The organism is Streptosporangium sp. NPDC004631 (assembly GCF_053601935.1).
The window spans coordinates 172,183-229,853 of record NZ_JBSGCR010000004.1; the positions used below are offsets into that span (position 1 = coordinate 172,183).

Annotated in this window: 45 protein-coding genes and 1 riboswitch (2 of these 46 only partly in view); of the genes, 13 read left to right on the top strand and 32 right to left on the bottom strand. The window is 71.0% G+C overall.

What is annotated here, in order from left to right; translation table 11 throughout:
• Positions 1 to 915 carry the 3' portion of a glycosyltransferase gene (locus ACWEF2_RS05635; protein ID WP_453812222.1) on the top strand. Its footprint begins 243 nt before the window's first position, so only the last 915 of its 1,158 coding nucleotides appear in the window; its start codon lies beyond the left edge, outside the window; it ends in the stop codon at positions 913 to 915.
• Here the strand turns inward: ACWEF2_RS05635 and ACWEF2_RS05640 are convergent.
• The 8 genes from ACWEF2_RS05640 to ACWEF2_RS05675 all read right to left on the bottom strand — a co-directional run bounded on the left by ACWEF2_RS05640 (position 905) and on the right by ACWEF2_RS05675 (position 11,474).
• Positions 905 to 1,948 (bottom strand): sulfotransferase family protein, encoded by a 1,044-nt coding sequence (locus ACWEF2_RS05640; protein ID WP_453812224.1) that lies wholly within the window; start codon positions 1,946 to 1,948, stop codon positions 905 to 907. The two genes, ACWEF2_RS05635 and ACWEF2_RS05640, sit on opposite strands and share 11 nt — an antisense overlap.
• Before the next feature lie 2 nt (positions 1,949 to 1,950).
• Positions 1,951 to 2,961: a sulfotransferase family protein gene (locus tag ACWEF2_RS05645; protein ID WP_355593990.1), complete on the bottom strand. Its 1,011-nt coding sequence runs from the start codon at positions 2,959 to 2,961 to the stop codon at positions 1,951 to 1,953.
• Between the two features lie 25 nt (positions 2,962 to 2,986).
• Positions 2,987 to 3,766 (bottom strand): CDP-alcohol phosphatidyltransferase family protein, encoded by a 780-nt coding sequence (locus ACWEF2_RS05650; protein WP_355593992.1) that lies wholly within the window; start codon positions 3,764 to 3,766, stop codon positions 2,987 to 2,989.
• A 102-nt stretch (positions 3,767 to 3,868) separates the two neighbouring features.
• Positions 3,869 to 5,398: a hypothetical protein gene (locus ACWEF2_RS05655; protein WP_453812227.1), complete on the bottom strand. Its 1,530-nt coding sequence runs from the start codon at positions 5,396 to 5,398 to the stop codon at positions 3,869 to 3,871.
• The gene (locus ACWEF2_RS05660; RefSeq protein WP_453812229.1) at positions 5,334 to 6,773 is read right to left on the bottom strand and encodes a lipopolysaccharide biosynthesis protein; all 1,440 of its coding nucleotides are present in this window, start codon (positions 6,771 to 6,773) and stop codon (positions 5,334 to 5,336) included. Before ACWEF2_RS05660 ends, ACWEF2_RS05655 begins: the two co-directional genes overlap by 65 nt.
• Positions 6,761 to 7,108 (bottom strand): DUF2304 domain-containing protein, encoded by a 348-nt coding sequence (locus ACWEF2_RS05665; protein ID WP_453812231.1) that lies wholly within the window; start codon positions 7,106 to 7,108, stop codon positions 6,761 to 6,763. Before ACWEF2_RS05665 ends, ACWEF2_RS05660 begins: the two co-directional genes overlap by 13 nt.
• Positions 7,105 to 7,857, bottom strand: a complete 753-nt coding sequence (locus ACWEF2_RS05670) for a glycosyltransferase family 2 protein (protein ID WP_453812233.1) — start codon at positions 7,855 to 7,857, stop codon at positions 7,105 to 7,107. The genes ACWEF2_RS05665 and ACWEF2_RS05670 overlap by 4 nt, the downstream gene beginning before the upstream one ends.
• 2 nt (positions 7,858 to 7,859) lie before the next feature.
• On the bottom strand, positions 7,860 to 11,474 hold the full coding sequence (locus ACWEF2_RS05675; protein WP_453812235.1) for a CDP-glycerol glycerophosphotransferase family protein: 3,615 nt from the start codon (positions 11,472 to 11,474) through the stop codon (positions 7,860 to 7,862).
• Between the two features lie 424 nt (positions 11,475 to 11,898).
• Here ACWEF2_RS05675 and ACWEF2_RS05680 point away from each other — a divergent pair, with 424 nt between their 5' ends.
• Complete coding sequence (locus ACWEF2_RS05680) at positions 11,899 to 12,666, top strand: polysaccharide deacetylase family protein (protein ID WP_453812237.1); 768 nt, start codon at positions 11,899 to 11,901, stop codon at positions 12,664 to 12,666.
• Here ACWEF2_RS05680 and ACWEF2_RS05685 read toward each other — a convergent pair.
• A complete protein-coding gene (locus ACWEF2_RS05685) occupies positions 12,606 to 13,832 on the bottom strand; it encodes an acyltransferase family protein (protein WP_453812239.1) in 1,227 nt (408 codons plus the stop codon). The genes ACWEF2_RS05680 and ACWEF2_RS05685 overlap by 61 nt on opposite strands.
• 279 nt (positions 13,833 to 14,111) lie before the next feature.
• On the opposite strand from ACWEF2_RS05685, the gene ACWEF2_RS05690 reads away from it, so the two are divergent.
• Positions 14,112 to 14,747 (top strand): HAD family hydrolase, encoded by a 636-nt coding sequence (locus ACWEF2_RS05690; protein WP_453812241.1) that lies wholly within the window; start codon positions 14,112 to 14,114, stop codon positions 14,745 to 14,747.
• Positions 14,748 to 14,797: 50 nt separating this feature from the next.
• On the opposite strand, the gene ACWEF2_RS05695 is transcribed toward ACWEF2_RS05690, so the two are convergent.
• From ACWEF2_RS05695 to ACWEF2_RS05705, 3 genes are all read right to left on the bottom strand, one after another.
• Positions 14,798 to 15,955 carry a GntR family transcriptional regulator gene (locus ACWEF2_RS05695; protein ID WP_453812243.1) on the bottom strand — a complete coding sequence of 386 codons (1,158 nt, stop codon included), beginning with the start codon at positions 15,953 to 15,955 and terminating at the stop codon, positions 14,798 to 14,800.
• Positions 15,956 to 16,093: 138 nt separating this feature from the next.
• A complete protein-coding gene (locus tag ACWEF2_RS05700) occupies positions 16,094 to 16,570 on the bottom strand; it encodes an N-acetyltransferase family protein (RefSeq protein ID WP_453812245.1) in 477 nt (158 codons plus the stop codon).
• Complete coding sequence (locus ACWEF2_RS05705; RefSeq protein ID WP_453812247.1) at positions 16,567 to 17,745, bottom strand: hypothetical protein; 1,179 nt, start codon at positions 17,743 to 17,745, stop codon at positions 16,567 to 16,569. The genes ACWEF2_RS05700 and ACWEF2_RS05705 overlap by 4 nt, the downstream gene beginning before the upstream one ends.
• A gap of 243 nt (positions 17,746 to 17,988) precedes the next feature.
• Between ACWEF2_RS05705 and ACWEF2_RS05710 the strand changes: the two genes are divergently transcribed.
• The 3 genes from ACWEF2_RS05710 (at position 17,989) to ACWEF2_RS05720 (ending at position 19,502) form a co-directional block, all read left to right on the top strand.
• A complete protein-coding gene (locus tag ACWEF2_RS05710; protein WP_453812249.1) occupies positions 17,989 to 18,513 on the top strand; it encodes a hypothetical protein in 525 nt (174 codons plus the stop codon).
• On the top strand, positions 18,510 to 18,974 hold the full coding sequence (locus tag ACWEF2_RS05715; RefSeq protein ID WP_453812251.1) for a hypothetical protein: 465 nt from the start codon (positions 18,510 to 18,512) through the stop codon (positions 18,972 to 18,974). The genes ACWEF2_RS05710 and ACWEF2_RS05715 overlap by 4 nt, the downstream gene beginning before the upstream one ends.
• Positions 18,975 to 19,247: 273 nt before the next feature.
• Positions 19,248 to 19,502 (top strand): BldC family transcriptional regulator, encoded by a 255-nt coding sequence (locus tag ACWEF2_RS05720; RefSeq protein ID WP_453812253.1) that lies wholly within the window; start codon positions 19,248 to 19,250, stop codon positions 19,500 to 19,502.
• 267 nt (positions 19,503 to 19,769) lie between these two features.
• Here ACWEF2_RS05720 and ACWEF2_RS05725 read toward each other — a convergent pair whose 3' ends face one another.
• Entirely contained in the window at positions 19,770 to 20,150 is a 381-nt protein-coding gene (locus tag ACWEF2_RS05725; RefSeq protein WP_453812254.1) for a hypothetical protein, read from the bottom strand.
• Between the two features lie 200 nt (positions 20,151 to 20,350).
• Between ACWEF2_RS05725 and ACWEF2_RS05730 the strand changes: the two genes are divergently transcribed.
• On the top strand, positions 20,351 to 20,716 hold the full coding sequence (locus tag ACWEF2_RS05730) for a nuclear transport factor 2 family protein (protein ID WP_453812255.1): 366 nt from the start codon (positions 20,351 to 20,353) through the stop codon (positions 20,714 to 20,716).
• A 66-nt stretch (positions 20,717 to 20,782) separates the two neighbouring features.
• Here ACWEF2_RS05730 and guaA read toward each other — a convergent pair whose 3' ends face one another.
• The 4 genes from guaA to ACWEF2_RS05750 form a co-directional block, all read right to left on the bottom strand.
• Entirely contained in the window at positions 20,783 to 22,333 is a 1,551-nt protein-coding gene (gene guaA, locus ACWEF2_RS05735; protein WP_453812257.1) for a glutamine-hydrolyzing GMP synthase, read from the bottom strand.
• Positions 22,334 to 22,486: 153 nt separating this feature from the next.
• Complete coding sequence (locus ACWEF2_RS05740) at positions 22,487 to 23,980, bottom strand: pyridoxal phosphate-dependent decarboxylase family protein (protein WP_453812259.1); 1,494 nt, start codon at positions 23,978 to 23,980, stop codon at positions 22,487 to 22,489.
• Between the two features lie 94 nt (positions 23,981 to 24,074).
• Positions 24,075 to 25,721 carry a phosphomethylpyrimidine synthase ThiC gene (gene thiC, locus ACWEF2_RS05745; RefSeq protein ID WP_453812261.1) on the bottom strand — a complete coding sequence of 549 codons (1,647 nt, stop codon included), beginning with the start codon at positions 25,719 to 25,721 and terminating at the stop codon, positions 24,075 to 24,077.
• Positions 25,714 to 25,825: riboswitch (TPP riboswitch) on the bottom strand. Its footprint overlaps the gene before it by 8 nt.
• 81 nt (positions 25,826 to 25,906) lie before the next feature.
• A complete protein-coding gene (locus ACWEF2_RS05750; RefSeq protein ID WP_453812263.1) occupies positions 25,907 to 27,430 on the bottom strand; it encodes a succinic semialdehyde dehydrogenase in 1,524 nt (507 codons plus the stop codon).
• A 127-nt stretch (positions 27,431 to 27,557) separates the two neighbouring features.
• On the opposite strand from ACWEF2_RS05750, the gene ACWEF2_RS05755 reads away from it, so the two are divergent.
• Positions 27,558 to 29,711 carry a beta-propeller domain-containing protein gene (locus ACWEF2_RS05755; RefSeq protein ID WP_453812265.1) on the top strand — a complete coding sequence of 718 codons (2,154 nt, stop codon included), beginning with the start codon at positions 27,558 to 27,560 and terminating at the stop codon, positions 29,709 to 29,711.
• Between the two features lie 292 nt (positions 29,712 to 30,003).
• Positions 30,004 to 32,907, top strand: coding sequence for a M36 family metallopeptidase (locus ACWEF2_RS05760; protein ID WP_453812267.1), 2,904 nt, complete (start codon positions 30,004 to 30,006; stop codon positions 32,905 to 32,907).
• 99 nt (positions 32,908 to 33,006) lie between these two features.
• Here ACWEF2_RS05760 and ACWEF2_RS05765 read toward each other — a convergent pair whose 3' ends face one another.
• From ACWEF2_RS05765 to ACWEF2_RS05800, 8 genes are all read right to left on the bottom strand, one after another.
• A complete protein-coding gene (locus ACWEF2_RS05765; RefSeq protein ID WP_453812269.1) occupies positions 33,007 to 36,597 on the bottom strand; it encodes a CDP-glycerol glycerophosphotransferase family protein in 3,591 nt (1,196 codons plus the stop codon).
• 4 nt (positions 36,598 to 36,601) lie between these two features.
• On the bottom strand, positions 36,602 to 37,990 hold the full coding sequence (locus ACWEF2_RS05770) for a UDP-glucose dehydrogenase family protein (protein ID WP_453812271.1): 1,389 nt from the start codon (positions 37,988 to 37,990) through the stop codon (positions 36,602 to 36,604).
• Positions 37,987 to 39,633, bottom strand: a complete 1,647-nt coding sequence (locus tag ACWEF2_RS05775) for a glycosyltransferase (protein WP_453812273.1) — start codon at positions 39,631 to 39,633, stop codon at positions 37,987 to 37,989. The genes ACWEF2_RS05770 and ACWEF2_RS05775 overlap by 4 nt, the downstream gene beginning before the upstream one ends.
• Before the next feature lie 29 nt (positions 39,634 to 39,662).
• Positions 39,663 to 41,654, bottom strand: coding sequence for a glycosyltransferase (locus ACWEF2_RS05780; protein WP_453812275.1), 1,992 nt, complete (start codon positions 41,652 to 41,654; stop codon positions 39,663 to 39,665).
• Positions 41,651 to 42,688, bottom strand: a complete 1,038-nt coding sequence (locus ACWEF2_RS05785; RefSeq protein WP_453812277.1) for a class I SAM-dependent methyltransferase — start codon at positions 42,686 to 42,688, stop codon at positions 41,651 to 41,653. Before ACWEF2_RS05785 ends, ACWEF2_RS05780 begins: the two co-directional genes overlap by 4 nt.
• Before the next feature lie 290 nt (positions 42,689 to 42,978).
• The gene (locus ACWEF2_RS05790; protein WP_453812279.1) at positions 42,979 to 43,572 is read right to left on the bottom strand and encodes a hypothetical protein; all 594 of its coding nucleotides are present in this window, start codon (positions 43,570 to 43,572) and stop codon (positions 42,979 to 42,981) included.
• Between the two features lie 176 nt (positions 43,573 to 43,748).
• Positions 43,749 to 45,491, bottom strand: coding sequence for a glycerol-3-phosphate dehydrogenase/oxidase (locus tag ACWEF2_RS05795; RefSeq protein ID WP_453812281.1), 1,743 nt, complete (start codon positions 45,489 to 45,491; stop codon positions 43,749 to 43,751).
• Between the two features lie 243 nt (positions 45,492 to 45,734).
• Complete coding sequence (locus ACWEF2_RS05800; protein WP_453812283.1) at positions 45,735 to 46,718, bottom strand: transcriptional regulator; 984 nt, start codon at positions 46,716 to 46,718, stop codon at positions 45,735 to 45,737.
• 57 nt (positions 46,719 to 46,775) lie between these two features.
• Here ACWEF2_RS05800 and ACWEF2_RS05805 point away from each other — a divergent pair, with 57 nt between their 5' ends.
• Entirely contained in the window at positions 46,776 to 47,975 is a 1,200-nt protein-coding gene (locus ACWEF2_RS05805) for an MFS transporter (protein ID WP_453812284.1), read from the top strand.
• A 47-nt stretch (positions 47,976 to 48,022) separates the two neighbouring features.
• Complete coding sequence (gene nagA, locus ACWEF2_RS05810; RefSeq protein WP_453812286.1) at positions 48,023 to 49,159, top strand: N-acetylglucosamine-6-phosphate deacetylase; 1,137 nt, start codon at positions 48,023 to 48,025, stop codon at positions 49,157 to 49,159.
• Between the two features lie 63 nt (positions 49,160 to 49,222).
• Here nagA and ACWEF2_RS05815 read toward each other — a convergent pair whose 3' ends face one another.
• The 3 genes from ACWEF2_RS05815 to guaB all read right to left on the bottom strand — a co-directional run bounded on the left by ACWEF2_RS05815 (position 49,223) and on the right by guaB (position 53,154).
• Positions 49,223 to 50,158 (bottom strand): hypothetical protein, encoded by a 936-nt coding sequence (locus tag ACWEF2_RS05815; RefSeq protein WP_453812287.1) that lies wholly within the window; start codon positions 50,156 to 50,158, stop codon positions 49,223 to 49,225.
• Between the two features lie 211 nt (positions 50,159 to 50,369).
• Positions 50,370 to 51,488 carry a GuaB3 family IMP dehydrogenase-related protein gene (locus tag ACWEF2_RS05820; RefSeq protein WP_453812289.1) on the bottom strand — a complete coding sequence of 373 codons (1,119 nt, stop codon included), beginning with the start codon at positions 51,486 to 51,488 and terminating at the stop codon, positions 50,370 to 50,372.
• Between the two features lie 184 nt (positions 51,489 to 51,672).
• Positions 51,673 to 53,154 carry an IMP dehydrogenase gene (gene guaB / locus ACWEF2_RS05825; protein ID WP_453812290.1) on the bottom strand — a complete coding sequence of 494 codons (1,482 nt, stop codon included), beginning with the start codon at positions 53,152 to 53,154 and terminating at the stop codon, positions 51,673 to 51,675.
• A 191-nt stretch (positions 53,155 to 53,345) separates the two neighbouring features.
• On the opposite strand from guaB, the gene ACWEF2_RS05830 reads away from it, so the two are divergent.
• Positions 53,346 to 53,723 (top strand): DUF5319 family protein, encoded by a 378-nt coding sequence (locus ACWEF2_RS05830; RefSeq protein WP_453812292.1) that lies wholly within the window; start codon positions 53,346 to 53,348, stop codon positions 53,721 to 53,723.
• Here ACWEF2_RS05830 and ACWEF2_RS05835 read toward each other — a convergent pair.
• The 4 genes from ACWEF2_RS05835 to groES all read right to left on the bottom strand — a co-directional run bounded on the left by ACWEF2_RS05835 (position 53,684) and on the right by groES (position 56,915).
• Positions 53,684 to 53,827, bottom strand: coding sequence for a hypothetical protein (locus tag ACWEF2_RS05835; RefSeq protein ID WP_453812294.1), 144 nt, complete (start codon positions 53,825 to 53,827; stop codon positions 53,684 to 53,686). The two genes, ACWEF2_RS05830 and ACWEF2_RS05835, sit on opposite strands and share 40 nt — an antisense overlap.
• A 151-nt stretch (positions 53,828 to 53,978) precedes the next feature.
• On the bottom strand, positions 53,979 to 54,617 hold the full coding sequence (locus tag ACWEF2_RS05840; RefSeq protein ID WP_453812295.1) for a sigma-70 family RNA polymerase sigma factor: 639 nt from the start codon (positions 54,615 to 54,617) through the stop codon (positions 53,979 to 53,981).
• Between the two features lie 273 nt (positions 54,618 to 54,890).
• Positions 54,891 to 56,513 (bottom strand): chaperonin GroEL, encoded by a 1,623-nt coding sequence (gene groL, locus ACWEF2_RS05845; RefSeq protein ID WP_453812297.1) that lies wholly within the window; start codon positions 56,511 to 56,513, stop codon positions 54,891 to 54,893.
• Positions 56,514 to 56,603: 90 nt separating this feature from the next.
• A complete protein-coding gene (gene groES / locus ACWEF2_RS05850) occupies positions 56,604 to 56,915 on the bottom strand; it encodes a co-chaperone GroES (RefSeq protein WP_184712660.1) in 312 nt (103 codons plus the stop codon).
• Between the two features lie 268 nt (positions 56,916 to 57,183).
• Between groES and ACWEF2_RS05855 the strand changes: the two genes are divergently transcribed.
• Positions 57,184 to 57,671 carry the 5' portion of a Uma2 family endonuclease gene (locus ACWEF2_RS05855; protein ID WP_453812299.1) on the top strand. The gene runs 193 nt beyond the window's last position, so 488 of the gene's 681 nt are visible here — the first part of the coding sequence; it begins with the start codon at positions 57,184 to 57,186; its stop codon lies beyond the right edge, outside the window.

Here is a 57,671-nt window from a genome sequence, read left to right on the forward strand (position 1 = left end):
CGCCGGCTCGGAAGGCTGCTGCGCGAGCTGGGCCCCGGCTTCGCGGTGCTCACCTCGCCGGGCGTGGTGTCCCGGCTCAAGGACCTGCTCCCCGAACGGCTGCTGCCCATCGGGCAGTACCACGGGTCCTACGAGCACGCGCGGGGCTCCTGGCACTTCGGCTCGGTCCGCGGCCACTACGGCGACCTGGAGCGGGCGGTGTTCCTCAGCGAGGACGACGCGCGGCTCTTCTCCGAGCACGCGCTGCTGCCCAACACCTGGGCGATCCCGAACCCGCTGCCCGCCTGGCCGGAACGGACCGCCACGCTGACCGGTCACCGGGTGCTCGGGGTGGGCAGGCTGGAGGGCGTCAAACGGTTCGATCGGTTGATCTCGGCCTTCGCCGAGGCCCGCCGTACCGTGAACGCGACCCGCCGTACCGGGAGCACCGTGGGCGGGGGCGCGGGGAACGGAGGCACGGACGGGGACTGGGAGCTGCATCTGATCGGCGAGGGCGCGGAGCTGGAGAGACTCCGGGCACACGCGAGGGCGTGCGGAGTGGCGGACCGGGTGGTGTTCCGCGGCGCGGTGCCCGCCGCCGACATGGGCCGCGAGTACGCGAACGGGTCGGTGCTGGGGTTGTCCAGCGAGCATGAGGGGCTGCCGCTGGTGCTCGGCGAGGCCGCGTCCCACGGCGTGCCCTCGGTGGCGTTCGACGTGTCGGGCGGGGTGCGGTCACTGGTCGTCGACGGCGAGACCGGCCTGCTGGCGCCCCCGGCGGACGTGCCGGCCCTCGCCGCCGCGCTGGCCCGGTTGACGGCCTCGGAACGGGAGCGGCGGCGGCTGGGCACCGCCGCTCGCGCCCATGCCGAGGCGTTCCGCCCCGAACGGGTCCTGGACCGCTGGGAGACGCTGTTCGACCAGGTCAGCCGCTGACGGTGGCCGGCTCGTTGCGTGGCAGGGGCACCCCGGCCAGCACGAGCTGACCCGAGGTGAGCCGGGCGCCGAGCGGGTTCGGCTCGCGGAGCCGTACCAGCCGGTCGAAGGCCACCCGTTTGACCCGGGACAGTTTCCGTTTGGCCGCGGTCCGCTCGTAGGCGACCATCCGCGAGGTCTCGGTCTTCGGCGCCCCGCTGAGCTCGTAGCCGTAGGCTCCCAGCCGGTCGCCGAGGACGCTCTCGCAGAGCGAGACCTCCCAGGGGTCGAGCCGTTCACGCCAGGTGCCGGTCCGCGAGGTGGTCACCTCGTCGCGGGTACGCGCGTGCCAGGACTTGTGCGCGGGGCAGGCGACGTCGGCCACCCGCCTCGGCTCGCACATGTCCGGGCCGTAGTCCTCGCCGAGAAAGTCGCAGAGCCTGCGCAGGTGGGCCTCGGGGTCCGCCGTCAGGTCCTCGTAACGCAGCTCGTGGTAGCTGCCCTCCGGGAGCTTCGGCGCGCCGTGCCGGGCGAAGTCGATCGCCTCGGCCCAGGCGGCGACCGCGCTGTAGACGCTCCCGCTGTACCAGGGCATCTCCTTCAGCGACGCCACGCAGTCCCGGCCGTCCCTGATCAGGTGGACGAACTGGGCGTCGGGGAAGAGCCTGAGCAGCACGTCGATGTTCTGGAAGTAGGAGGGCCGTTTGTCCCCCCAGCGCGGCTTGCCGTGGTGGGCCGCGTAGAAGCGCAGCACGATTCCCAGCGCCGAGCCGAGCGTCGGCGGTCCGGCGACGATCTCCTTGACCACCTCCTCCCCGTCCAGCCGCAGCTCGTGAAAGCGCGACTGCCGGCGGTTGACCACCCATTCGGCCAGCTCCCGCCTGCGCGCCGGATCGTTCAGATCGCCGAAGTGCAGCCGCCGCTGGTAGGCGGTGACCATGAACCGGGTCTCCGGGGGAATCGCGATGCGCGGGTGGGCGTGCAGCATGAGCTGAAGCATCGTCGTCCCCGACCGGGGACAGCCCACGATGAAGATCGGTCGATCCGACTGCATTCTCAGACCTTCGCCAGTTCGCCCAGCTGCCGGGTGGTGAGCTGCGCGGCCACGGGGCTCGGCTCGCGGAACCGGTTCAGGCGGTCCCGCATCTCCTTGCGCCGCCGCGCCCAGCGCCGCTTGGCCGCGGCCCTCGCGCAGGCGTCGACGTGGGTCTTGCCGGCCTTGGGCGCCCCGCTCAGCTCATAGCCGTTGGCGGTCAGCCGCTCGGCCAGCACGGTCTCGCAGACCGAGACCTCCCATGGCTCCAGCCTCGCCTTCCAGGAGCCCGACCTGGCGGTGGTCACATCGCCGTGGGTGTTGCTGTGCCAGACCTTGTGCTGCGGGATCGCCATCCGGGCCACGTGGTACGGCTCGCTCATCGCCGGGTCGTACTCCTCGCCGAGGAAGTCGCACAGCTTGCCGAGCTCGGTCTCCGGGTAGGCCGTCAGGTCCTCGTAGCGCAGCTCGTAGTAGGTGTCGGCCGGGAGGTTCCTGGCGTGCCTGCGGCCGTAGTCGATCGCCTCGGCCCAGTTGGTCACCGCGTGGAAGACGTCCTTGGTGTACCAGGGCATCTCCTTCAGCGACGCCACGCAGTCCCGGCCGTCCCTGATCAGGTGGACGAACTGGGCGTCGGGGAAGAGCCGCGTCAGCAGGTCCACGTGGTGGTAGTAGCTCGGGCGCTTGTCGCCCCAGCGGGACTTGCTGTGCTGCTCGGCGTAGGAGCGGAAGGTGATCCCCATCGCCGAGCCGAGCGTCGGCGGTCCGGCGACGATGTCCTCGATCAGCTTCTCTCCGTCGATCTTGAGCTCCTTGAACTTGGTGTCCTTGTCGCTCACGATCCACCGGCCCAGCCTGCGCCGGTTCCCCTGCTCGCGCAGGTCCCCGAAGACGAACCTGCGGTAGTAGCCGGGCACCACGAACCGTGTTTCCGGCGGCACCGCGATACGCGGGTGCGAGTGCAGCATGAGCTGCAGCATGGTGGTGCCGGAACGCGGACAGCCGATCACGAAAATCGGTCGGTCGGACTGCATGACAACGAACCCCCGTAGAAGATGATCAGACAGCTACGCGCTGCGTGTTTTCCGGGCGCGGCACGGCGGGCACGGCCCTGGTGAACAACCACATCCGGTAAATCAGAAAGACTTCGTTCAGCAGGAGCAGCACCCCGGCCACGATCGACACGGGGACGAGCGCCGCCGTCCCGATCAGCGGGCCGACCACGAACACGGCGGCGTGGAACTCGATGCCGCTGATCAGGTGGCTGCGCACCCGGTGCCGGGTGAGGAGACGACCCGCCCTGCGACGCAGGCCGGGCCTTCTGAGCGGCCGGTACGCCAGGGAGCGGGCGCTCTCCGGCCGCTCGGGGCGGTTCTCCCTGACCACCTCGCGAACACGCTTCATCTGCGGCGCGTTCACGTAACGGAACAGGTCGAGGACGGCCACCCCCGCGCCGAGCAGGATGTAGGAGACGTCTCCGGTCAGCGCGTACTGCCCGGACGCCAGACCCGCCGCGCAGCAGACCACGCGGATGCGGTCGCCCACGTAGTCGAGCCAGAGCCCGAACGCGGTGCCCGTCTCCTTCAGCCGGGCGATCTTCCCGTCCATGCAGTCGATCATGAAGCTCACGTAGAACAGCGCGGCCCCCGCCACGAGCTGTCCGAACGCGAAACAGACCGCCGACCCCAGTCCCAGGACCAGCGACAGACGGGTGAGCCCGTTCGGGGTGACGTCGGTGTGGTTGGCGATGAGAAGCGTGAGCCTGCACGCCACCGGGTCGACCAGGAAAACCGTCCACCAGGAGTCTCTTCGTTTCCGGGTCGCGTGAACGTCGTTCAACGAATAGGCCCTCATGCCTTCCAGAATGGCCACCCAGAGTGATCGAAGGCTGACACTCTGGCGCCATGAGGGAATCTCCATACCGGTTCTTGACCGGCAGTGTCATCCTGAGGCGTGCGGGCCCGTGCCGCCGAGGTCACGCGGACCCCCGCCGGGACCGCGCCGGCCCCCTCCGTAACCGGGCAGCAGGGACAGGAACAGGACGCCGATGATCATCGGCGCCACCATGTAACGGTAAAGCTGCGCGGGGTTGGCCAGCAGCACGCCGAGCTGCTGGCCCAGGACGACGGCCGCGAGCACCACCACGGTCCGGTCCCGGCGGGCGTGGGCGTGGGCGGCGACCACCGCGTAGGCGAGGTAACACCAGATCGCGCCCCGCCAGAGCAGCCACGTCAGCCAGGGCGCCCGGGAGGCGTCCCGGAACGCGGTCGCCGCGTCGCGCAGCGGGGCCGACAGGGGACGCGGGGCGAGAATCGGCCGGTAGGGACTGGTCCTCATCTCGGCGTTCCAGCGCGCCCAGCCGAACAGGTCGTCCGGCACACCGACACCGTGCACGGCCGTCCGCGCGGAGGGCCCGCCCGCGCCCTCGACCACGCTCCAGGCGATCGAGCCCCGGCAGAGCCGCGCGGCGGCGACCACGGTGGGCGTACGCAGGACGACCCGCCTCCAGAGCGCGATCAGCTCCCCGTTGCGGGCGTCGGCGGCGGCGGTGAACCCCGGGCGCTGCGTGGTCGGGTCCGCTGTGTGACAGTCGGCCGATCCCCGCCAGTGGGACAGGGGCGCGACCCCGGCCATCACCGCGGTGTCCCTCGGGGTGAAGGAGTCCCTCGCCCGCTTGAACGCGACCGCGATGTCGCCGTACGCCGTGGCGTAGGTCAGGCTGGGCGGGGCACCCGGTATGCCCATCGCGGGGAAGACCACCCCGGTCAGCGTGAACGCGAGCAGCAGCGGCACGCCGACGACCGCGAGCAGCCGCGGGCGCGTCCCCCGTAACGACCAGACGATGAGCGGCGCGGCGATGGCGACGAACAGGAACCCGTTGTTCCTGAAGACCACCATGCCGGTGAGCTCCACCCCGAGAGCCACGAGCGTGGCCGCGGTCCGGCGCGACACCAGCCGGGCGAGCGTCGCCGTGGCCAGCACGGCGCAGACGGTGAACGGCACGTCCTTCCAGACCGTCACCACGAAGGAGCCGGTGGCCGGCAGCACCGGAACCGCGATCGCCGCCAGCCCGGCCGCGATCGGCGGAGCGCCGAGCTCACGCAACGCGGAGGCCGCGCAGGCCAGCGCCCCGGACATCGCGATCGTCTGCGCGAGCGTGAGCGCGCCGAGATCGCCGGTGAGCCGCAGCGAGAGCCAGACCAGCCCGTCGTAGGCCACCGAGTGGTTGGCCATCCAGTGACCGGTGGTGACGTGCCACACGTAGGAGATCGAGTCGTAGCTCATGAGGCCGGGGTAGAAGGCCGCCCACCAGAGCAGGAAGAGCGCCTGGGTGCTCAGCAGGACGATCAGGGGCAGGCGGCCGGAACCCGCGGCCGGGACCGTCCCAGCCTCGGTGGAGGCCCCCTCAGCCCTGACTGAGGCCGTCCCGGCCCTGATGGCGGGCGCCTGACTCCTGAGGCGAGCGAGCATCTTTCTCCCGTGAACGTGCGAGGGCCGGTCCCTGACGTGGGAGAACCGGCTGTGAGCATGCGGAGACCCGTTCCGGGCGGGCCGGACGGGCGGTGGTCGGACGGGGTGCCGACGTCACGGCCCGCCGCAGGCGCAGGCCGAGCAGGGTCGCGATCACGGCGGCGGAGAGCGCCATGGCCGACTCGACGCGGGGAACGACCGGCAGCGGGACCAGGCAGCCGGCGCCGAAGGCGGCCAGACCGGCCGCCCAGCCGGCCGCGCTGAAGCGGTGCAGGCCCAGCGCGACGATCCCCGCCTGGAACATCAGGCACGCCATGTGGCAGCCGCCCACCAGGCTCAGCACCACGAGGTCGAGCGCGCCGACGCCGTACCGGGGGCCGAAGGTCAGCCGGAGCAGGCCGGGTCCGGCCAGACCGCCGACCCCGGCGCAGGCCACGCCGAGAACGGCGATCGCGCCCAGCCCGCGCAGCAGTTCGCGCCGGAACAGCGTACGGTCGCCGAGGGTCAGAGCCCTGGTCCAGGCCGGCACGAGCACCGCCTGAACGGCCTGGAAGGCGAAGACCGGGACCCGGGCGAGCACGACGGCGGCCAGGAACCGGCCCGCCGACTCGCGGTCGGCCGGGCCGGACAGCACGGTGACCGCGAGCACCGGGACGTTCGCGACCGCCTGGGCGCACACCGAGCCGGCGATCAGCCAGCTGAGGTTGGCCGACAGTTCCCGCCAGGGGGCGGGTGGGCCTGGCCGGAGCGCGGGCCGCACACCGGGGACGGTCAGCGCGACCGCGACGGCCGGGGCCAGCGTCAGAATCCAGGCGTAGGGCATCGGCGCGGTGCAGCCGAGCAGCGCCAGGGCCAGGCAGGCGGCCGTCCGCACGACCCCTTCCGCGCCGAGCTGCCCGGAGTACCAGGCATGACCCGAGATCCCGGCCCCCCGCGCGGTTCCGGCGGTTCCGGTGAAGATGCCGCGGGTCAGGTGGCCGGCCGCCATGGTCGCGCTCGCGGCGAGCACGACCGCGAGGTAGCCGTGGTCGCCGGAGAGCAGCGGGCCGGCCAGCGCGGGCGCGCAGGCCACGGCGGCCAGGGCGAGCAGCAGGGTGAGCAGTCCGGCGGCGAGGGCGGCCCGCAGTACCACCGGACGGCCGCCCTCGCCGAGCACCGCCCGGCGCGCGAGCGCGCGCCCGAGTTCCTGCTCGAAGGGGAGAAAACAGCCGATCCCAACCGTGTAGACGACGGTCCAGAGCGCGGTCAGGTCGCCGAAGGCGGCCGGTCCGGTGGCGCGGGCCGCGACGGCCAGGTAGACCAGGCCCGACGCTCCCAGCACCGCCAGCCCGGCGGCCACCGTCGGCGAGCCGGACGCGCCGCCTACCCTCGCCACGTCGTCTCGGACGATTCCAGCCGGAGCAGGGCGACCTGCTCGGCGAGCGTCCTCGTCCGCTCCTCCAGGCGCCCGACCTCTGAGCTGAGCTGGATGTTCACCGCCACCAGGACGAGGCTCCCGACGAAGAACAGCAGGTTGGCCGGGACCTGGACACCGGTGATCCGCGCCGCGGTCACCAGGACGTCCGGCACCAGCGCGATCGTCGCCATGACCGCGGCCAGCAGGACCCAGAACACCGCGTACTTCTCGCGGAGCTTTCTGCGGCGCAGCATCTCGAAGATGACGACGACCGTGATCACCGCTCCCAGGAGGCCCAGGGTGTAGGCGCTCACACCCGCGCCCCCCGTCTCGCGGCGGGCGCGGGGTCGGCCGGTACCCGCTCCCAGCGCCGGACGAGCGCCAGGCCGAGTGCGACCACGACACGCGCCAGGTAGGCGAACGCCCGCGTCGGCGACTGACTGGCCGTGCCGTACCGGCGCTCGCGCATGGCGACCGGGACCTGGGCGACCGAGCACCCGCTGCGGAGCGCGATGACCAGCGACTCCAGCGTGTCCCCGAGATACTCGACGGGGTAGTGCGCGGCGAAGACGGCGATCGTCCGGCGGTTGGCCGCCCGGAAGCCGCTGGTGACGTCGGTCAGGCGGATTCCGGCCGGGATCGAGACGGCCCTGGCCAGCAGGCGCATGGCCAGCCGCCTGGCGGCCCCGGCGGCGGTGTACTCCCCCACTCCGGCGAACCGGGAGCCGATCACCAGGTCGGCCCCCTCCAGCGCCGCGACCAGCGAGGGGATGTACCCCGCATCGTGCTGGCCGTCGGCGTCGACCTGGACGGCGACGTCGTAGCCGTGCTCCAGGGCGTAGCGGTAACCGGCTCGCATGGCCCCGCCCACCCCCAGGTTGTACGGCAGGCGCAGCACCGCGACCCCCGTCTCGGCCGCCCTGGCCGCGGTGGAGTCGGCCGAGGCGTCGTCGACGACGACCACGTCGGCCCCGGCGCACACCCGGCGAAGCTCGTCGATCACGAGGGCGATCGACCGCTCCTCGTTGTAGGCGGGAATGACGATCAGCAGGCGATCTGGCACGGTCAGCCCCGGAAGACGTGGTCGAGGACGCGCGCGGAGGCGTTTCCGTCGTCGAGATGGCAGAAGCGGTCCCTGAAGGCGCGGTGGGCGGGGGCGTGGGCCGAGACGGTCCCCTCAAGGTCGGCCAGCGCGTCGATCACCTCGTCGGAGGTGCTCAGCAGCGGCCCCGGCGCGTGCTGGGCGAGGTCGAGGTAGAAGCCGCGCAGCCGTTCGCGGTAGTGCTCCAGGTCGTAGGTGAACAGGAGGATCGGACGGCCGGTGCCCGCGTAGTCGAACATGACGGACGAGTAGTCGGTGATCAGTACGTCGGCCACCAGCAGCAGATCCGTCACATCCGGATATCTGGTGACATCGAGGAACGGGTCGTCCGGACCGGTGGGCCGGGACACCTTGGAGGTGTGCAGGTGCCCCCGGAAGAGGAACACGTAGTCGTCGCCGAGCACCCGGCGGGCCCTGTCGAAGTCCAGCCGCATGTCCGTCTGGTACCTGCCGCCGGAGAGGCCCTGGTCGTCTCGCCAGGTCGGCGCGTACAGCACCACCTTCCGGTCCGGGGAGACGCCCAGCGCCCGCCGGACCCGCGCGGCCTCCTGCCGCCCCTCCGGCCGGTGCAGCAGGTCGTTGCGGGGATAGCCCGACTGGAGCACCGGCCCGTCGTAGCGGAAGGCGCGGGAGAAGATCGGTGTGCTGAAGGAGTTGGGCGAGAGCAGCAGGTCCCACTTCGCCACCTCCAGCGAGAACCTCCGCAGATAGTCCGCCCCGTTGTTGAAGCGGATGTCGGGGATGTCGTGGGCGATCCGCTTCAGCGGGGTGCCGTGCCAGGTCTGGACGTAGACCTGGCCCTCGCGCTTGACGAACCAGTCCGGCGCGTTCTCGTTGGAGAAGACGTGACTCGCGTGGGCGAGCGCCTCGTAGTGGGCGCGACTGCCCCGCAGCACGACCCGGGCGTCCCCGGGGGGCCGTACCTGGCCGTCGGCGGAGATCCAGACACACTCGCGGCCGTCGTCCCTGCGCCGCAGTTCCTCGTATATCGCGCGCGGGCTGTCGGAGTACTGGCGGCCCCGCCAGGACTCGAAGACCACGAGGTCCCGGAGCGGCTCCCTCATGAGGGCCGGGTAGTCGCGCTCCGCGAGACGGCGCTGGGCGTAGCGCCCCCCGTCGGCGCCGAGCGCGGGCTGGACGTCGACGGCGACCCCGCTCGCGCGGTACGCCCGTACCCGGAACGTGTGAACCCCGGCGCCCCGGGTTCCGGGCAGGCGGCCGAGCAGGCTCTTGGCCACCCTGAGGGGGACGAGGCCCCCGTCCGACTCGATCATGATCTCCCACCGGCCACCGGCGAGCGGGACGAGGTCCCCGTACAGGTCGAGCTCGGTGAGCGAGACGGCTACGGCGAACCGCTCCCCCTCCCGGTCCAGCGGCACGCGGTGGATCCCGCCGCCGCCGACCCTGCGCAGCACCAGCCGGGCCCGCGGATCGGTGGCCCCGGGGCACCGCCCCGCGACGAGGAGCCTGCCGTCCGGGGCCCAGGTGAGGTCGGTCGTCATCGGCCGGACGGGCCTGGCCACCGCGGTGAGGGTGCCGAGCCTGGTCGCCAGGACGCAGACCTCGCGGTCTCCCACGATCGCGTACTCCTCCGCGGTCGTGAGCTCGGTCGTCAGCCTGCGCGGCCGGTCGGAGCCCACGTCGACGAAGAGGTCCCAGTTGAGGTCGGGGTAGATCCGTGGATCGGCCGCCTCGCCACCCGCCAGATCGGGCGGGAGCAGCTCGGCGACCGGCAGCGGGGCGCTGAAACCGATCCGCCCGCCGCCGAGCACCCGGCAGGCGGCGGGGATCCTGAGCTCCCGGTGGCCTCGCCGCAGGCGTGCCAGCAGCACCCCCGCCGAAACCTCCCCTGCCCCCTCCCCCCGGGCCTCCGCGGAACCTTCCCGGGCCCCCGCGGCACCCCCTTCCAAGATCTCCACGGAGGGCTCCTCCGAAGATCCTTCCCGGCCGGGCGGGATGTCGGACGCCACCCAGCCGGACACCTCGATCACCCCCGCGCCAGCGGTACGGATCCTCGCCACCGCCTGGATCCGCTGAACCTTGAACAGGACCTCGTCGTCGGGGTTCGTCTCCACCCGCAGGCACACCTCGGAGGCGACCCGGACGACCGGAAAGCGGCGGACCTCGCTGATCGCGGTGGCCGTCGCCCAGCCGGACCGCCGGGTGGACCGGGCGTTGACCTCGATCTCCAGCCGCCACCTGGCGTTACGGGAGGCGTCGGCCAGCGCGGCGGGGTCGATGTCGACCTCGAAACCCGACCAGTCGTAGCAGGTCACGTCCTGATCGGAGGCCGCGGTCACATCCTGGCGGAGCACGCGCCTGGCCGGCAGCCCGATCGACTGCTCGGTCCGGAGGTTACGCAACGTCACGGTGATCTCCGACGCCTCCTCCACCGACAGGTCGATGCCCTTGATGTAGGCGCGGCCGGACACGCGGAGGCGGTGGTCCGCGTCCCGCCAGTGGAGCTGGTCGATCCGGCAGACGAGGGAGAGGTCGCTGTCACCCGCGCGGAAGACCTTCCTGGGCAGGATGCCCCGGTGCATCAGCGGGTGGTCGGCGTACCAGCCGAACACGCGGCGGATCAGCCCGTAGGACATGCCCTGCCGCCGGGCGGCCAGCACCTCGAAGAACTCCTCACTCCGGCGGCGTTTCACCAGCTCGAACACGAGTCGTCGCTCCCAGGGAAGTCGGGACAGCACATCGGAGTCCATCCGCTCGACGAGCGAGCCCACGTTCTCCACCAGGCGCCCGCGGTAGTCCTCGTCGGCGTCCAGCACCTCGTTGACGTAGAGGTTGAGATCACTGCGGAGCACGAACTCATCGAACCGGCGCCGCAGCGCGGGAGACGCGTGCGCGGCCAGAAAACTCTGAACCCTGGTGATCGAGGCGATCCTGTCCTCCAGGTTGCCGGGCACGGTCCGGCTCTGGGTGATCGACGGATCCCCCGCCTCCCGCTGCCGCCAGTAGTAGATCGGGTCGTCGAGCACGTCGACGGAGCGGGCCAGCACGTGGGCCGGGATGGTGACGGGCGCGTCCTCGTAGAGGCCGGGCGGGAAGCTGAAATCGTGCTTCCGGTAGAAGTCGTGGCGGAAGACCTTGTTCCAGGCCGTACGGTCCAGCAGCAGCTCGGGCCGGGCGCTGACGTGGGTCCGCAGCAGGGTCTCCCTGAAGGGCAGCGCGTGCAGGCCGGACCGCCAGGTCCCGGCCGAGTTGAGATACAGGACGTTGCCGCACGCGAAGTCGGAGCCGGACTCGCGCAGTGAGGAGACCAGCAGCTCGTAGGCGTCGACGGGCAGCACGTCGTCGCTGTCCATGAAACAGAGGTACTCCCCGCTCGCCCGCAGCGCTCCGGTGTTGCGCGCCGCGCCCAAGCCGGCGTTCTCCTGCTTGACGACCCGGAAGCGGTCGTCCTCCCCGGCGAACACGTCGGCGATGGCGGCACTGCCGTCGAGTGACCCGTCATCCACACAGATGACCTCAAGGTCGCGGAGCGTCTGCCGGGCGATCGACGCCAGGCAGTCACGGAAGTACGGTTCCACATTGAAGAAGGGGACAACGACACTGAGAAGTGGCGACAAGGGGTCAGCCCTCCAGCGTTCTCGAAGTCCGGACCGGCCGCTGATCGCATGGTCGCGTCGCACGGGCGGATCCGGAACGGGGGCGGGCAGGTTCCACCTCGACGAGAATGCGGAAAACTCCTGATAGGCGCCCCGGCCATGTCGTTAAATGGCACGGATCTTGCCGACCCTTGACTCTCACCCCCGCCGGCCGCCCGCGGAGCGTTCCCCCGGCCGGAAGAGTGGCCGGACGCCCGCGCCGGGCGCGCGGCGTGCCGTACCCGATGGCCGGGCCGGCGGTTTCCCGGTGTCGGGTGGCCTCCGTGCCGGCGGATCTGACAGGTGGTTTTCACAGGACATCGTGACACTCGTGTCCCGGGAAGGTTCTGGCACCTCGATAAGATGCCACTTCCCCCCCGAAATCACTCGACACGGAAGCCCCCTCATGAAGTCTCCCGCCCGACTGCTCACGGCCGCCTCCTGCGCGGTGGCCCTGCTGTCCGCGCCCACCGCGGCGTGGAGCGCCGGCAAGACGACAGCGGACAAGACCGCGTCGGTGAACTGCGCCAAGGTCAAGTGCATCGCGCTGACCTTCGACGACGGTCCGGGCAAATATGCCGACCGTCTGCTCGACACCCTCAAGAAGCACAAGGCCAAGGCCACGTTCTTCCTGGAGGGCCAGTATGTGAAGTCGCGCCCGGCGTTCGCCAGGCGGATGGCCGACGAGGGGCATGAGCTCGGCAACCACAGCTACACCCACGCCCACCTGCGCGAGGCGGACGATGACAGGATCCGCGAAGAGCTGACCAGGACCCAGGACATCGTCAAGCAGGTCACCGGCAGGTCACCGACCATGATCCGCCCGCCGTACGGCGAGCTGGACGACCGTGTCCAGGCGATCGCGACGGAGATGCGGCTGCCGATCGTGCTGTGGAACGGCGGTTCCCGCGACTGGGCGACCAGGAACGAGAAGGCCATCTACGACGAGGTGCTCAAGAACGCCAAGCGTGACGGGGTCATCCTCATGCACGACTGGGTGGAGCAGACCGTCAAGGTGATGCCCAAGCTGCTCGACGCGCTGCGGAAGCAGGGCTATCACGTGGTGTCGGTCTCCTCGCTGCGCGGCGGGGGGAACCTCCAGCCGGGCGACATCTACCCGGCCGGCACCGACGACGCGACCCTCTCGGCCGAGGCACCCGACGACGGCTTCTGAGCCAGCCTCCGGCCCAGCCGCTGCATGGGAAGCTCCACATAGCGGTAGGTGCCCCAGCTCAGGGCCAGCAGCACGGCGACGAAGGCCGCCGACAGCGACACCTGCGCCACCGGCGGCATGGCCCGCACATCTCCGGCGACGGCGTACACGAGCCGCAGCAGCGGGTGGTGCAGGAGATAGAGCGAGTAGCTGGTCAGGCCGAGCCAGACGAGGAAGCGGGGCAGGCGGCGTCCGCGCAGGGCCATGGCGCCCGCGAACGTCGCCCCCGCGAGCGCCGTCGTGGTGAACCAGACACCGGGCTGGACCCACCACCAGCCCGCCTGGATCGACCACACCGGAGCGAGCGCGACGAGCACGGTCGCGACGGCCACCGGCCAGAGGCCGCCCGTGCCCTGCTCCCAGCGGCGGATCGCGGTCCCGGTGAACATCATCGCGAGGATCGTCGCCCCCAGCCACGGCACGTATCCGGCGAGAAGCGTCAGCACCACGGCCATCGCGCCGAGAACCCAGGCGGCCGCGGCGCGGAACCGGCCGCCGACCAGGCACGCGACGCCCACCAGGAACACCGCCCCCGACACGTAGGCGGGCCAGGAGCCGGTGAGCAGCGGCCCGGACAGCACCAGCCCCGCGAGGACGCCCACCACGCCGAACCCCACGGCCAGCGCCCCGCTCCGGCGATGCAGGCCGCCGATGAACAGGGCGGTCACCAGCAGGTAGAAGACCATCTCGTAGGAGAGCGTCCACATGGTGTCGGCCAGGCCGCCCATGTGCACCACGTCCAGCAGCATCGTGACATGCCCGGCCACGGCCGACAGATCGCGCGGCACCTGCTCACGGACCGGCATCCACGGAGCCATGACCAGGACGAGGACCACGACCAGCAGGTAGATCGGGTAGAGCCGGAACACCCTGCTGATCCAGAAGGCCCGCACGTCACCGCGCCCCTCCAGCGAGACCGGGATGATGTAGCCGCTGACGAGGAAGAACACCATGACGCCGTACATGCCGAGGTTGAACCAGTATGGCCGGAGCGCCGGCATGAACCAGGGCAGCAGGTGTTCCAGCAGCACCGCGACGGCACCGAGCCCGCGGAGCGCGTCCAGCCAGGCCAGTCGCGAACCGGTCGGAGAGCGCACGGACAGGGGGACGGTGGCGGAGGTCGACACTCGCCCCAACCTACTCCTCCACTACCTATAAAACCGGATTAACGCCCATACCAACCCGCACATCTACCGCCCGCCGATCTCCGTCAAAAGCACCAGGCGGACTTCTCGGGGACAGCCCCGGCCCTGCGGGTATGTGAATGCCGGCTCGAAGCCTTTACCTGGGCGGCGTCCCCGGCCGAGGGCCGCGACATGTGCCTCCGCACAGGACATCCACCACGGACCGTCACGGTATCCGAGTCGGCGCGGACTTGGCCTACCCTGCCAGGTGTGATCAGGGCTGTGGTGTTCGACATCGGTGAGACGCTGGTCCGAGACGATCGGTACTGGGCATCCTGGGCCGACTGGCTCGGCGTCCCCCGGCACACCATGTCAGCTCTCGTGGGCGCGGTGACGGCACTGGGCCTGGACAACGCGGAAGCGGTGCGCCTGCTCCGGCCCGGCATAGACCTGCGCGAGGAACGCCGCGCCCGGGAAGATTCCGGGCACGGCGAGTACCTCGACGAGACCGACCTATACCCCGACGTCCGGCAAGGGCTCCAGGGGCTGCGCGACATGGGAATCCGCGTGTGCGTAGCCGGTAACCAGACGGCCAGGGCGGGGAACCTCGTGCGCGGCCTGTCGCTTCCCGTCGATGAGATCGCGACGTCGGAGGAGTGGGGAGTGGCAAAACCGGACCTCGCGTTCTTCCACCGCGTTGTCGAGCTGGGCGGAGCGGCCCCCGAGGAGACGGTCTATGTCGGCGACCATCCAGCCAACGACATCATCCCCGCGAAAGCGGCGGGTTTGCTGGCATGCATGATCCGGCGGGGCCCTTGGGGGCATTTATGGGGAAATAATCCGGACTCAGCTGATTGGCGAATTGATAGCATCACAGAGCTCCCCACCCTCCTCTCCGGAAGTTCCGAATGGGGCTGAAATGCCCTCGCAACTCGTAGCGGCGGATCAGGGCGCGCATAGCCCTCGGTTCAGGCCGACATCGAGAGCGCTTCTTCGAGGTCCCGCGCGCCCGGCGCGCGCATGCGGTCGAGCAGCCTGACCACCTTGCGAAGATCCCGGACGGCGTAGGTGTTCACGGCCACGGCATCGGGCGCGACGCTGAGCGCCGTCACCGTCGCCGCCTCGGCCTCGCCCGTCATCGCGTGGGCACGCGCCAGGCACGCCCCGAACCACGCGCGGTCGCGCCGGTAAGACTCCGGAAGCCTCGACAGCCCTCGTTCAAGAAGCGGCACCGCGCGTCGGCCGTCGCCGAGTTCCAGCTCGGCCATGCCACGCTGCATGAAGAACCAGCCCTCACCGTAGAAGTACATCCACGGCGGCTCATCGCCGGGACGCTCGGCCGCGCTCTTGATGAGTTCCTCGGCCTCTCCGAGGAGGGATCGCGCCGCCCCTCCCTCGCCCATCTGGGCGTGTCCCCGGGCGGCCATCTGGGCGGCCATGCCCTGCACACCAAGGGTCGTACGGCCGTCGTGCCAGCGGGACGCCTCGGCCAGCCGGACGCAGCGCTGAGGGTCTCCGACGCTCCACGCAAGGTGCGCCCGCATGTTCAGCGTCGTGGAGGCCAGGGCGGCGTCTCCGGCCTCCAGCGCCCAACCGTGGGAGCGGTCGTACCACCCCAGGGCGGCGGCCAGGTCGCCGGAGTCCTGGCACATCCACGCGAGGAACTGAGCGTACTGAGCGACCATGCTCACCATTCGATCGCCCCGTGTCCCGGAGACGCCCCGGGCCAGATCGGTGACGGTGGCGAGCTGTGCGCGGACCACGGGCATGAGAGGACGACTTCCCACGGTGTCCTCGGCCCGGCGATGCTCGGCGAGACATCGCTCCAGCCACTCGATCGTTTCCAGGTCCACGCGCCGCGGTTCGCCGATCGCCCTTGTGATCCGTTCGTACAGCTCCGGATCGGACGCGAGAGACGGGAGAGCGAGAGCCGGAAGCGGCATGTTCGCCGAGCCGAACAGCTCCCCTTCACTCAGCCCGAATCGGCCGATCGTGTCCCGGTTCGCGCCGTACTGCGATGCGAAGTCGTCCAGACGCGGGAGCCTGGCTCCGGGCTCCCACTCGCCGGCCTCGATCCGTGTCCGGATCTGAGCGGCGAGGTCCGGATAGCGCGAGTGCACGGCCATCACACGACTCTCCCTTCCGCCAGAAGTGGTTGCTCCTCACCGCAGCGACGACCACCACGGACTCCTCCGGAAACAGACACGCGTCAACGAGGTACTCGGACATCAACTCAACCCGCCGCAGATGTTCAGAGGCGGTCATCAACGCAGTCGTTGATCGATCATTTCACTGTCTACTCGGTAGAACAGCTTCGTCGGCAGTCTCAACGGGTCGAGCTTTTCGTAAAACCGCTGAGCAGCCGCGTTGTCCTTATCGGTAGTCCACTCAACTCGGCTACATTCATGCTTGGCTGCGATCTCGAACACAGCTCGCATAAGCAACGCCCCGATCCCGGCCCTCCGTTGCTCCTGGCTGACGTACAGCTCCTTCAAGTAGAGCGACCGAGTCAGGCCCACGGCAGGCCACAGAAAGGAGTAGGAGGCGATACCGACAAGCTTCTCACCTTCCCAGGCCAGCAGCGCATAAGCAGCCGGCGGATCAGCGAAAAGCGCCTGCTGTACCTGGCGTACGCGGACATCGAAGGGTTCGATGTCCGTCGCCCCGTAGAAGCGATCCATCTCTTCGAGCAAGGCCACGATCGCATCAGCGTTTTCGGGCGATGCGGGGGTTACGGTCACGGATATTCTGCCTCTCCGCCAGTTGTTGGTGTCAGCAGCTCGCATAGCTGCCGCGTGGCCGGCAGCGTCCGCTGCCGACGGGGCAGCACCGCCAGGACGTCACGTCCACGCAAGGTAATGATCCCCCGCCTCTGCGGCTCTGTGAGGGGAGCGAGAGCACCGGTCGCATATTCCAAGGCTGCGGTGACGTCTCCTTCGCGCACAAGGCAGATCGTCCGGTCGAGGCGCGTCAGAGTGAGATCCATGTAGTCGCTATCCGGACAGAGCTGCAAAGCCCTCTGCTGCGCCCTCCAGGCAGCATGTGTGTCGCCCAAGTGGGTGTATGCATTGCCTTCGTGGAAACGGAGCTGTCCTTCGTTGTAGCCGAAGGCTGAGTTGTTGACCTCAGACGGCGCCAACTCACCCAGCATGACCTCCGCACGCTCCAACGCCGTCCGAACATCCTGTGCGCGTGCAGACCCCAGCGCCGCATGAGCGCGAGCCTCCAGCGCAGCCGCCAAGACCGCGCCGACACACGGGACCGTGATGTGTTGCGCCCGCTGCGCGATTCTTACCGCCTCGTGGAGATCGCCGGCGTAGTAGTGGCCGTATGCCTCTTGCGCCAGCACCCAGGAATCGGTGGCCGGGTCTCCCGCCTCGGAGGCCGCTGTGCGGGCCGTACGTGCCCAGCGCCGGAAGGCTGCCCGATCGTCGAGCTTAATGAGAGCCAGACACATCAGTCCGGACATCTGAGCAGCTACTCGTGCCAGTCCGCGCAGTGCGGACGCCGACCGGTGACGTTCCATGGTACGCCGGAGATCTTCAAAGTCGGCCGCTAGATCATGTAGCAGAAGGCTCGCAGGCCGACTACGAGCCGCTTCGCCATGGAGAGAGACAGTCACTTCCCACTGATCCATGCTGGCTTCGGTCATAGCCCCAACGGTAAGCACTTCATCGAGGCTTTGACGAAGATGATCGTATGCGAGGTCCAGACTGACCCATTTTATTATGGATACGGATTCACTGAAAAGTTCATCCTTGTCCATTCCAAATGCCCGAGCATACAGCGTGGGGTAAGGGTCCTTCGGTCTGTGTCTTCCCGCTTCCCACCCCTTGATCGAACGCACCAGAGATTCCCTGGCCGGCAGGCGTCCACGCGTCCATTCATCAGCTGCTTCGGCCAGACGTTTGGCCATCTCCTTTTGCGACCAAAGCCGGGCGGACCGCTCATCTCGGAGCCGAACAGCCCATGCCGGAAGCTCTTTCATCATGCACCTCGGACTGAGGGGGAAACGCCCGTCCCCCCCAGTTTCCCTCAACGCCACCTGCCCGCACGCAGTTTTACGCCGTGTGATTGGAAGACGACCGTTTAAACAAGTGGGACCCGCAGGCGCTGACACGCCGTACGGGTCCCTTGATCAGGAAGTGAGTCCTGACCCATGGCACACCATAGTGCCCCGATCCTCAACCGAGCCATGGCGTCCCGAGGCGGCTGCGGCTGCTTCGCCGACGCCGTACCGATGCCGATGGGGTGCGCCGCCTGCGGGCACGCCCCCTACGCGCACGGCTGTCCCGATCGTGTCGCCGATCACGACTACACCGCGCCGTACGGCGCACCCCAGAACCTTCTTCCCCCACCCGCAAAACGGGCTCGCCCGACGCTACCCACGTCCGGACGAGCCCTCGACCGGACTCTGGAGGTCCGATCCATGCACGATGGTAGATCCACCACGCCCCCGTCCGCGAGACCCGCGTCCGCGACGTCCGCGACGCCGGTGATCCCCGGGTGGCAGGTGTTCCTCAGCGACAGGGGCCGTTTCTGGGCGAGTCGCCGGGAGCCGTTCTCCACCCAGGCCGCGTACGCCGGGGCCGAGCGGACGGTGGACGCCGACACCTTCGAGCAACTTCGAGCCGAGACCGCCCGCCAGGAGGAGACGGCGGCGGCAGGGAGGGTGACGTCATGATGTGGCGCCGCGATTCTCGTGACTTCCACCTCTCCGGCACCTCCGGCCGTCACCGCGCCGGGCAGGCCCGCACCTCCGTGGTGCACCGCCGCCTGTGGGACGGCCCGGCCCGCGCCCAGGCCGAACGGCTCGCCCAGGCGTGGCCGAGCTGGACCGTCCTGTACGGCGTCGGCAGCCGACGCTTCTACGCCCTGGCCACCTGGGCGACCTCCGAACCCCTGATGATCGAGGCCGCCGACGCCGAGGAGCTGGAGAGGCGGATGTATGAGGCGGTCATGGACGTGACCACCCGCCGTGAGACCCCTCTCACCGCCCCGGCCACCCCAACCGCCTCGGCATCCCCGATACCTCCGGTATCCCCGGCGTCCTCGCCTCTTCCGAGCAGGCGCGGCGGCGCCCCTTCCCCGGCACCCGCCGCCGCGCCCCACCACCCCCGCCACCCCTACCAGGACGCGGCCTAAGAAGCGGCCTAAGAACCGGTGCGGCGGCGGTCATCACCTCCCAAGGGACGCCGCCGCACCCGACGTCGTGCGACCCGGACCGGAGAGGGCCCAGGTCGCACCCCAACGCGGCCTCCTCCTGGAGGGGGAAGAGGGCCGCCCGCACCGGCCGGACCGCACCCCGGGTCCGGCCGGTGCCCCCCCAACGCCCGGCCGACCGCACTCGCCGTACGCACCGAACTCCTCGACCACATCCGCCAATAACCCCCGACCCCCACCAGGAGAGAGCCCCCGATGAAAAGCATCAAGATCGTCGATGACGACGGCTACACCGCCATCACCCCTCTCCCCGCCACCTCACCCCGCTTCGAGCCGCTGCTCACCCCGGCCGAAGTCGCCCTGATGTTCCGCGTCGACCCCAAAACCGTCAACCGCTGGGCCCTGGCGGGCAAGCTGGCGTCCGTCCGCACCCTCGGCGGCCACCGCCGCTACCGGGCGACCGAGGTCCGCGCACTCCTGGCAGACGTCACACAGAAACGCGGCGAGTAACGACAAACCGCCTCCCGAGGCGATCCCCTCTACCCCGGCCTGTCTCTGCCGGACGGCCCGGCTTTCCTCCGTACCGGCAAAGAGCTGAACATGAGCGATGATCCGACTACAATGGGTGATGCGCAGTCCACTAGGACTGTGAAGTGAGGCCGGGCTTCCCGCCGCATGACGGGCACCCGGCCTTTGCGTTTCACGGAGCGACCTGCTCGCACATCACTCCTCGGACAATCCGCCTAAGCGCCTTCAAATGGAGCTCTTCCCGTCCCGTCAGATGGGACGCGGCCGCCCCCACAACGATGTCGGGAAGCCACAACATAGGCTCGCTTGCCGACAAGCAGTGACCGCCCAGCCAAGTGCCCTGGCCCGTGCCGCCTCCTGCCGTCCCCGCGCCGCGAAACGGCAGCCGTAGACCTTCGCCTCGATCGGTAACGTCGCGACGGCTCGGACCAGCGCATACTTCGTGGCCTCGTCCTCGCCGTGCCAGTGAAGATGTCTGACGGCCGGAACACATGCCGCGAGCACACCGCGCACCTGGTCGGCCGGCGAGGGGACGGCACTTACCGGCGCGACAACGTAGAGGCCGGCCGAATCGTGGATGGACTCGTCGACGTGGCCGAACCTGACGGGGGTGAAGCGGTCACGGAACATCGTGATTTCGTAACGTAATGTTACGGGACGGTTCCTTCTCGTAACGCGAGTCACCAATCCACCGGAGGCGGGGGTGGGATGACGGATAGCGGGGGCGAGAAGTACCGGTGTGTGACGGATTCCGGGGTTGGCCGATCTCCATACCGTTGTGACCTGCGAGAACGTTCGCAGGAATCCCCGAAAGCAAGGAGACAGGCGAAATGAACGACACCGCGAAGCTGGTCGAGCGCTACCTGGCCACCTGGAACATGACCGACGCGGCCGAGCGTCGTGCGGAGATCGACGCCGTCTGGACCGGGGACGCCCGTTATGTCGACCCGATTGTCGACGTCACCGGCCGCGACGCGATCGACGCCACCGTCGCCGCCGTCCAGCAGCAGTTTCCCGGCCTGGTCTTCACGCTGGGCGGCGACGTCGACGCCCACCACGACCTGGTCCGCTTCAGCTGGCACCTGGGCCCCGAGGGGGGCGAGGCGATCGTGATCGGCTTCGACGTCGCGATTCTGACCGAGGACGGCCTCATCCGGACCGTCTACGGCTTCCTGGACCGGGTGCCCGCCCTCTGAGCCGGGCTCATCCCCACGGAACGGGCGCGGCCCCCGGCACGGGGCTTCGGGGGCCGCGTCGCCTGTTCACTCCCACTCGATGGTGCCCGGCGGCTTGCTGGTGACGTCGAGCACCACCCGGTTGACCTCACGGACCTCGTTGGTGATCCGGGTGGAGATACGGGAGAGCACGTCGTAGGGGACGCGGGACCAGTCGGCGGTCATGGCGTCCTCGCTGGAGACCGGGCGCAGGACGATCGGGTGGCCGTAGGTCCGGCCGTCGCCCTGCACACCCACCGAGCGGACGTCGGCGAGCAGGACGACCGGGCACTGCCAGATCTCCCGGTCGAGACCGGCGCGGGAGAGCTCCTCGCGGGCGATGGCGTCCGCCTCGCGGAGGATCTCCAAACGGTCGCGGGTGACCGCGCCGACGATGCGGATGCCCAGGCCGGGGCCGGGGAACGGCTGGCGCCAGACCATCGCGGCGGGCAGGCCGAGCTCCTCGCCCGCGCGGCGGACCTCGTCCTTGAACAGCGCGCGGAGCGGCTCCACCAGGGAGAACCGCAGGTCGTCGGGGAGGCCGCCGACGTTGTGGTGCGACTTGATGTTGGCGGTGCCGGTACCGCCGCCGGACTCGACCACGTCGGGGTAGAGCGTGCCCTGGACGAGGAAGTCGACCGGGCCGTCGGCGAGGATGGCGCGCTGCTCGTCCTCGAAGACCCGGATGAACTCACGGCCGATGATCTTGCGCTTCTCCTCGGGGTCGGTGACCCCGTCGAGCGCCTTGAGGAAGCGCTCCTGGGCGTCGACCACCCTGAGCCTGACTCCGGTGATCTCGACGAAGTCGCGCTCGACCTGCTCGGCCTCGCCCTTGCGCAGCAGCCCGTGGTCGACGAACACGCAGGTCAGCCTGTCGCCGATGGCCCGCTGCACCATGGCGGCGGCGACCGCGGAGTCCACACCGCCGGAGAGCGCGCAGATGGCACGGCCCTCGGGGCCGATCTGGGCGCGGACCGACTCGACGGCGTCCTCGACGATGTTGAGCATCGTCCAGGAGGGACGGCAGCCCGCCGCGTCGAGGAAGTGCTTCAGGACGGCCTGGCCGTGCTCGGAGTGGAGGACCTCGGGGTGGAACTGCACGCCGTACAGGCCGCGCCCGGGGTGCTCGAACGCGGCGACCGGCGTCTGGGAGGTCGAGGCGGTGACGAGGAAGCCCTCGGGGGCGGTGGCCACACTGTCGCCGTGGGACATCCAGACCGACTGCCTGGCGGGCAGCGCGGCGAAGAGCACGCCCTCCTGCGTCACGTCCAGCTGGGTCCCGCCGTACTCCGCGACGCCGGTCCTGGCCACCTCGCCGCCGAGCGCCTGGGCCATGACCTGGAAGCCGTAGCAGATGCCGAAGGTCGGCACCCCGGTCTCGAACAGGCCGGCGGGCGCGGCCGGGGCGCCTTCGGCGTAGACCGACGAGGGACCGCCGGACAGGATGACGGCCTTGGGCTTCTTGGCCATCATCTCCTCGACCGGCATCGTCGACGGGACGACCTCGGAGTAGACGTGGCATTCACGCACCCGTCGCGCGATCAGCTGCGCGTACTGCGCGCCGAAGTCGACGACCAGGACCGTGTCGAACTCTGACACCAAGACCCCCAGGGAAAACCTCAATCGGTACCCCCAGTCTATCGACACCCGCCCGTCCACCCGTTCGCTCACCATCCGCCACCTATCCGGCACCATCCGGGGAGGACCGGCCGTGTCGTCAGGTTGATGCGGGAGAACGACGTCGATTGACGCTCAGGGGGCACCGGCCTCCGGCGCACCGGTGAGAACGTCCGTCTCGGCGATCCGGTCGAGCAGCGCCTCCAGGGTCTTGTCGTCCGTGGCGGGGGCCATCACGGTGACGCGCAGGTGGCGGAGGCCGCCGATCTCCGTCGAGGTGAGCTGGAACGCGCCGTCCGCCATCAGGCGCTCACGGATCAGGGTCTGGTCGCCCGTGCCGTACCGGAAGCAGACGATGTTGCTCTCCGGTTCGTAGGGGCACTCGAAGCCTGGCCGCCGCCGGGCCAGCTCCCAGAAGCGGTGCGCGGTGGCGTACTGCCGCGCGACGTGGTCGCCCAGGCCCCGCTCACCCCGCCAGGCCAGGTTGAGGAAGACCTTCAGGCCCAGCTCGGCCTTGCTGCACTCGACGGTTCTGCCGATCAGGTCGACGCCCCGCTCACCGCGGGGAAAGCCTCGATCGCCCTGGGGAACGCCCTGGTCACCCTGGGGAAAATCCCCGTCGCCCTGGGGAAGGCCCTGGTCGCCGTAGAACAGATAGCTGGCCCGCTGCCGGAAGGCCGCGTCGAGGTCGCCCCCGCGCCTGGTGAGGACCGCGGCCACCAGGCTGGAGGTCCGCAGCATCTTGTGCGCGTCCCAGATCAGCGAGTCGGCGAGCCCGAGCCCGTCGAGCAGGTGACGGTGCTCCTCGGTGAGCAGCGCCGAAGCGCCGTGGGCGCCGTCCACGTGGAACCAGACGCCGTTGGCCGCGCAGAACTCGCCGATGCCGCGCAGGTCGTCGTGGAGCCCGGTGCCCGTCGCGCAGGCGGCGGCCACCAGGGCCATCGGCCGCCGTCCCGCCCGCCGTACTCGGTCCAGGGCGTCGGGGAGCCGGGCGACGTCGATCCGGCCGAGCCGGTCCGTGTCCAGCGGCACGACGGCCCGCTCCCCCAGGCCCAGGATCGCGGCGGCCCGGGTGAGCGAGTAGTGCGCCGACTCGGGCGCGAGCAGGGCGAGGTCGCCGGGGACGCCGTCGGTCCACGCCTCCGGTGCCGCCGCCGCCCGCGCGGCCAGCAGGGCGGTGAGGTTGGCCAGCGATCCGCCGTGGGTGAGCACGCCGCCGCCCGCCTCGCCGTACCCGACCTTCTCCAGCATCCAGCGCAGGACCTCGAACTCGACCGTCGCCGCCGAGGCGCCCATCTCGTAGATGGCCATCGGGTTGTTGGCCGCGCCGTGGACGAAGTCGGCGAGCGCGGCGGGGAAGTCGGGCGCGGTGATCTGGTGGCCCAGGTGGCCGGGGTGGTGCAGCCGGGTGCCCTCGTCCAGGTAGGCCGCCAGGAACTCCGCGTAGGTCTCCGGCGTCATCCCGCCCTCGCGGATCCACCGCCCGAGGTCGAGCCGCGCGGCCAGTTCGCGCGGCGGGCGCCGCCGGAGCACGGGGGGCAGTCCCCGCTGGCTGTCCTCCACGTAGGAGGCCAGCCGGTCGACGGTCACGCCCGCGGCGCTGACGAACTCCTCAACGTTCCAGGTCACACCGGGATACTGGTCGAATCTACGACAGATCGCCAATAAAGCATGGATTCCGGAACCGGGTCGGCCCTCGACGAGGGCCGGCACCCGGTCAGGATCAGTCCTCGGCCAGGGGCAGGTAGACGCGACCGCCCCGGCGGGTGAACTCCTCGGCCTTCTCCCGCATACCCGCGCTCAGGGCCTCCTCCTCGGGCATGCCGTTCTTCTCCGCGTAGGCGCGCACATCCCGGGTGATCTTCATGGAGCAGAAGTGCGGCCCGCACATCGAGCAGAAGTGCGCGGTCTTCGCCGGGGCCGCCGGGAGGGTCTCGTCGTGGAAGGACCGCGCGGTGTCCGGGTCGAGGGAGAGGTTGAACTGGTCCTCCCAGCGGAACTCGAAGCGGGCGTCGGACAGGGCGTCGTCCCAGGCCTGCGCCCCGGGATGCCCCTTGGCCAGGTCGGCCGCGTGCGCCGCGATCTTGTAGGCGATCACCCCCGCCTTCACGTCGTCACGATCGGGCAGGCCCAGGTGCTCCTTCGGCGTGACGTAGCAGAGCATCGCGGTGCCGTACCAGCCGATCATCGCGGCGCCGATGGCCGAGGTGATGTGGTCGTAGCCGGGCGCGATGTCGGTGGTCAGCGGCCCCAGGGTGTAGAACGGCGCCTCGGCGCAGAGCTCCATCTGCAGGTCGACGTTCTCCTTGATCTTGTGCATGGGCACGTGACCCGGACCCTCCACCATGACCTGGCAGTCGTACTCCCAGGCGACCTTCGTCAGCTCCCCCAGCGTCCGCAACTCCGCGAACTGGGCCTCGTCGTTGGCGTCGTGGATGGAGCCCGGCCGCAGTCCGTCTCCGAGGGAGAAGGTCACGTCGTAGGAGGCGAAGATCTCGCACAGCTCCCGGAAGTTCGTGTAGACGAAGTTCTCCGCGTGGTGGGCGAGGCACCAGGCCGCGAGGATCGAGCCGCCGCGCGAGACGATCCCGGTCTTCCTGCGGGCGGTCAGCGGCACGTACGCCAGCCGTACGCCGGCGTGCACCGTCATGTAGTCGACGCCCTGCTCGCACTGCTCGATCACCGTGTCGCGGAAGACCTCCCAGGTCAGCGCCTCGGGACGGCCGCCGACCTTCTCCAGGGCCTGGTAGATGGGCACGGTGCCGACCGGCACGGGGGAGTTGCGGAGGATCCACTCGCGGGTCTCGTGGATCCTCGGCCCGGTGGACAGGTCCATGATCGTGTCGGCGCCCCAGCGGGTGGCCCAGCGCATCTTCTCCACCTCCTCGTCGATCGAGGAGACGACGGCCGAGTTGCCGATGTTGGCGTTGATCTTCACCAGGAAGTTGCGGCCGATGATCATCGGTTCGCTCTCCGGGTGGTTCACGTTGGCGGGCAGGACCGCCCGGCCGCGGGCCAGCTCGTCACGGACGAACTCCGGTGCGACGCCCTCGCGCAGGGCGGCGAACTCCATCTCCGGCGTGATCTCGCCGCGCCTCGCGTGCGCCATCTGGGTGATGCCCGGGGACGGGGGGCCGGACTCCCGGTACGGCGGGCCGGAGTCCCGCTGCGCGGTGCGGGGGGAACGCCACGCCGACCTCAGCTCGGGCAGCCCCCGGCCGAGGTCCGCGGTGTACGCCGGATCGGTGTAGGGCCCTGAGGTGTCGTAGAGGACGACGGTGGCGCCGTTGGTCAGCGAAACCTCGCGCATCGGCACGCGGATGTCCGGACGCGAGCCGACAAGATAGGTCTTTCTGGCAGGGGACGGCATGAGCACAACTCCCTACGCCGGCATTACCCGGTCAGGTTCAAGCGGTCGGCGGCCGTGTCAGCCGCCCTCTCAGCCCGGTGCGCCGGGCTCCCGCGTTCGGTCTTCCAGACACTAACCCGAGACCGCCCCATTGCCGCAACCCGCGACCGTGAGGTATGGGCGCCGCCCATGGGTGCCGGGGACCGTCAGTGCAGGTGGAACCGTTTCATGGCCTTGAGCAGGCCGGACAGGGTGTCGGCGTACCTGTCGTAGGTCATGCCCAGGATCGGCTCGAAGCCCAGCCACGAGGACTGGCTGGCGACGGTCTGCGCCTCCGTGTACTTCAGCAGCCCCTCGGTCCCGTGGCGGCGTCCCAGCCCCGAGGACTTCATCCCGCCCATGGGCGCGTCGTAGGAGGCGTAGGCCGCGCCGTACCCCTCGTTGAGGTTGACGGTCCCGGCGTTGATCCGGGAGGCCATCGCGCGCCCGCGAGGCAGGTCGCGGGTCCAGATGGAGGCGTTGAGGCCGTAGGCGGTGTCGTTGGCCCTCTCGACCACCTCGTCCTCGTCGCGGAAGCGGTAGATCGCGACGACCGGGCCGAAGGTCTCCTCACGGCAGAGGTCCATGCTCTCGTCCACGTCGGCCAGGATCGTGGGCTCGTAGAAGAGCGGGCCGACGTCGGGCCTGGCCCTGCCTCCGGCGAGGACCCTGGCCCCCTTGGCTACGGCGTCGTCCACGTGGGCGGTGACCGCCTCAAGCTGGCGCCGGGAGGTGAGCGAGCCCATTTGCACGCTCCAGTCGAGCCCGGCGCCGAGTTTCATGTTCCGGGCCTGCCGGACGAACCTCTCCAGGAACGCGTCGTGCACGGCCTCGTGGACGTAGAGCCTCTCGATGGAGATGCAGAGCTGGCCGGCGTTGGTGAAGCAGGCGCGCAGCGCGCCCTGGGCCGTCACGTCCAGGTCCGCGTCGTCGAGCACGATCATCGGGTTCTTGCCGCCGAGTTCGAGCGAGCAGCCGATCAGCCGCCTGGCCGCCGCCTCGGCGATCTTCCGGCCGCCGCGGGTGGAGCCGGTGAACGCCACGTAGTCGGCGTCCTCGATCAGGGGGTCGCCGATCTCGGCGGGGTCTCCGAGGACGACCTGCCAGATGTCGCGGGGCATCCCGAGGGAGACCAGCAGGTCGATCGCCCAGAGCGTGGAGAGCGCGGTCTGGGTGTCGGGCTTGTGGACCACGGTGTTGCCCGCGAGCAGGGCCGGGACGACGTCGGTGACGCCGAGGGAGAGCGGGTAGTTCCACGGGGAGATCAGTGCCACCGTCCCCTTGGGGCGGCGCGTCTCGACCACCTTCGTCGCGACGGGGAAGATGCCCGCCCGGCGCTGGGGCGCCAGGAGGCCGGGGGCTCGCCGGACGAAGTAGAGCGTGCAGCCCGCGACGTCGAGGACCTCCTCGAAGGCGTGCCTGCGGGCCTTTCCGGTCTCCCACTGGACGATGTCGAGGATCTCCTCGCGCCGGTCGAGGATGGCGTTGTGCAGGCGCAGGAAGGGCCTGATCCGCTCGCGCACCGGCAGCGCCGCCCACGCCCGCCGGGCCTCGCGGGCCTTGGCGTGGGCGGTGCGGACGTCCTCGGCGCTGGAGAGGGGGAGTTCGGCGAGGGTTTCACCGGTGAACGGCGCGGTGATGGTCTGGGTCTTCCCGCTTGAGGTCACCTGCCGGACGACGCGCTCGATCATGCCCAGGTCAAGTGTCCGGGTTGCTCCAAGAGTGACGGCCATGTCCGAAGGGTATTCGGGTTGGGAGCCAGCGGCTACCAGTAGGTAATGGGTTGAACCGGACAGGATTTCGATCCGTCGTAGAGGCATGAGGACATCGATTCGTACGGCAGGCGCCGTCACCCTCGCCGCCGCGCTGCTCGCCACGGGGTGCAGTTCCACGGAAACGGGGCCGGGCGCGAGCCGTACGACGCCGGTAATGGATCTGGGAAAGATCAAGCTGGTCTCCTACAACAGCTGTGACGACATGCTGGCCGGGCTGCGGACCGCGACGGCCAAGAGCATCGGGCCGTGGGGGCTCGGCCCGATCGGCATGGACCCTCGGCTCATGACCGCGGAGATGCGCGGGGACATGCCCGCGGCCCGCGGCAAGATGGAGGCGGACGCCCCCGAGCACTCCACCACGAACGTGCACGAGGCCGGGGTGGACGAGCCGGACCTGGTGAAGACCGACGGCAAGCGGGTGATCACCGTGAACCGCGGCGTGCTGCGGGTGGTGGACACCGCGACCAGGAAGGTCACCGGCAGGCTCAAGCTGGTCAACGCCGAGCAGATGTGGGCCCCGGCCGACCTGCTGGTGAGCGGGGACCGGGCGCTGGTGCTGTTCTCCGGCGGCGGGATCATCCCCTTCGGCGCGATGGCCAAGCGGGCGGCGAGCCCGGGTCCGCGCTACGTCCTCGTCGATCTGTCCGGGACGCCGAAGGTGATCGGCTCGCTCACTCCGAACGGCGCCCACGTGGACGCCAGGATGATCGACTCGACGGTGCGGCTGGTGGTCCGCAGCCAGCCCGAGATCGACTTCTCGTACGACGGCCCCGACCTCTCCGACGCCGAGCGGACCCGGCGGAACTCGGGCATCGTCGCCAAGGCGCCGATCGAGGCGTGGCTGCCGAAGTTCGAGGTGACGGACGCCAAGGGCGTGACCAGGACCGACACGGTCAAGTGCGAGCAGGTCAGCCACCCCGCGGAGTACACCGGCACGTCGATGCTGACCGTGCACACCCTCGACATGTCCCAGGGGATCATCGACACCGTCCCGATCAGCGTGGCCGCCGACGGCGACACGGTCTACGGGACCGGCTCCAGCCTGTACGTGACCAGCAACCCGCGCTGGTGGTGGCCCAGACCGATCGAGTCATTCATGGTCGACGACGCCCCGACCGCGCCGGTCGACCCGATCGAGCCGGCGGCCACGCCCCCCGCGGACGCCCCGCGGGTCGAGCCGACACCGGCGGAGCCGAGCGCGGCCACCTCCCACGGCATCCCGGACTCCACCGGGTCCCCGAAGTCGTCTCCGCCGTCCTCGGCGACGGCCTCCCCGTCCCCCTCCCGCGTCCCCCCGAAGCCCGTCGTTCCCCGCAAACCCCCGCGGGCGCCGGTCCAGCCGCCCGAGGAGACCGAGGTCTACCGGTTCGACCTCACCGGGACGGGCGCGCCGCGCTACGTCGCCTCAGGGAAGGTGCCCGGCCGGCTGCTCAACCAGTACTCCCTGTCGGACTACGAGGGGCACCTGCGGATCGCCACCACCTCGACCACCGGGCGGCACAGTTCGAGCGCCGTCTACGTGCTCAAGACGGACACGCTGAACAAGGTCGGCGAGATCGGCGGCCTGGGTGCCGGGGAGCGGATCTACTCGGTCCGGTTCATCGGCCCGGTGGGCTACGTGGTGACCTTCAGGCAGGTGGACCCGCTCTACACGATCGACCTGAGCGACCCGGCGGCGCCGAAGAAGACCGGCGAGCTGAAGATCACCGGCTACTCCGCCTATCTCCACCCGGCGGGTGAGGGGCGGCTGATCGGCATCGGCCAGGAGGCCAGCGAGAAGGGGCGCACGCTCGGCACCCAGGTCTCCCTGTTCGACGTCTCCAACCCGGCCCAGCCGCGCCGCCTGTCGCAGATGTTCCAGAAGAACTCGGGCTCCGAGGCCGAGTGGGCCCCGCACGCCTTCCTCTACTGGGCCAAGACCAGGACGGCCGTCCTGCCGTTGAACAGCTGGGACGGCACCGGGCGGACCAGCGGTTCCGCGATGGTCCTCACGATCGACGATTCGGCCGTCACCAGGACCGGCACCATCACCCACCCCAGACCCAGGCCCGTCAAGAACACCCGTTTCGCCCCCGCCGACCCGAGTATCCGCCGCTCGGTCGTCATCGGCGACAGCATCTGGACGGTCTCCGACCTCGGCCTCAAGGTCAGTGACATGAACGGTCTGGCCGACCAGGCCTGGATCCCTTTCTCCTGATCCGCTGACCTACCGGCACGGCCCGTGATCCACTGAGCTTCCGGTACGGCTCGCGGGACCACCGCCCGCGACGGCAGCGCCGCTACCCCCGGTCCCTTCCTCGGCCGGGGGTACCGGCGTTCCTCAACCGGTGTCTCCCAATAGCCGCAATGGTCCCAAAAAAGCCCATTACACCGACATGTCACCCTTTACAAGATCTTGTCAGAGCACTTGAGTAAGTGTTACCTCTTGCGCAACACACGTGCCCCACGTGTGGCATGGCCCACCAGGCCATCTCCCCGCAGGAGGATCGGTGTCGACCAAACCCTGGTCACGCATCACCGTCATCGCGGCCGCGACCGCGGCGCTCACCCTTCCCCTCCCTGGAATCGCCCAGGGGCAGCCCGGCGGGCAACCCGCCGGGAGCCACGACCTCCAGGCCGAGCGGTACGAGAAACCCGACCTGGACAACCGGCGCGGCAGCGTCGCGCCCCCGGCCTCGCTCGGCACCGCGGGCACCGCGACGATCCGCTGGAACGCGCTGGGCACCCCGGCGACGGTCACCGGCTCCGCACCGCTCGCCAAGGGCCTGGGCGCCGACCCCGAGCGGGCCGCCCGCGCCTACCTCAAGGCCAACGAGCCCCTCTTCGGCCTGTCCGCCGAGGCGGTGGACGCGCTGGAGAAGGTCGCGGTCCACCCCATCGGGGACGGCCACGCCGTACTGCTCAGGCAGCGGTTCGGCGACCTGCCCGCGGGGATCGACGGACAGGTGGCGGTCGGCGTGGCGGGCGGAGAGGTCGTCCACGTCACCTCGACGCTGTCACGCTCCAGCGCGCCGCCGCCCGCCGCCCGGATCACCGAGCGGCGGGCACTGGAGGTCGCGGCCGGGGACGGCGGGATCGACCTCGCCACGGCGAGCACCAGGAAGGTCACCCCGGTGGCGGTGCCCGCGCCCGACGGGACGCACAATGCCTTCCAGGTCACCCTGATCGGCGGAGCCGGGGGTGAGGCCGCCGGATACACCACCCACGTGGACGCGGTCAGCGGCGAGATCCTGACCCGCGAGAACCTGGTGGACCACGACCTCCAGCCCGACGGCCCGCGCTGGAAGGCGTTCACGGCCACCCCGCCCGCCGACTACTCCTCCACCGACACCCGGGCGACCTGGTGCCACCGGGCCGGGCCCGGCTGCGACCAGGCCCCCGCCGGCGACCCCGGCACAGGCGTGGCGTGGGACGTGAACCACGCCACGGGCGCACCGACCGGCACCAGCACCGGCAACGCCGCCACGACCGTGGAGAACCGCGCCGACGCCGACCCCTACACCGTCGGCACCCGAGGCAACGCGCTCACGCCGGACCGCGAGTACGCTTACCCGTGGGCCAACAGGTGGTACACCGCCAAGTGCGACCCGGCCACGTTCGACCAGCCCGGCGAGGCCGACCTGGAGGCCGCGATCTCCAACCTGCACGTCATGCACAACCGGATGCACGACTGGTCCTACCGGCTCGGCTTCACCGAGACCGCCTGGAACATGCAGGACGACAACGGCACCCGAGGCGGCCTGGGCGCCGACCCCGAGCGGGGCAACGCCCAGGCGGGGGCCAGGGACTTCACCGTGCGGAACAACGCCAACCAGATCACCGGCCCCGACGGGGTCGCGCCGATCACCAACATGTACCTCTGGCAGCCGATCGCGGGCGCGTTCTACTCGCCCTGCGTGGACGGCGACTACGACATGTCGGTGATCGGGCACGAGTACACCCACGCGATCTCCGGCCGCATGGTCGGCGGCCCGACCGCCGGATGGAGCGGCGCCCAGGCCGGTGCCATGAACGAGAGCACCTCCGACCTGTTCGCCATGGAGTACCTCTTCGAGTCCGGCTTCCGGCCCGCGGGCGACACGCCGTACGTCACCGGCGGATACGTCACCGGTGACCGGAAGGCCGGCATCCGCAACTACGACATGTCCGCCTCCCCGCTGAACTACAGCGACGTCGGATACGACCTCGTGGGCCGGCAGGTGCACGCCGACGGCGAGATCTGGACCGCCACCCAGTACGACGTGCGCGAGGGCTTCGTCCGGCGGTACGGCCGGGGCGGGCCGGACCGGCAGCGGGCGTGCGCCGAGGGCAGGACCCCGCTCGACCGGTGCCCCGGTAACCGCCGCTGGGCGCAGATCTCGTTCGACGCGCTGCTGCTGATGGCCTCCGGGGCGGTCAGCTACGTCGACCACCGCGACGCGCTGCTCGCCGCCGACGCCATCCGCTTCGGCGGCAGGGACCGGGACATCATGTGGCGGGCGTTCGCCGAGCACGGCCTCGGGGAGGACGCGGCGAGCACCGGCCCCGATGACGCCGACCCGACGCCCGGCTTCGCCGACCCCGTCGGCCGGAACGGCGAGGTACGGCTGAGGCCGCCGTCCGACGACGAGGACGCGGTGCTCCGGCTCTACGTGGGCGACTACGAGGGCCGCGCCGTGCCGGTGGCCGACACCGACCCGGCGACCGCCCTCGACGACACCGCCGAGCTGACCCCGGGCCGCTACGACTTCCTGGTCGTGGGCGGCGGATACGGGCACACCAGGGTCAGGCTGGCGGTGCGGCCCGGCGCGGAGCTGCCGGTGGCGCCCCCGCTGACCAGGAACCACGCCTCCGCGGCGCTGGGCGCGACGGCCACCGGCGACGGCGTCAACCAGGGCATGCTGATCGACGAGACCGAGGCCACGGACTGGGCCTCGCTCACCGCCCCGGTCAAGGACAGATCCGTCACCGTCGACCTGGCCGGAACCGAGCCGGTCCCGGTCCGCAGGATCCAGGTCAGCGCGATGCTCCGGCCGAACATCAACGACCCGGCCGACCCCGGAGGCCAGAACCGTTTCACCGCCCTGCGCTCGTTCCAGGTGCTGGCCTGCGACGCCACCCGCCGGGACTGCTCATCCCCGCGGTCGTACACGGTGGTCTACACCAGCCCGGCCGACGCCTTCCAGACCCGCCTGCCACGTCCCCGGGGCGCCGATCTGATCATCAAGTCCTTCGGGATCCCACTCACCAGGGCGACCCACCTGACCCTGCGGGCCCTCTCCACCCAGTGCACCGGCAACCCGCTCTACGCCGGTGAGCAGGACAACGACCCCAACTCGGCGACGGACTGCGCCACCGCGGGCGCGGCCAGGAACCAGCTCCGCGCCGCCGAGTTCCAGGTCTTCTCCCGCTAGCCCGCCAGGACGACGACCGCGCCCCCTCCCCCTCGGGGAGACGATCCGGGTACGGCCTCCGCCCGCTCGGCGGGAGCCGTACCCGGATCGCCGGGACGGTCACTTCAAGTGGTCGCGCACGACCTGCCGCGACTGCCGGGGAACGCCCATGTTCCCGGAGCCTCCGGGGCGCCCCGCCTCTTCGGGGTCTCCCTCGCCTCCCCGGGGCACCGAGGTCTCAGCCGCCGGCCGTCCGTGGAAGATCCGGTCGACGACCCGGGCGGCCGCCCCGCCGTCGTCCAGCGGGCAGAACCTCGCCGCGAAGTCGCGGTGGCGTCCGGCGTACTCCGCCGCCACCCGGTCGAGGTCGCGGACCGCCTCGGCCACCTCGCCGGTCGTGCGCAGCAGCGGCCCCGGGGCCTCGGCCTCCAGGTCGAAGGAGAGACCGCGCACCTCGTCCCGGTAGTGCTCCAGGTCGTAGGTGTAGAGCAGGATCGGCCGCCCGGTGACCGCGAAGTCGGCCATCGCCGAGGAGTAGTCCGTGACCAGCACGTCCGCGACCAGGTAGAGATCCCGGATGTCGGGATAGGCGGAGACGTCGACGACGAAGTCCCTGCCCGCCCGGGGAACCCGGTCGAAGGTGTTCGGGTGCCTGCGCACCATGACCACGTGGTCCGCGCCGAGCCTCGACCACATCCTGTGCGGGTCGAAGCGGAGGTCGAACCTGGAGCGGCCCCTGCCGTGATACCTGTCGTCACGCCAGGTCGGCGCGTACAGGACGACCTTTCTCCCCTCGGGAAGCCCGAGGCGCCCGCGGATCTCCGCCACCGCCTCCGGCTCCGGGCCGACGAGCGTGTCGTTGCGCGGATACCCCGTCTCCAGGATCTCCCCCTCGAACCGGAAGGCGGCCCGCAGGATCGGCGTGCACCACGGGCTCGGCGACACCAGATGGCTCCACTGACCGACCTCCACGGCCAGCCGCTCCCGGTGGGCGGCCTCGGCGAGCGGCCCCCGGTCGATGTCGAAGCCGACGCGTTTGATCGGCGCCCCGTGCCAGGTCTGCACGACCACCTGGCCCTCCCTGCGCCGGAACCACTTCGGCAGCGCGGTGTTGGTGACGACGTACCGGCAGGTCGCCAGCGCCTCGAAGTGCTCCCGCCCGGACGTCCTGACCGGGACGATCCCCCGCGGCCCCTCGGGCAGCACCACCTGACCGTCCCTGACGTTCCACAGGAACTCCAGATCGGCCCCGCTCCGCCGCAGCTCCTCGTAGATCGCCCGGGGGTTGTCCGAGAACCGCCTGCCTCCGTGGCTGTCGAAGAAGACGGCCTCGCGGAGCGGCTCCCCCGCCCGCAGCCGGGGGTAGAGCCGGTCGCGCAGCATCCGCCGCGTCTTGGCGTCCTGCGCCTCCCCTCTCAGGTCGCCGCCGACGGTGAGCACGGGCACGCCGTCCTGGTCGCCCTCGAAGACGAACTCACGGTACGCGGACTCGTGCCGCACCGGCGCGTCCAGGCCGGACACCAACCGGCGCCCTCGGTCACCGGACCGTACGGCCAGGCCGTAGGCGCCCGAGGGCAGGGGCAGCCGTCCGGCGAGCGAGCCGACCTCCCGCGGGGTCACCGTGACCGTGAAGCGCCCGTCGGCGGACAGGCGCAGCGGGAACAGGTGCTCGTCGAACCGGTTGCGCGAGGTCACCACCAGGTGCGCGGGCTCGTGACCGGCGGCGCCCCCGGCCGGCTCCAGATCGTGACCGGCGGCGGTCCCGGTCAGCTCCAGCTCGCCTCCGGAGGTCCATCCGGCGTGGTCCACGTGGAAGGCCGCCGCGTGCTCGCGCAGCACGAGGGCCCCCGAGGGGGAGGCGCCCGCGGTCAGGTCCCGGCCGGCGTACGCGTGGCGGCACTCGACCCCGGCCGCCACCGGTCCCGCGCCCTCCACCTCCAGCCGCCACTCGGCCGTCGTGTCGAGTGTCCCGGCCTCCGGACTCGACGCCGGCAGCGCGGGCAGCCGGGAGGAGAGCAGCTCCCCCAGGGCGACCACGGCCCGAAAGGTCCCGTCCGACACGGTGACCGGATAACGGTGGGGGAACCCGCCCCCGGCGCGTGACACGACCAGGACGGGGTCCGGCCCGAGATCTTCGAGGACCGGGCCGGAGAGCAGCAGCCGGTCGCCGTCCAGCGCGCACTCCGTAGCCCGCGCGCGCTCCCGCTCCACCCGGACGCGGAACTCCCCCGACTCCGCCCAGTACGGCCAGACCCTCACCCGAGGCTCCGGCTCGTGATACCCCAGCCGCCCGGCCGACGCCGGATCCGGCCGCCTCAGCCGCTCACGCCGGAGCATGCCCCGGTGCAGGACCCAGAGCTCCACGTGCCAGGTCGCCGCGTCACCTCCCAGCCTGCGGGGGTCGACGGCGAACCGGAACCCGCACCAGTCCTCCGACTCGCGCGACAGCATCGAGACGGTCCGGAAGACGGTGACCGGGACCCTGATCCTGCGGCCGGTGTCCTCGCGTACGAACCAGGCGAACACCCGCTGGTGCCTGCGCTCACCGGGGCTCAGGTATCTCAGCGTCGCCCGGCCCTCCACGCTGAGCCTGCCGCCGTCCCAGCGGACGTCGTCGATCCGCTGGCGCAGCTCCAGCTCCTCGCGGAGCCGGGTGACCCGGGACGGGAGCGGCACGGGACAGGCGAGGTGGTGGCGGCGCAGCCGCCGGACCACCCGGGCGTCCGGCTGAACCGTGCGCTCCCACTCCAGGAACTCCAGCAGCTCGGGCAGGCGGCGCTCCCGCACCAGCCGCCACCTCGCCCTCCTGGGCGCCGGGAGCCGGGCGAGCACCCGGGGGTCGACGGCGTCGAGATAGTCACCCGCGAGGTCGAGAAAGCGCTCCCGGAACGCCTCGTCGGCCCTCTCCAGCGCCTGGACGAAGACCGGCAGGTCACCGTCGAGCACGGTCCGGTCCCACGCGGACACGTGGGCGGCACGGCCGTTGCCGAGCAGGAAGCCGCGGACCGCCGTCACCGACGCGAAGCGATCCTCGATGCCCTTGACGTTCGTGCGGTCCTGGGTGATCGACAGGCTGTCCCCGTCACGCTCCCGCCACAGGTATATCGGGCAGGTGAGCACGTCGACGGCGTCGGCGAGGAAGTGGGCCGGCAGGGCGACCGAGGTGTCCTCGTAGAGCACCCCCTCGGGGAATCGAAACCCGTGCCTCTCCCAGAACGACCGGCGCCACAGCTTGTTGGTGACCAGGCGGTCCATCAGCAGGGACTCCCGGCGGGTGACGTGCGTCCGCGGCACCCGCTCGGCGAACGCCTCCCGGTGCATCGGCGACTGCCACGCGCCCCGGCCGTTGAACCGGTGCACGTTCCCCGTGACGAGGTCGGATCCGGTCTCCTCCAACGTGGCCAGCATGGTCTCCAGCGCGTGCGGCGGGAGCATGTCGTCGCTGTCGACGAAGGCGAGGTACTCCCCCGAGGCGGCCCTCAGGCCGGTGTTCCTGGCCGCGCCGAGCCCGGCGTTGGCCTGCCGGAACAGCCTGAACCGCCCGTCCCGCCGGGCGAACCCCTCGGCGATCTCCGCGGCGGCGTCCGGCGAGCCGTCGTCCACCATGACGACCTCGACGTCCTGCCACGTCTGGCAGGCGAGGGATTCCAGGCAGGCTGCGAGATACGGCTCCACGTCGTAGATCGGAACGATCACACTCAGTCTGGGCAAGGTGTCAACCCCCATGGCTGGAGCCGGCTGAAGCGGTCCGTGGACCGGGAGGGTGGAAAGGGCGGCCGAGGGCGTGGTACCGCCAGCCCGCGGCACGCCAGATCTCGGCGTCGAGGGCGTCGCGGCCGTCGACGACGACCGGGTGCGCGACCAGCTCCCGCGCCTTCACCGGGTCGAGGTCGGCGAACTCCCGCCACTCGGTCAGCAGCAGCACCACGTCCGCGCCCGCCAGGGCGTCCAGGGCCGTGGCGGCGTAGCGGAGCCCGGGGTGGGCCCGGCGGGCGTTGTCCATGGCGACGGGGTCGTGAACGGTGACCCGGGCGCCCTGCCCGTGGATCCGGGCGGCGACGTCGAGGGCGGGGGAGTCGCGGATGTCGTCGGAGTCGGGTTTGAACGCCGCGCCCAGCACCCCGATCGCGCGGTCCGGGAAGGAGCCGCCGGCCAGCTCGCGGGCCAGGTCCACCATGCGCGCCCGGCGGCGCATGTTGATCGCGTCCACCTCGCGCAGGAACGTCAGCGCCCGCCCGGCACCCAGCTCCCCCGCCCGCGCGGTGAACGCCCGGATGTCCTTGGGCAGGCAGCCGCCGCCGAAGCCCAGCCCCGGGGTGAGGAACCTCCCGCCGATCCGGTCGTCGAAGGAGAGCGCCAGCGACAGCTGTTTGACGTCGGCGTGGGAGGCCTCGCAGACCTCGGCCATCGCGTTGATGAAGGAGATCTTGGTGGCCAGGAAGGCGTTGGCGGCGACCTTGACCAGCTCGGCCGTCGGATAGTCGGTGACCACCAGCGGAATCCCCACCGCCAGCAGCGGCGCGTACACCTCGCGCATCACCTTCTCGGCCCGCTCCGAGGCCACCCCCAGCACGATCCGGTCCGGAGCCAGCGTGTCCCTGATCGCGAAGCCCTCGCGCAGGAACTCGGGACTCCAGGCCAGCTCAGCCCCGGCGCCGACGGGCGCCAGCCGTACCAGCTTGCCGGCCAGCCGCCGCGCGGTGCCCACCGGCACCGTGGACTTGCCCACCACCAGGCACTCCCGCCGCAGCCCCGGCGCCAGCTCCTCGATCGCGGCGTCCAGCGCCGAGACGTCGGCACCGTACTCCCCCGGCTTCTGCGGGGTGCCCAGGCACAGGAAGTGCACGTCACCGAAGGCCGCGGCCTCCGCGTAGCGGGTGGTGAACCTGAGCCGCCCGGCGTCCAGGCCGCGGCGGAGCATCTCCCGCAGGCCGGGCTCGTAGATCGGCGGATCCCCGGCCCGCAGGCGGGCGATCTTCTCCGCGTCCACGTCGACGCCGAGGACCTCGAAGCCCAGATCCGCCATGCACGCCGACGTCGTCGTCCCCAGATATCCGGTCCCGAGCACCGTCAGGCGCGGCGTCACCGTCGGGCGCGGCGTCATCCGGAACGGCTTCCGCCGCGCGCGGACGGACGCCGTCTCCGGGACACCCCGGCGAGGGAGAGTCCCCTGCCGAGCATCCGCCTCAGGCGGCGCATCGGCGTACGGTCGAGCCGGCCCCGCAGCCGTCTCACCCTCCGCCTCCAGCGCAGTGCCTTCCTGCGCCACCGCGCCGCCGCGTCGGCGGGCCGGGCCCGCTCCTCCGCCTTCTCCATCGCCGACAGACCCCACGTCTCCCCATCCAGCCACTGCGTGCCGAAGGTGGCGTCCACCACGTCCTCCAGGTGGCGTTCCTCCCGGATCATCCGGGCCCGGTGGAACGCGGCGGTCCGTTCGAGCCGGGCCGCGACCACCCCGTCGTCCTCGGCCAGCGCCAGCGAGACCAGGCCGTACCCCTCGGAGTCGGCCAGCCGGATGAGCCGGTGCAGACAGTCGGGCCTGGGCACCCAGCCCGGCGGGCACACGAACCGGAAGGGGGTGGGAAAGGGCGTCTCGCCCACGCTCTCCGCCAGGTGGACCCGGCCGTCGTGCGCGTAGAGCTCGCGGACGAGCCGCAGGTCGACGGCGGGCTCGTCCAGCGGGGCCCGGCGTCCGCCGGGGATGGCCGACCACGGTCCCACCACGGTGACGCCGATGTCCGCCGTCGAGCCGGCCAGAAACCCGTCGACCGTGGCGCGGACCTGCTCGTAGGAGGCGTCCCCGACGGTCACCACGACCTCGACGAAGGGCACCTCCCACAGCCGGGAGGGAGGTCTGCGCAGCCAGCGGTAGCTCGGCACCCGGTTGGCGAGGAAGACCCAGTTGTGCCGCTTGACCTCCCGCTCCCTGCGCATCACCGTGGACGCCCCCAGGTGCCGGCTCCGGGACTCCCCGTCGGCCACGAAGACCGCGCCCGCCTGCGCCAGGCGGTACCCCAGCTCGGTGTCCTCGGCGAGCACCAGGGAGGTGTCCATCCCCCCGGCACTTCTCAGCAGCGCCGCCGGCAGGGACGCGCTCGCGCCCACGTGGACCTTGAAGCCGTCGAGCCCGGCGTCGCGCAGGCCCCTGGTCCGCTCTATGTACTCGCTGCTCCAGGTGTCGGTGACGTTCTCCCCGGCGTCGAAGAGCCGCTCCGCCGTGCCCGCGCGCACCTCGGCGCGCACCTCGGCGGGGCTCAGGCCCGCGTCCCAGGCCGAGACCATCTTGAACCGGCCCAGCACGGTGAAGTAGTCGGCCAGGTGGTGCCAGCGCATCTGCGCCTCCACCTGCTCACGAAAGACGATCATGTCGGCGTCCAGCCAGTGGATCACCTCGCCCTCCGCCACGTCGGCACCCGACTGGCAGGCCCAGGCGCGTCCCCAGCCCCCTGGACGGCTGGGGACCACCCGGGTGCGCTCCGGAACGACCTCGGGGAGTCGCAGCGGGGACTCGCCGCCGTCGTCGACGACGATCACTTCGAGCAGATGGGCCGGGTAGCTCTGCGCGGCCAGACTCGCCAGGGTCAGCGGAAGGGTCCGGGACCGGAACGCGGGGACGACGACGCTCACGGTCCGGCGGGGGGTCCACGCGCCCAGTTCCTGAGGGGTCACCCGGCCGTAGTCGTTGAGCCGGACCAGCGGCTGGGGTGCTCTTACCGGATCGACGCGTCCGGTCGGCGTGTTCAACATCGATACCCTTCACCTGTTCGCTGAGCTGCTTACCGGGCCTGGCCGTACTCCCCGTCCGGGGAGAGTCCTTCCATCTCCATCAGCGGGTTCGCGTGCAGCCCTCTCCACTGCTGCCGGAACGACCGGAGAAAGCCGGTGATGGGCTCCTGCCACGTGTGCCCCGCGGCCTCCCGGCGCCGGAGGATGTAGTTGAGGCCGTGGGTGCGGTAGATCCTGCCGCCCGCGGCGGCGACCGACTCCAGCAGCTGGCCGTCCACGGTGCGCGGGATCGGGCGGAACCCTCCGGCGTCGTCGAACGCCGCGCGGGACATCAGCATGGTGCCGCCGGCCACGACACCGGTGTAGGTCTCCGTGGCCAGGTGACGGCGTACGGTGACCCCGATCCGTTCCAGGTGGACGAACTCCGGCGCGGACCCCACGAGGTCGGCGGAGGAGTAGCGCCGGGCGAGCAGCAGGTCGGACAGGTGGTCGGGGCCGTACCAGTCGTCGTCGTCCATCTTCGTCAGGTAGGCCCCCGAGGCGCGCGCCGCGGCCTGGTTGAGCGCGGCTCCGAACACCAGGCCGGTGTCCGCCTCGACCACGGTGATCGTCCCCTTGTAGGCGGACACGGCCGACGCCGCGTCCGGCCGGTCGGCGGAGAACCCGTGCAGCGTGAGGATCACCTCCACCTCCGGCCCCCGCTGCCGGCCCACCTGCTCCAGGGCGAACCCCACCATGTCGGGCCGCCGCGTGCAGAGCAGCACCGAGACCGACGGCGGGGCGGGCGGCCGGAGACCGTGGGCGGCGGCGAGCCTGTCCCACCTGCCCGCGACCCCGTGCCGGGCCAGCGCGCACCGCCGGAGCCGGATGCTGAACCGCTCACGGGCGAGCGCGTCGGACAGCCGCCCCGCGTCGAACCCGTCCAGCAGCCCCGCCAGCTCGGCGCCCAGCAGGTCGCGCCACTCCGCACCGGGCTCGGCGATCACGGGCACCCCGGCCGCGGCGAGGCCGCAGACGGCACGGGCCACCCCGAAGGAGACGGGCCGGCCCCCGTGGAGATCCACCGCGACACCGGCGAGCCCGCGCAGCCGGGCGACGTCCACGTCCGTGAGGGAGCCGGACGGCGGGACGCGCGCCACGACGTCGTCCCCCCGGACCACCGCGTAGGCCCCGGCCAGCTCCACCAGCTCCGCCAGGGGTCCGTCGTCGGCCGGGACGAACCCGATGGGACAGACCGACCGCTCGTCGATCGGCGCGAGACACTCGGGTGAGAGACGCCCGGGTGAGAGATCCGGGCCGATGGCGGCCACCCGCCCCCAGCCGGTCGCGGGCGCCGGTTCCCCGCCGGTGGCCGGGTCCGGCCGGCCGATCAGGGGTACGGCGGGCGCCTGCCCCTCGGGCGCGTCGCCGCCCGCCGTACGGAGCACGAGATCGCACCCGGGCGCGTCGCGCCGCCGCGGGACGGGCCCCGACAGCGGAGCCGGTGTGACGTTGGGATCCCCCGGCCGCCACCGGCCGGACCCCGCCCCCACCAGGGAGACCACCGGCGTGTGCAGAGGCTCTCGCCCCAGGCCGTCCAGGCCCCGGCAGAGAGCCCGCAGGACACCTCCGGCCGGCGCGGGCTTGGAGAAGCTCACCTCGACCCGCCAGAGGGGGCCGGCCGGGTGACCGGAGCGGCGTCCCCGCCCCTCCCCGCGGCGGACGCGGACATCGAGCAGGGTGCGCCAGAACCTGGCGCCGTCCACGACCGGCACGGGTGCCAGGCGCCACGGCGGAGACTCCATGATCATCATGGTCAGCCTGCGCGCCCAGGGGAGCGTGTTCCCGTACGGCACCGCACGCCTCAGGTCGGCGGGCGTCCTGGCCAGCAGGAGGAAGTCCTCCAACTCCCCCGAGGCGCCCAGGTGGTCGGCGGGGAACGCGTCCAGGTCCACCCAGGAGACACCGTCCGCCTCACCCGGGGGCGCCGGCGGCTCCGCGTCCCCCTCGAACCCGATGTGGCAGCCGAGAGCGGGCGGGGACGCCTCCGGTTCACGGTTCACACCTGGCTCCTGACGAACACGTCCAGGCCCTTCTCCGCGGCGTAGGCGGTGCGGACGACCTCGGGGAACCTGGCGGCCCACAGGTCGCTCACCGCCCGGTCGCCCTCCCTCGCCGCGTCGTCCAGGAAGACGGCGACCTGCTCGGAGCAGCGGGGCAGCAGGAGCGGAAGGGCGGGGTAGCGTGCGGCGGGCCCCGTGTCGCCAGGTGGCCCGTCGACGAAGACGAGCCCGATGTCCGCGAGGCCCTCCAGGGCCTGTGACGAATACCACCGGTAGGTCTCGGCTCCGCTCTCCCACAGCTCAAGGGGGGCGTCGCGGACCTCGACCACGGCGGAGAGGCCGTGGGCGCGCACCAGGTCGCGGCTGGCCTCCGCGTAGCGCGGGTCGTGCTCAAGGGCGACGACCGTCGCCCCGACCTGCTCGGCGACGTAGCCCATCCACACGCTGGAGGACCCGCTGCCGCATTCGACGATCGTCTTCGGCCTGGCCTGCAGGACCCACCCGACCATCATCCGCAGCACGTCGGGGGAGGCCGCCCAGCCCCTGAGCGGGGGAAGCGGGGCGCGGGGGCTGATGAGCGCCCGCAGGTCGGCGAACGCCTCCATCTGGGTGTAGGAGCGGCGGATCTCCCGGTCCAGGGAGCGGCACTCCCCCCTCACCCGGGCGAACTCGCGCTCCATCAGCTCGCGCGACCCGGCGACGGCGCCGAGGGATTCGGCGTGCCGCGCCCCGCCCGCGTCCTCCAGCGCGCCGATCCTTCGCTCCAGCGCGCCGAGTCTGCGCTCCAGCGGGGCGGCCCTGCGTTCCAGCCGGACCAGCGACCCGCCCACCACCTTGATCCTCTCGGCGTCGCGGCGGGCCCCGCGCTGGAGCGAGCGCAGGGCGGCGAGCGCCGGCACGGCGGCCAGCACCACCAATCCGGTGGACAGCACCGACGGCAGACGGCCGTCGACACCACCGGCACCGTAGGCCAGCGCCGACGCGGACAGCGCCAGGCCGACCGCCGTCCCGACGGAACGACTGGGATATCTCATCGACGGCATGCGCATCCGGGCCTCCGGGGGAATTACCCGCATGGATCGCGACTCCGCGTCCACCGGCCATTCAACGGGCAACGTTGTGGAACAACGTAGGGGCCGCCCTCAGCCGGCCGTCCGGACTTGGTCCCGGCTTTGCGAAGCCCGGTCCAAGCGCTTGCGCACCGGAAAGGCGACGGCGGAGGGCCCCTGAAATCTCCCGAATACCGATATTTAGCGACGAACACCGAAAACACGGTCGCCGGTTGACGTCCGCTTTCCCCATGTGCCGCACCGGCGCGGTGGGCTCAGCCGGCACCCGGGACGGTGACGTTCCGCTCCTTGAAGTCGTAGCCGTTCCTCGTGGCGTTCTGACGCAGCATGTCGAAGGAGTTCTTGCCGGCGGCGAGGTCGGCCTCCGTGGCCGTGCCGTTCCTCAGCTTCCCGATGAGACCGGTGAAGGTGTCGCTGACCGCCTGGACACTCCTGCACAACGTCGGGTTGGCCATGGCGAAGCCTCTGGCGACCTTCAGTTCGTGGAGGGCGAAGGCTCCGGCCAGGGCCGCCTTCACGAAGGTGCGCTTCCTCTTCTCCGCTCCGGCCTTGAAGCCTCCGCTCCGCAGCGGCCGGTAGATGTAGCGGTAGAACGCCCCCAGCGCGAGACCCGCGTGCAGCGCGAAGCGCGTCTTGGCGAACGGCTTGGCGTTACCCCCGGCCGGGCACCCCCCGTCCTGCTCCCGGCCGGTGCCCCCGGTCGCCGGCGGGGTGCTCGCCGCCACCGGATGCGTGGCCACCGCCCTCTCCGGGACCAGGGCGGCCCGCCTGTCGCCGCCGCAGCCGCCGAGCAGCGTCACCGCCAGCACCGTCGCCACCGGAACGGCGGCGAACCGAGCTCTTCCCACAGTCATCTCTTCCCCCGTAAAACCTCACCGCACGATGATTCGCCCCCTCACCCTCTTCCCCTGGTAGCCATGTCAACACATACGGTAACCATTCGTGCTCCGGGCCGCGTGCCTCTCATGGGCTCCCGCCGGAGCGTCCGAGCCTCCGGCCTCCTCGCACGCGGCCCGTCCCGGGCCTACATGTGGTCCGTATCCGGGCCGTCGACGGGGACGATCTCGGGAGCGCCGAGGCGGATGGCGTCGGCCTCCTGGTCGGTGTCCTGCTCCTGGGAGAGCCGCTCGGCCTCGACGCGCTTGGTGTAGTACTCCATCTCGCGCTTGATCTGCTCGGCGTCCCACTCCAGCGGCCCGGCGAGCAGCTCGGCGACCTCCTCGACCACCCCCAGCCCCCGGTGGAAGGTCTCGATCGAGATGTGCGTGCGCCGGGCGAGCACGTCGTTCAGATGCCGGGCGCCCTCGTGGGTGGCCGCGTAGACGACCTCCGCCCGGAGGTAGTCGTCCGCCCCGGTCAGCGGGAGCGCCAGGGACGGGTTCTCCTCGATCAGCGCGAGGACCTCGTCGATCAGCGAGCCGTACCGTTGCAGCAGGTGCTCGATCCGGGCCACGTGGAGCCCGGACAGCCGGGCCAGCCGATGCCGGGAGTTCCAGAGCGCCTGGTAGCCCTCGGCCCCGGCCAGCGGGATCCGGTCCGTGCACGACCGCGGGACCCGCTGGTCGAGCCCGTGCGCCACCGCGTCCACCGCGTCCCGCGCCATGACCCGGTAGGTCGTGTACTTCCCCCCGGCGACCATGACCAGCCCCGGCACCGGATGGGCCACCACGTGCTCGCGGGAGAGCTTGGACGTCTCCTCCGACTCCCCGGACAGCAACGGCCGCAACCCGGCGTAGACGCCCTCGACGTCGTCGCGGGTGAGCGGCACCGAGAGCACCTCGTTGACGTGTTCGAGCACGTAGTCGATGTCGGAGCGGGAGGCCGCCGGGTGTGCCCGATCCAGGTCCCAGCGGGTGTCGGTGGTCCCGACGATCCAGTGCCGGCCCCAGGGGATCACGAAGAGCACCGACTTCTCGGTACGCAGGATGATCCCGGTGAGCGCGTGGATCCTGTCGCGCGGGACGACCAGGTGGACGCCCTTGGACGCGCGGACGTGGATCTGCCCGCGTCCCCCGACCATCTCCTGGATGTCGTCGGTCCACACGCCGGTGGCGTTGACCACCTGACGGGCCCGCACGTCCAGCTCGGCCCCGCCCTCCAGGTCGCGCACCCGGACCCCGGTGACCCGTTCCCCCTCCCGCAGGAAGCCCACCACCCGGGCGCGCGAGGCCACGTGGGCGCCGTACGCGGAGGCGGTCCGCAGCATGGTCATCACGTAGCGGGCGTCGTCCACCTGGGCGTCCCAGTACTGCACCGCGCCGGAGAACGCGGTCCGCCGCAGCGCGGGCGCGAGCCGTAGCGCCCTGCCCCGCGACAGATGCCGGTGTCCGGGCACACCGCGGGTGAACCCGAAGGAGAAGCCCAGCGAGTCGTACATCATCAGACCGGCCCCGACGTACGGCCGCTCCCAGCCCAGGTGGGTGAGCGGGAACAGGAACGGCACCGGCCGGACCAGGTGGGGGGCGATCCGCTGCAGCAGCAGTGCCCGCTCCTGGAGCGCCTCCCTGACCAGGTCGAAGTTGAGCTGTTCCAGGTAGCGGAGGCCGCCGTGGATCAGCTTGGACGATCTGGACGAGGTTCCCGAGGCGAAGTCGCGCGCCTCGAACAGCCCGGTGCTCAGCCCCCGGGTCGCCGCGTCGAGCGCGACGCCGGCGCCGACGACACCGCCGCCGATCACCACCACGTCGAGCTCCTGAGCGGTCATCCGCGTCAGCGCCGCGGCCCGCTCGGCGGGGCCGAGCCGCGCCGTGCCCATTCGCGCCGTCATGATGCATCCCCCTGGGGTACGGGTTCGTCGGCTTGCACCAGATATCTACCCGCTCAGCCCCGCCATTACTACTGACGGGTAACGAACCCCGGCTGAGATCCGGCCCGTCGGTCACCCGGACGCCGGGCGGTCTCCCCGGTCTCCGGCCCACTCCTCCCGGTCGGCACTCACACCCGGCTGTGGATCATCCAACCAGTATTCAGAGGGATATATCTGCGAATGTTCCTCATGCGGGATGCGGGGTCACCCGCTCGGGGCGTCCCGGTTGAGCCGGGGGTCGACGAGGTGGTCGCCGAGGGGGGTGCGGTAGTAGAGCACGGATCGCCCCGATCGGCGGCGCCGTACGAGCTCCGCGTCCAGCAGGACCCTGAGATGGCCGCCCACCGATCCCAGGCCGTGACCGGTCAGCGCGACAAGCTGGGTCGTGCTCTTGGGCTCCGCCAGGCGAGTGAGGATGCCGGCACGCACCGGGCCGAGCAGCCTGCGTAACGCCTCCGGGGGTGCGCCGCCCGGAGGGTCGGCCAGAAATCCGGTACACGGATAGACCACCGCGTACCGCCGCGGGGGATCCCAGCCGACCCAGCCTCCGTTCGTGGTGGCCGGGATGAACAGCAGCCGGGCGTCGGCGGCGATGTCACGCGGCGGGGTGTCGTAGGCGTTGATCTGGAGCCGCCCGTCGCCCAGCCATCGCATGCCCGGTCGCATGCCGCTCAGCGCGGCGGCCCAGCCGCCTGAGCTCAGTCTCTGGGTTCGCGCGACGACGTCGGCCTCGAACACGCGGCTCAGACGCCCCCACTCCGGCCTGACCGTGTGGGTCCAGATCCATTCGAGCAGGCCGGCGGCGCGGCCGGGGAGGTCGGGCACACGCAGCTCCGCCGGAACCGGCCCGCCGAGCCCGGCCGCGAGGTCGCCGACGGCCACCTCGGCGGGTGTCTCCCGGACCCGCGACAGCTCGTCGTGGAACGTCCGATCGCTCTCCAGCGGCGGCATGGTCACGAAGTCGGCCAGCCAGCTTGGGCGTAGTGCCGCCTGGACGAACAGCGCCTCGACGGGGTTCGCGGCGAGACGGTCACGGTAGGCCGGGATGTGGGCGCGCAGCCACGGCTCGCGGCCGGAGACCGGCCTCCCCCAGTGCAGGGCGAGGAGCGCCGCGACGGTCTCCGCCAACGGTGACACGGTGAAACGACTCCGTGCCAGCACGTCGGCGCCGACCCGCCAGACCCCCACGTTTCGCCTCCATGCGAAACTTTACCCCCTCTGCCCGGAGCCCAGCAGACTCCCCGCATGCGCACCTACGGAGAGTTGTTCCGCACCCCCGAGTTCACCCCGCTCTTCGCGGCGGTGTCGGCGCAGGTCGCCGGCGGAACGGTCAGCGGGCTGGCACTCGGCTCGCTCGTCTACGCCGCCACCGGGTCACCGCTGCTGTCGGCGCTCAGCATCTTCGGATCCTCGTTCGCCCAGGTGATCGGCGCCACGGCGCTGCTGTCCCTCGCGGACCGCCTGCCGCCCAGGGCGCTTCTCGCGGCGGTCGCGACGATCTTCGCGGCGGGCACCGCCGCCATGGCGATACCGGGGATGCCGATCTGGGGGCTCTTCGCGGTGATCATGGCGCTGGGCCTGACCGGCTCGGTGGGCGGCGGTGTGCGCTGGGGCCTGCTCAGTGAGATCCTCCCGGACGAGGGGTACGTCCTCGGCCGGTCGATGTTCAACATGACCGTCGGCGCCATGCAGATCGGCGGATTCGCCCTCGGCGGAGTCCTGGTCACCGCCCTCTCCCCCCGCGAGACGCTGCTCATCGGCGCCGGGCTGGACCTCCTGGCCGCGGTCGTCATACGGGCCGGCCTGACCAGGCGCGCGCCGCGGGCCACCGGCCGCCCGTCCGTCCGGGAGACATGGCGAGTCAACGCCCTGCTGTGGTCGTCTCCTGCCCGGCGCCACCTCTACCTCGCTCTGTGGATCCCGAACGGGCTGATCGTCGGGTGCGAGGCGCTGTTCATCCCCTACGCGCCGGACGCCGCCGGGGTGCTGTTCATGTCCGGCGCCCTCGGCATGCTCGCGGGCGACACGGTGACGGGCCGGTTCGTCCCGCACGAATGGCGGGGCAGGCTCATCACACCCCTGCGGCTCCTCCTCGCCGCGCCGTACCTGCTGTTCGCGCTGCCGCTCCCCTTCCCCGTCGCCGTGGTGGCCGCCGCCACAGCCTCGGCCGGGTTCAGCGCGGGGCTGCTGCTACAGGACCGGCTCGTCGCGCTGATCCCGGACGACATGCGCGGGCAGGCGCTCGGGCTGCACTCCGCGGGCATGCTGACCATGCAGGCCGTCGGCGCCTCCGTCGCCGGATCCGTCGCCCAGTACGTTTCACCCGCCACCGCGATGGCACTGATGGCGTCCGCGTCCCTGGCCGTGACGGTCGCCCTCACCTCCCGGCTGCGCGAATCCGCCGGGGCGCCCCCGGCGGAGACGGTTCCGCCGCCTCCCTCCTGAAGATCGTTTTGGCCGCCGGCTCTCCGGGAACCCGGGAGGATGGGACCATGAGCATCACACTCGCCGACGCCCGCCTCGTGACCCCCGACGGTGTTCACGAGGGCTGGCTCACCATCGAAGACGGCCGGATCACCCATGTGGGCCGCGGTCCGGCCCCCGGGCCGGGGCACAGTCTCACGGGCCGCTACGTGGTGCCGGGGTTCGTCGACATTCACAGCCACGGTGGGGCGGGCGGCTCCTTTCCCTCCGGCGATCCGGACGAGGCGAGCCGGGTCGCGGCCCTGCACGCCCGGCACGGCACCACCACGCTGATGGCCAGCCTGGTCACCGCGTCCCTGGACGATCTGGCCAGGGCCGCGTCCGCGCTGGCCGACCTGTGTGACGACGGCCTGCTGGCCGGGATCCACTTCGAGGGCCCCTACATCTCCCGAGCCCGCTGTGGTGCGCACGACCCGGCCCTGCTGCGGGAGCCCTCCCCGCGGGAGTTCTCCGAGCTGCTCAAGGCCGGGCGCGGCCATGTACGGATGCTCACCGTCGCCGCCGAGCTGCCCGGCGCCCCGGACGTCATCCGGGAGGCGACGGCGAACAACGTGATCGCCGCCTTCGGCCACAGCGACGCCACCTACGAGCAGACCGTCGAGGGCGTCGAGGCCGGCTGCACCGTCGCGACCCACCTCTTCAACACGATGCCGCCGCTGCACCACCGCGCTCCCGGCCCGGTGGCCGCGCTGCTGCAGGACGAGCGCGTCACGGTCGAGCTGATCAACGACGGCGTGCACCTGCATCCGGCGATGACGCGCCTGGCCTACGACGTCGCCGGCCCCGGCAGGACCGCGCTGATCACCGACGCGATGGCGGCGACCGGCATGGGCGACGGCGCCTACGAACTCGGCCCGATGAAGGTGAACGTGGTCGGCGGCGTCGCCCGGCTGGCCGACGGGGACGCCATCGCGGGCAGCACGCTCACCATGGACGTGGCGTTCCGGCGAGCCGTCCGGCAGGTCGGCCTGTCCCTGACCGAGGCGGCCGAGATCGCCTCGCTCACCCCGGCCCGGGTGCTCGGCGTGGCCGACCGGCTCGGCTCCGTCTCGGTCGGCAAACAGGCCGACCTGGTGGTGCTCACCGACGACCTGGAGGTCTCCGGCGTCATGAGGGGCGGACGCTGGATCACCGAGCCGCGCTGACCCCGCCGCCCGCGCCGCGGTCCGGTTCTCGCGGTCACGCCGGCTTCGGCGGGCGGCGCGTCCTCACGGCCAGTCCCAGCGGATTCCGACCAGGCCCGGCTGGAGGGAGTCGGTCACCAGGTGGACCGCGTGGTGGGCGTTGAGGGTGAGCTCGCCGTGGTCGTGTTCGCCCGGACCGTGCTCGTGGCGGGCGAAGCGGCGGATGCGGGTCGGCAGGGTCGCGGGGGTGAAGCCGACCCGGAGCGTGTACTGACCGGCCGGGGAGCGGAAACCCCGCTCGTACTCGGTGGTCTCCACACCGCTCGGATCCGCGAGCTCGTAGCGGATCACCTGGGTGTCCCCGGTCCGCAGCGCCCGGTCGAACAGCAGTTCGGCCACCACCAGCGCGGTGGGCCCGTCACGGCGGACCCTGCCGACCCGGCAGTCCTCCAGCGCCCGGATGCGCACCCGTTCCACGTCACAGCCCAGATCACCCCGGTAGACGATGATGTGGCGGTCGACGGCGTCCTCGTACGCCCGCACCACCTGGAGCGTCTCGCGCCGGACGGTGCTGCGGTCCGGCCCGATCTGCAGCGTCTCGTACATTCCGGCGATCTGCAGCCGCCGGTCGTCGGGCGTGCCGTCGAGATCGTGGAGCAGGGCGGAGAGCGCGCGGGACGGCTCCAGGATCGAGGAGCAGGGCACGGCGCCCTGCGCCGTCCCGCCACCGTGAGCCCGCCCCCGGGGGCGGGGCGGACCGAGCAGGCCCATCAGCGAGCGCGGCGGCAGGATGAGGATCTCCTCCAGGGCGCGGACGGCCCGCAACGACTCGGGCCGCTCCGGGCGGCGCAACCCCTGCTGCCAGTAGCTCAGGCTCGTCATCCCGACCCGTAGCCCGCGCTCCTCCAGACGGTGGCGGAGCCGGTCCAGAGTCAGGCCCCGCGCCTCCACCGCGGCACGGAGCGCGACGTGGAAGGGGCCCTCGCGGAGAGCGATCCGGAGCTCGCGATCATCCGACACAGGGGAATGTTCACAGATTTTCCCTCATACGTCACTTTCGCCGGGCCCGCCGCCGCGGCCTCAGGTCCGCCCCGGCGCCCCGGGCGGCCCGGCTCCACACCGGCGGCACCGGAGCCCGGTGGCGATGACCTGGCGTTCGGCGCCCGCCGGGGGACCACACCCCGCGAACGCCGCGCGCCGGGAGAAACACTCGGGAAGGACAGGTGGGCTCTCAGCGGACCTGCGGGGCGACGACGACCTCGACCCGCTGGAACTCCTTCAGGTCGGAGTATCCCGCGGTGGCCATCGTGCGCTTGAGCGCACCCATGAGGTTCATGGAGCCGTCGGCCACCGAGGACGGGCCGTGCAGGATCTGCTCCAGGGTGCCGATCGTGCCGAACTCGACCCGCCTGCCCCGGGGCAGCTCGGGGTGCTGCGCCTCGGAGCCCCAGTGGAACCCCCTGCCGGGGGCCTCGGCCGCCCTGGCCAGCGGTGAGCCGACCATCACCGCGTCGGCACCGCAGGCGATCGCCTTGGCGATGTCACCGGAGGTGCCCATGCCGCCGTCGGCGACGACGTGGACGTACCGGCCGCCGGACTCGTCCATGTAGTCGCGGCGGGCCGCGGCCACGTCGGAGATCGCGGTGGCCATCGGCACCACCACGCCCAGCACCGTGCGGGTGGTGTGCGAGGCGCCGCCGCCGAAGCCGACGAGCACGCCGGCCGCACCGGTCCGCATCAGGTGGAGCGCCGCGGTGTAGGTGGCGCAGCCGCCGACGATCACCGGGACGTCGAGCTCGTAGATGAACTGCTTGAGGTTGAGCGGCTCGGCCCGTCCTGAGACGTGCTCGGCGGAGACCGTGGTGCCGCGGATGACGAAGATGTCCACACCCGCGTCGATGACGGCCTTGTGATACTGGACGGTGCGCTGCGGGGAGAGGCGGACGGCCGTGGTCACCCCGGCCGCGCGGATCTCCTCGATGCGGCGGCCGATCAGCTCCTCCCTGATGGGCGCGTTGTAGATCTCCTGAAGCCGCCTCGTGGCGGCCTCCCCCTTGAGCTCGGCCACCTCGGCCAGCAGCGGCATGGGGTCCTCGTAGCGGGTCCAGAGCCCTTCGAGGTCCAGCACGGCCAGGCCGCCGAGCCTGCCGACCTCGATCGCGGTCTTCGGCGAGACCACGCTGTCCATCGGGCTCACCACGACGGGCAGCTCGAACCGGTAGGCGTCGATCTGCCAGGCGATCGAGACCTCCTCCGGGTCACGGGTGCGCCGGGACGGGACGATGCCGATCTCGTCGAGCGCGTAGGCACGGCGGCCGTTCTTGCCGCGTCCGATCTCCACCTGAGTCATATGTCTGTCTTTCCCATTCATACGTGTACGGCGTGCGCCAAGCGGACGCGAGCCGTACCGTGCCGGTGTAGGCCGGTATAGAGCTGATATGAACCGATGAAGATCGCGGACCGGGGTGGCCCGCCGGAGCACCGGCCCTGTCGCGAGTCCCGCGCCGTTCGTCCTCGGTTCCCGCGGCAGGACTCTACCGACGGTGGTAGTTCGGGGCCTCGACCGTCATCTGGATGTCGTGCGGGTGACTCTCCTTGAGGCCGGCCGAGGTGATCGGCATGAGCTCGCACCTGGTGTGCATCTCCTGGACCGTGCGGCACCCGGCGTACCACATGCCCTGGCGCAGGCCGCCGACGAGCTGGTGGGCGACCGCGGCGACCGGACCCCGGTAGGGCACCTGGCCCTCGATGCCCTCGGGGATGAACCTGTCCTCGGTGCCGACGTCGGCCTGGGCGTAACGGTCCTTGCTGAAGGAGGCGCCGCCGCGCTCGCGGTTGCGGACCGCGCCGAGCGAGCCCATCCCCCGGTAGGACTTGAACTGCTTGCCGTTGATGAAGATCAACTCACCGGGGGACTCCTCGCAGCCCGCCAGGAGCGACCCCAGCATGACCGCGTCGGCCCCGGCGGCGATGGCCTTGACGATGTCGCCGGAGTACTGGAGGCCGCCGTCGCCGATCACCGGCACCCCGGCGGGGCCCGCGGCGAGCGAGGCCTGGTGAATGGCCGTCACCTGCGGGGCGCCGACGCCGGCGACCACGCGGGTGGTGCAGATGGAGCCGGGGCCGACCCCGACCTTGACCGCGTCGGCCCCGGCGTCGACCAGCATCTGGGCGCCCGCGCGGGTGGCGATGTTACCGCCGACGACCTCGGCCCGGGTGTTGGACTTGATCTTGGCGATCATGTCGGCGAGGCCCTTGGAGTGGCCGTGCGCGACGTCCACCACGATCACGTCGACCCCGGCCTCGACCAGGGCCGCCGCCCGCTTCTCCGCGTCCTCCCCGACGCCGATGGCCGCCCCCACGACGAGCCGGCCGTCGGCGTCCTTGGTGGCGAGGGGGTACTGCTCGCTCTTGGTGAAGTCCTTGACCGTGATGAGCCCGCGGAGCCGCCCGCCGCCGTCGACCAGCGGGAGCTTCTCGATCTTGTTCTTTCTGAGCAGCTCGAACGCGCCGTCCCTGGAGACCCCGACCGGCGCGGTCACCAGCGGCATCGGGGTCATGACCTCGCGCACCGGACGGCTGTGGTCGGTCTCGAAGCGCATGTCGCGGTTGGTGACGATGCCGACGAGCACACCGGCCGCGTCGGTCACCGGGACGCCGGAGATCCGGTAGGTGGCGCAGAGGCGCTCGACGACGGCCAGGGAGTCGTCCGGCGAGCAGGTGACCGGGTTGGTGACCATCCCGGCCTCGGAGCGCTTGACGAGGTCGGCCTGCTGGGCCTGGTCCTCGATGGAGAGGTTGCGGTGCAGGACGCCGATGCCGCCCTGACGGGCCATCGCCACCGCCATCCGCGCCTCGGTGACCGTGTCCATCGCCGCCGAGATGAGCGGGATGCGGAGGGTGATCCCCCGAGACAGCCGTGTGCCGGTGTCCGCCTCACCCGGCTGCAGGTCCGAGTAGGCGGGCACAAGAAGCACATCGTCGAACGTGAGTCCCGCCTCGGTGAACCTGGCCATCTGCAACCCTCCTGCCGCGGCGCTCTCATGAGATGGGGAAGGCGCCGGCCCCCGGATCACAGTTTAGAGTCTGGCTGCAAACATGGAGGACACCGGGGAAAGTTACGAGGTTGGGAAAAGGTTAAGGGCGCATCATGACCGCTTGGGTGGTTCGGAGGTTGTTGGCCACATCAAGGCCATAAGGTGGGATCGTGCTCGACGACGTCCCTCGCGACCCGTTCGCGGACGACCCCGACGACCCGGCGTCCGCGCTGGGTGAGTCCGGCGCCCCGGAGCCGCTGACCCCGGCCGAACGCGACGAGGCGATGACCGACCTCGCCGATGTCGAGGTCTTCCGTTCCATGCTGGAGCCCCACGGCGTGCTGGGCCTGGTCCTCGACTGCCCGGAGTGTGGTGAGCAGCACTACTTCGACTGGGAGCTGCTCCGCGGCAACCTCCGCCTGATGATCGAGAACGGCCGGCCCCAGGTCCACGAGCCCGCCTGCCGGCCCAACCCCACGGACTACGTCACCTGGGAGTACGCCCGGGGCTACGTGGACGGCGTGATCGACACCGAGGAGCACCGCTGATCGACGTCGTCGATCAGGGCCGCCAGCAGGCTCACGGCGGCGTCCGGGGAGGTGACGGGCTCCCTGCGGGAGAGCGCGTCCAGCAGGGCGTCGGTCTCGGCCACGACGGGATCCCGCTCCGGCCCGTATCTCCGGGCCGGCCGCCGTGGATGGACGGTCGTCACGACCTCGCCCGCCTCGGACTCCCGCCGGCCGGGCGGGCCCCGTCCCGCGTTCCGCTCACACGCCGCCGGACCGGGGTCGGCTGTCCGGCGGTCAAGCCGTCGACTCCAGCTCCGCCATCGCGCGCAGCCGGGCCAGCGCCCTGTGCTGGGCAACGCGAACCGCGCCTGGTGACATGCCCAGTACATTACCCGTCTCCTCCGCGGACAGTCCCGACACCACCCGGAGCATGAGCAGCTCGCGCTGGTTGTCCGGGAGCCTGGAGAGCAGCCTGCGGGCGTGCTCGGCCTCGATGTAGCGCACCACGGTCTCCTCGGGTCCCGGCCCCTCGTCGGGCCCGTCGGGGAGGTCCTGGGTGGGTACGGCGGAGCGCACGGAGCTGCGGAGCGCGTCGGCCACCTTGTGGGAGGCGATGCCGAAGACGAAGGACGCGAACGGCCGTCCCATGTCGCGATAGCGGGGCAGCGCGGACAGCACCGCGATGCACACCTCCTGGGCCACGTCGTCCGCGATGTGATACTGACCGGAGACCCGGCCGAGACGGGCCCGGCAGTAACGGACGACCATTGGCCGTAACTGCGCGATCAAGGATTCGATCGCGGTGCGATCCCCCTGAACGGCGAGGCGCGTCAGATCCTTGAGATCATCCCGATGGGCGGTCCCTTCAGATCTCGTCGCAAGCCTTACCCCATTTTTGGCGTCGGCGACGCATCCCTCGGTCACGTTAGGCATAATGCCCGCCCCGGTCGGGCGTGTCGTCATAGCAAACGGCTACGGATTGGTCACATTGAGGCGGAGATAACCCGATGTAATCAATCGAACACAGTAAGGCTTTGGCTATGCGTAAATATTTCATCGGATTACCGAATATGTCGACTATTGGTTAGAAGATGCATTGATCTTCTACGCATCACAACGCGACGCCCCGGAGCTCCTTTTGGTTTACCGGAAAACGCAAACGGCTCGCCTCCCCTGCGGGACGCGAGCCGTACGGATCCGTGAGGATCAGTGACCGTGGCCGTGGCCGTGGCCCTGACCGCCGGCGGCCGGGGCCTCCTCCTCGGGCTTCTCCACCACGAGGGCCTCGGTCGTCAGCAGCATGCCGGCGATGGAGGCCGCGTTCTGGACGGCCGAGCGGGTGACCTTGACCGGGTCGATGACGCCCTGGGCGATCAGGTCGCCGTACTCGCCGGTGGCGGCGTTGAAACCCTGGCCCGCGGAGAGCTCGGCGACCTTGGTGGTCACCACGTAGCCCTCAAGACCGGCGTTCTCGGCGATCCAGCGAGCCGGCTCGATGAGCGCCTTGCGGACCACGGCGACCCCGGTCGCCTCGTCGCCGGACAGGCCCAGGTCGTCGAGGGCCGTGGAGACGTGGATGAGCGCGGAGCCACCGCCGGCGACGATGCCCTCCTCGATCGCGGCGCGGGTCGCGGAGATGGCGTCCTCAAGGCGGTGCTTCTTCTCCTTGAGCTCCACCTCGGTGGCCGCGCCGACCTTCAGCACGCAGACGCCGCCGGAGAGCTTCGCGAGGCGCTCCTGGAGCTTCTCGCGGTCCCAGTCGGAGTCGGACTGCTCGATGGCGAGCTTGATCTCCTTGACCCGGTCGGCGATCGCCGCCGCGTCACCGGCCCCGTCCACGACGGTGGTGCTGTCCTTGGTGATCACGACGCGGCGGGCGGTGCCCAGCACGTCGAGGCCGACGTGCTCCAGCTTGAGGCCGACCTCCTCGCTGACGACCTGGCCACCGGTGAGGATGGCGATGTCCTGCAGCATGGCCTTGCGGCGGTCACCGAAGCCCGGGGCCTTGACGGCGACGGAGGTGAAGGTGCCACGGATCTTGTTGGTGACCAGGACCGCGAGGGCCTCGCCCTCGACGTCCTCGGCGATGACGAGCAGCGCCTTCTTGCTCTGCGCGACCTTCTCCAGCAGCGGCAGGAAGTCCGCGACGGAGGCGATCTTGCTCTGGTGGATCAGGATGTAGGGGTCCTCAAGAACCGCCTCCATCCGCTCCTGGTCGGTCACCATGTAGGGCGACAGGTAGCCCTTGTCGAACTGGAGGCCCTCGGTGAACTCCAGCTCCAGGCCCATGGTGTTGGACTCTTCGACGGTGATGACACCGTCCTTGCCCACCTTGTCGAACGCCTCGGCGATCAGGTCGCCGATCTTGGCGTCCTGGGCGGAGATCGTCGCGACGTGCGCGATCTCCTTCTTGTCCTCGACCGGCCTGGCGGACTCGATCAGCCTGTCGCTGACGGCCTTGGCCGCGATGTCGATGCCGCGCTTGAGGGAGAGCGGCTGGGCGCCGGCGGCGACGTTGCGCAGACCCTCGCGGACCATCGCCTGGGCGAGGACGGTCGCGGTGGTCGTGCCGTCACCGGCGACGTCGTTGGTCTTGGTGGCGACTTCCTTGGCCAGCTGGGCGCCGAGGTTCTCGTACGGCTTCTCCAGCTCGACCTCACGGGCGATGGTGACACCGTCGTTGGTGATGGTCGGCGCACCGAACTTCTTGTCGATGACCACGTTGCGGCCACGCGGGCCGAGGGTCACCTTGACGGCGTTGGCGAGGGCGTTCACGCCACGCTCAAGAGCGCGGCGCGCATCTTCCTCGAACGACAGGATCTTCGCCATGTCAGTCCTCTCTAAAAGTACGTCGGCGCATCAAAGCCCCGGGCGCTCTCGCGACCCGGGGCTCGATACGTCATCTTTACGAAGCGTGAATTACTTCTCGATGATGGCGAGCACGTCGCGGGCGGAGAGTACGAGGTACTCCTCACCGCCGTACTTCACCTCGGTGCCGCCGTACTTGCTGTAGAGGACGACGTCGCCCTCCTTGACGTCGAGCGGGATGCGCTTGTCCCCGTCCTCGTCCCAGTTGCCGGGGCCCACCGCGAGGACCTTGCCCTCCTGCGGCTTCTCCTTGGCGGTGTCCGGGATGACCAGACCGGAAGCTGTGGTCTGCTCTGCCTCAAGCGGCTGGACCACAATGCGGTCGCCGAGCGGCTTAACGGGAACCTTGGTGGCGGTCGTCACGTCGGACCTCCCCTTCAGATTTGAATGATCTAGAAGAGGCGACCAGCGGTCTGCCGTCGCGGGTGTCAGACCTGCCTCGTCGCATGTATCTGGCACTCTCACCGGGAGAGTGCCAATACGGAACAGTATGCAAGGTGGGCTTGACAGTCAACACGAACCGCCCCCGATCAAGGTTTGGGAACGTCAAACCCTCCGCCGGGCGACAGCGCCCCCCCGATTCGGGGAACATGTGAGGGAGACGAGCGAGCACCGAGGAGAATGTAACCCGATGACCACGTACGGTGACGGGAACGACGCTACGGTGGACGACGTGACCAGCACGATGGGCGTGGAGACGAGCACGCCGCGCGAGAGCGGCGACCCGCTCGCCAACTGGCCTTACCCCCCGCCCGACGGCTGGACCGCCGACGACCTGGACCGGCTCCCCCAGGACGGCCCGAACGGTGAGCCGGACTTCTTCAAGCACGTCGAACTCGTCGATGGAGCCCTCATCTTCATGTCCCCCCAGAAGCGTTTCCACGAGTACCTGCTGTACGGACTCCGGACCAGTCTCAACGCGCAGGCCCCCGACCATCTGAAGGCGGTGATGCAGATGGACGTCGTGCTCGGTCCGAGACAGCGCCCGTGCCCGGACGTCCTGGTCGTCGACGCCGAGGCCGCGAAGGACCGGTCACGCACCGCCTACAGCCCCGGCGAAACACGTCTCGTCGTCGAAGTCGTCTCCCCCGAGTCCGAGTTTCGCGACCACGAGGTGAA

What these genes read in the sequence shown, in the direction of transcription:
- ACWEF2_RS05755 (WP_453812265.1), top strand. Translation starts at nt 27,558, where the DNA reads ATGAGGACATCGATTCGTACGGCAGGCGCCGTCACCCTCGCCGCCGCG.
- ACWEF2_RS05695 (WP_453812243.1), bottom strand. Translation starts at nt 15,955, where the DNA reads ATGGCCGTGCACTCGCGCTATCCGGACCTCGCCGCTCAGATCCGGACA.
- ACWEF2_RS05840 (WP_453812295.1), bottom strand. Translation starts at nt 54,617, where the DNA reads ATGCCTAACGTGACCGAGGGATGCGTCGCCGACGCCAAAAATGGGGTA.
- guaB (WP_453812290.1), bottom strand. Translation starts at nt 53,154, where the DNA reads ATGGCCAGGTTCACCGAGGCGGGACTCACGTTCGACGATGTGCTTCTT.
- ACWEF2_RS05715 (WP_453812251.1), top strand. Translation starts at nt 18,510, where the DNA reads ATGATGTGGCGCCGCGATTCTCGTGACTTCCACCTCTCCGGCACCTCC.
- ACWEF2_RS05730 (WP_453812255.1), top strand. Translation starts at nt 20,351, where the DNA reads ATGAACGACACCGCGAAGCTGGTCGAGCGCTACCTGGCCACCTGGAAC.
- ACWEF2_RS05820 (WP_453812289.1), bottom strand. Translation starts at nt 51,488, where the DNA reads ATGACTCAGGTGGAGATCGGACGCGGCAAGAACGGCCGCCGTGCCTAC.
- nagA (WP_453812286.1), top strand. Translation starts at nt 48,023, where the DNA reads ATGAGCATCACACTCGCCGACGCCCGCCTCGTGACCCCCGACGGTGTT.
- ACWEF2_RS05775 (WP_453812273.1), bottom strand. Translation starts at nt 39,633, where the DNA reads ATGTTGAACACGCCGACCGGACGCGTCGATCCGGTAAGAGCACCCCAG.
- ACWEF2_RS05725 (WP_453812254.1), bottom strand. Translation starts at nt 20,150, where the DNA reads ATGTTCCGTGACCGCTTCACCCCCGTCAGGTTCGGCCACGTCGACGAG.
- ACWEF2_RS05705 (WP_453812247.1), bottom strand. Translation starts at nt 17,745, where the DNA reads ATGGCCAAACGTCTGGCCGAAGCAGCTGATGAATGGACGCGTGGACGC.
- ACWEF2_RS05750 (WP_453812263.1), bottom strand. Translation starts at nt 27,430, where the DNA reads ATGATCGAGCGCGTCGTCCGGCAGGTGACCTCAAGCGGGAAGACCCAG.
- ACWEF2_RS05795 (WP_453812281.1), bottom strand. Translation starts at nt 45,491, where the DNA reads ATGACGGCGCGAATGGGCACGGCGCGGCTCGGCCCCGCCGAGCGGGCC.
- groL (WP_453812297.1), bottom strand. Translation starts at nt 56,513, where the DNA reads ATGGCGAAGATCCTGTCGTTCGAGGAAGATGCGCGCCGCGCTCTTGAG.
- ACWEF2_RS05645 (WP_355593990.1), bottom strand. Translation starts at nt 2,961, where the DNA reads ATGCAGTCCGACCGACCGATTTTCGTGATCGGCTGTCCGCGTTCCGGC.
- ACWEF2_RS05655 (WP_453812227.1), bottom strand. Translation starts at nt 5,398, where the DNA reads ATGCTCGCTCGCCTCAGGAGTCAGGCGCCCGCCATCAGGGCCGGGACG.
- ACWEF2_RS05785 (WP_453812277.1), bottom strand. Translation starts at nt 42,688, where the DNA reads ATGAGATATCCCAGTCGTTCCGTCGGGACGGCGGTCGGCCTGGCGCTG.
- thiC (WP_453812261.1), bottom strand. Translation starts at nt 25,721, where the DNA reads ATGCCGTCCCCTGCCAGAAAGACCTATCTTGTCGGCTCGCGTCCGGAC.
- ACWEF2_RS05680 (WP_453812237.1), top strand. Translation starts at nt 11,899, where the DNA reads ATGAAGTCTCCCGCCCGACTGCTCACGGCCGCCTCCTGCGCGGTGGCC.
- ACWEF2_RS05720 (WP_453812253.1), top strand. Translation starts at nt 19,248, where the DNA reads ATGAAAAGCATCAAGATCGTCGATGACGACGGCTACACCGCCATCACC.
- ACWEF2_RS05770 (WP_453812271.1), bottom strand. Translation starts at nt 37,990, where the DNA reads ATGACGCCGCGCCCGACGGTGACGCCGCGCCTGACGGTGCTCGGGACC.
- ACWEF2_RS05710 (WP_453812249.1), top strand. Translation starts at nt 17,989, where the DNA reads ATGGCACACCATAGTGCCCCGATCCTCAACCGAGCCATGGCGTCCCGA.
- ACWEF2_RS05805 (WP_453812284.1), top strand. Translation starts at nt 46,776, where the DNA reads ATGCGCACCTACGGAGAGTTGTTCCGCACCCCCGAGTTCACCCCGCTC.
- ACWEF2_RS05640 (WP_453812224.1), bottom strand. Translation starts at nt 1,948, where the DNA reads ATGCAGTCGGATCGACCGATCTTCATCGTGGGCTGTCCCCGGTCGGGG.